The organism is Methylophilus luteus (assembly GCF_042676265.1).
In the GTDB taxonomy this organism is placed as follows: domain Bacteria; phylum Pseudomonadota; class Gammaproteobacteria; order Burkholderiales; family Methylophilaceae; genus Methylophilus; species Methylophilus luteus.
Map to the genome: position 1 here is coordinate 728,408 of NZ_JBHTKB010000001.1, position 57,671 is coordinate 786,078.

General features: G+C 48.6%; 54 protein-coding genes (2 of these 54 running past the window's edge). 41 read left to right on the forward strand and 13 right to left on the reverse strand.

What is annotated here, in order from left to right:
- The 9 genes from ACFQ1Z_RS03225 to ACFQ1Z_RS03265 all read left to right on the forward strand — a co-directional run.
- A protein-coding gene (locus ACFQ1Z_RS03225) for a beta-ribofuranosylaminobenzene 5'-phosphate synthase family protein (RefSeq protein ID WP_379055589.1) crosses the window boundary here: on the forward strand, positions 1-511 show its 3' portion. The gene continues 464 nt to the left of window position 1, outside the view; the window shows 511 of its 975 coding nt (coding positions 465-975); the start codon falls outside the window, past its left edge; it ends in the stop codon at positions 509-511.
- Between the two features lie 139 nt (positions 512-650).
- Positions 651-1,544: an NAD(P)-dependent methylenetetrahydromethanopterin dehydrogenase gene (locus tag ACFQ1Z_RS03230; protein ID WP_379055591.1), complete on the forward strand. Its 894-nt coding sequence runs from the start codon at positions 651-653 to the stop codon at positions 1,542-1,544.
- A 53-nt stretch (positions 1,545-1,597) separates the two neighbouring features.
- Positions 1,598-2,656, forward strand: a complete 1,059-nt coding sequence (locus tag ACFQ1Z_RS03235; protein WP_379055593.1) for an ATP-grasp domain-containing protein — start codon at positions 1,598-1,600, stop codon at positions 2,654-2,656.
- Complete coding sequence (gene mch / locus ACFQ1Z_RS03240; protein ID WP_379055595.1) at positions 2,622-3,596, forward strand: methenyltetrahydromethanopterin cyclohydrolase; 975 nt, start codon at positions 2,622-2,624, stop codon at positions 3,594-3,596. Before ACFQ1Z_RS03235 ends, mch begins: the two co-directional genes overlap by 35 nt.
- A gap of 119 nt (positions 3,597-3,715) precedes the next feature.
- Positions 3,716-4,621 carry an ATP-grasp domain-containing protein gene (locus tag ACFQ1Z_RS03245; RefSeq protein ID WP_379055597.1) on the forward strand — a complete coding sequence of 302 codons (906 nt, stop codon included), beginning with the start codon at positions 3,716-3,718 and terminating at the stop codon, positions 4,619-4,621.
- Between the two features lie 22 nt (positions 4,622-4,643).
- Positions 4,644-5,477 carry a triphosphoribosyl-dephospho-CoA synthase gene (locus tag ACFQ1Z_RS03250; RefSeq protein WP_379055599.1) on the forward strand — a complete coding sequence of 278 codons (834 nt, stop codon included), beginning with the start codon at positions 4,644-4,646 and terminating at the stop codon, positions 5,475-5,477.
- A 129-nt stretch (positions 5,478-5,606) separates the two neighbouring features.
- Positions 5,607-5,981, forward strand: a complete 375-nt coding sequence (locus ACFQ1Z_RS03255; protein WP_379055601.1) for a 4a-hydroxytetrahydrobiopterin dehydratase — start codon at positions 5,607-5,609, stop codon at positions 5,979-5,981.
- Between the two features lie 51 nt (positions 5,982-6,032).
- Entirely contained in the window at positions 6,033-6,995 is a 963-nt protein-coding gene (miaA, locus tag ACFQ1Z_RS03260) for a tRNA (adenosine(37)-N6)-dimethylallyltransferase MiaA (RefSeq protein ID WP_379055603.1), read from the forward strand.
- Positions 6,996-7,043: 48 nt separating this feature from the next.
- Positions 7,044-8,066: an acyltransferase gene (locus ACFQ1Z_RS03265; RefSeq protein ID WP_379055605.1), complete on the forward strand. Its 1,023-nt coding sequence runs from the start codon at positions 7,044-7,046 to the stop codon at positions 8,064-8,066.
- Positions 8,067-8,077: 11 nt separating this feature from the next.
- Here the strand turns inward: ACFQ1Z_RS03265 and ACFQ1Z_RS03270 are convergent, their stop codons facing one another.
- Positions 8,078-9,334: an undecaprenyl-phosphate glucose phosphotransferase gene (locus tag ACFQ1Z_RS03270; RefSeq protein WP_379055607.1), complete on the reverse strand. Its 1,257-nt coding sequence runs from the start codon at positions 9,332-9,334 to the stop codon at positions 8,078-8,080.
- Between the two features lie 435 nt (positions 9,335-9,769).
- On the opposite strand from ACFQ1Z_RS03270, the gene epsL reads away from it, so the two are divergent.
- From epsL to ACFQ1Z_RS03415, 29 genes are all read left to right on the forward strand, one after another.
- The gene (gene epsL, locus ACFQ1Z_RS03275) at positions 9,770-10,969 is read left to right on the forward strand and encodes an XrtB/PEP-CTERM-associated polysaccharide biosynthesis outer membrane protein EpsL (protein ID WP_379055609.1); all 1,200 of its coding nucleotides are present in this window, start codon (positions 9,770-9,772) and stop codon (positions 10,967-10,969) included.
- A gap of 101 nt (positions 10,970-11,070) precedes the next feature.
- Positions 11,071-12,099, forward strand: coding sequence for an SLBB domain-containing protein (locus tag ACFQ1Z_RS03280; protein WP_379055611.1), 1,029 nt, complete (start codon positions 11,071-11,073; stop codon positions 12,097-12,099).
- Positions 12,100-12,146: 47 nt separating this feature from the next.
- The gene (gene epsF / locus ACFQ1Z_RS03285; RefSeq protein WP_379055613.1) at positions 12,147-13,529 is read left to right on the forward strand and encodes a chain length determinant protein EpsF; all 1,383 of its coding nucleotides are present in this window, start codon (positions 12,147-12,149) and stop codon (positions 13,527-13,529) included.
- Between the two features lie 16 nt (positions 13,530-13,545).
- The gene (locus ACFQ1Z_RS03290; protein WP_379055615.1) at positions 13,546-14,418 is read left to right on the forward strand and encodes a polysaccharide biosynthesis tyrosine autokinase; all 873 of its coding nucleotides are present in this window, start codon (positions 13,546-13,548) and stop codon (positions 14,416-14,418) included.
- The gene (xrtB, locus tag ACFQ1Z_RS03295; RefSeq protein WP_379055617.1) at positions 14,419-15,291 is read left to right on the forward strand and encodes an exosortase B; all 873 of its coding nucleotides are present in this window, start codon (positions 14,419-14,421) and stop codon (positions 15,289-15,291) included.
- A 2-nt stretch (positions 15,292-15,293) separates the two neighbouring features.
- Positions 15,294-16,001, forward strand: coding sequence for an exosortase-associated protein EpsI, B-type (epsI, locus tag ACFQ1Z_RS03300; protein WP_379055619.1), 708 nt, complete (start codon positions 15,294-15,296; stop codon positions 15,999-16,001).
- Entirely contained in the window at positions 16,002-17,159 is a 1,158-nt protein-coding gene (locus tag ACFQ1Z_RS03305; protein ID WP_379055621.1) for an O-antigen ligase family protein, read from the forward strand. It begins immediately after the preceding gene.
- A gap of 79 nt (positions 17,160-17,238) precedes the next feature.
- On the forward strand, positions 17,239-17,628 hold the full coding sequence (locus ACFQ1Z_RS03310) for an acyltransferase (RefSeq protein WP_379055623.1): 390 nt from the start codon (positions 17,239-17,241) through the stop codon (positions 17,626-17,628).
- Positions 17,629-18,498 (forward strand): glycosyltransferase family 2 protein, encoded by an 870-nt coding sequence (locus tag ACFQ1Z_RS03315; RefSeq protein WP_379055625.1) that lies wholly within the window; start codon positions 17,629-17,631, stop codon positions 18,496-18,498. It abuts the gene before it with no gap.
- Positions 18,499-18,503: 5 nt separating this feature from the next.
- A complete protein-coding gene (locus ACFQ1Z_RS03320) occupies positions 18,504-19,574 on the forward strand; it encodes an esterase-like activity of phytase family protein (protein WP_379055627.1) in 1,071 nt (356 codons plus the stop codon).
- A gap of 94 nt (positions 19,575-19,668) precedes the next feature.
- Positions 19,669-20,442 carry a glycosyltransferase family 25 protein gene (locus ACFQ1Z_RS03325; protein ID WP_379055629.1) on the forward strand — a complete coding sequence of 258 codons (774 nt, stop codon included), beginning with the start codon at positions 19,669-19,671 and terminating at the stop codon, positions 20,440-20,442.
- A gap of 20 nt (positions 20,443-20,462) precedes the next feature.
- Entirely contained in the window at positions 20,463-21,653 is a 1,191-nt protein-coding gene (locus ACFQ1Z_RS03330) for a glycosyltransferase (protein ID WP_379055631.1), read from the forward strand.
- Positions 21,650-23,584 carry a hypothetical protein gene (locus ACFQ1Z_RS03335; RefSeq protein ID WP_379055633.1) on the forward strand — a complete coding sequence of 645 codons (1,935 nt, stop codon included), beginning with the start codon at positions 21,650-21,652 and terminating at the stop codon, positions 23,582-23,584. The genes ACFQ1Z_RS03330 and ACFQ1Z_RS03335 overlap by 4 nt, the downstream gene beginning before the upstream one ends.
- 25 nt (positions 23,585-23,609) lie before the next feature.
- Positions 23,610-24,056, forward strand: a complete 447-nt coding sequence (locus tag ACFQ1Z_RS03340; RefSeq protein WP_379055635.1) for a hypothetical protein — start codon at positions 23,610-23,612, stop codon at positions 24,054-24,056.
- Positions 24,053-24,526, forward strand: coding sequence for a glycosyltransferase (locus ACFQ1Z_RS03345; protein ID WP_379055637.1), 474 nt, complete (start codon positions 24,053-24,055; stop codon positions 24,524-24,526). Before ACFQ1Z_RS03340 ends, ACFQ1Z_RS03345 begins: the two co-directional genes overlap by 4 nt.
- Positions 24,527-24,610: 84 nt before the next feature.
- Positions 24,611-25,777 (forward strand): nucleotide sugar dehydrogenase, encoded by a 1,167-nt coding sequence (locus tag ACFQ1Z_RS03350; RefSeq protein ID WP_379055639.1) that lies wholly within the window; start codon positions 24,611-24,613, stop codon positions 25,775-25,777.
- Positions 25,778-25,803: 26 nt separating this feature from the next.
- On the forward strand, positions 25,804-27,249 hold the full coding sequence (locus tag ACFQ1Z_RS03355; protein WP_379055641.1) for a lipopolysaccharide biosynthesis protein: 1,446 nt from the start codon (positions 25,804-25,806) through the stop codon (positions 27,247-27,249).
- Positions 27,250-27,262: 13 nt separating this feature from the next.
- Positions 27,263-28,252 (forward strand): polysaccharide pyruvyl transferase family protein, encoded by a 990-nt coding sequence (locus ACFQ1Z_RS03360; protein WP_379055643.1) that lies wholly within the window; start codon positions 27,263-27,265, stop codon positions 28,250-28,252.
- A 34-nt stretch (positions 28,253-28,286) separates the two neighbouring features.
- Positions 28,287-29,255 carry a UDP-glucose 4-epimerase GalE gene (galE, locus tag ACFQ1Z_RS03365; protein ID WP_379055645.1) on the forward strand — a complete coding sequence of 323 codons (969 nt, stop codon included), beginning with the start codon at positions 28,287-28,289 and terminating at the stop codon, positions 29,253-29,255.
- Positions 29,256-29,410: 155 nt separating this feature from the next.
- Entirely contained in the window at positions 29,411-30,508 is a 1,098-nt protein-coding gene (locus ACFQ1Z_RS03370) for a polysaccharide pyruvyl transferase family protein (RefSeq protein ID WP_379057158.1), read from the forward strand.
- A gap of 70 nt (positions 30,509-30,578) precedes the next feature.
- On the forward strand, positions 30,579-31,997 hold the full coding sequence (locus ACFQ1Z_RS03375) for a Coenzyme F420 hydrogenase/dehydrogenase, beta subunit C-terminal domain (RefSeq protein WP_379055647.1): 1,419 nt from the start codon (positions 30,579-30,581) through the stop codon (positions 31,995-31,997).
- Positions 31,998-32,134: 137 nt separating this feature from the next.
- Positions 32,135-33,547, forward strand: a complete 1,413-nt coding sequence (locus tag ACFQ1Z_RS03380; protein ID WP_379055649.1) for a mannose-1-phosphate guanylyltransferase/mannose-6-phosphate isomerase — start codon at positions 32,135-32,137, stop codon at positions 33,545-33,547.
- Positions 33,534-34,982, forward strand: coding sequence for a phosphomannomutase (locus ACFQ1Z_RS03385; RefSeq protein ID WP_379055651.1), 1,449 nt, complete (start codon positions 33,534-33,536; stop codon positions 34,980-34,982). The genes ACFQ1Z_RS03380 and ACFQ1Z_RS03385 overlap by 14 nt, the downstream gene beginning before the upstream one ends.
- Before the next feature lie 106 nt (positions 34,983-35,088).
- Positions 35,089-36,144 carry a dTDP-glucose 4,6-dehydratase gene (gene rfbB, locus ACFQ1Z_RS03390; protein ID WP_379055653.1) on the forward strand — a complete coding sequence of 352 codons (1,056 nt, stop codon included), beginning with the start codon at positions 35,089-35,091 and terminating at the stop codon, positions 36,142-36,144.
- Entirely contained in the window at positions 36,141-37,028 is an 888-nt protein-coding gene (rfbD, locus tag ACFQ1Z_RS03395) for a dTDP-4-dehydrorhamnose reductase (protein ID WP_379055655.1), read from the forward strand. Before rfbB ends, rfbD begins: the two co-directional genes overlap by 4 nt.
- Before the next feature lie 22 nt (positions 37,029-37,050).
- Entirely contained in the window at positions 37,051-37,938 is an 888-nt protein-coding gene (gene rfbA, locus ACFQ1Z_RS03400) for a glucose-1-phosphate thymidylyltransferase RfbA (RefSeq protein ID WP_379055657.1), read from the forward strand.
- Positions 37,938-38,489 (forward strand): dTDP-4-dehydrorhamnose 3,5-epimerase, encoded by a 552-nt coding sequence (gene rfbC, locus ACFQ1Z_RS03405; RefSeq protein ID WP_379055659.1) that lies wholly within the window; start codon positions 37,938-37,940, stop codon positions 38,487-38,489. The genes rfbA and rfbC overlap by 1 nt, the downstream gene beginning before the upstream one ends.
- Before the next feature lie 261 nt (positions 38,490-38,750).
- Positions 38,751-39,329 carry a PEP-CTERM sorting domain-containing protein gene (locus tag ACFQ1Z_RS03410; RefSeq protein ID WP_379055661.1) on the forward strand — a complete coding sequence of 193 codons (579 nt, stop codon included), beginning with the start codon at positions 38,751-38,753 and terminating at the stop codon, positions 39,327-39,329.
- Positions 39,330-39,367: 38 nt separating this feature from the next.
- Positions 39,368-39,865 (forward strand): FxDxF family PEP-CTERM protein, encoded by a 498-nt coding sequence (locus ACFQ1Z_RS03415; protein WP_379055663.1) that lies wholly within the window; start codon positions 39,368-39,370, stop codon positions 39,863-39,865.
- A 99-nt stretch (positions 39,866-39,964) separates the two neighbouring features.
- On the opposite strand, the gene dapC is transcribed toward ACFQ1Z_RS03415, so the two are convergent.
- Complete coding sequence (gene dapC / locus ACFQ1Z_RS03420) at positions 39,965-41,155, reverse strand: succinyldiaminopimelate transaminase (protein WP_379055665.1); 1,191 nt, start codon at positions 41,153-41,155, stop codon at positions 39,965-39,967.
- Between the two features lie 15 nt (positions 41,156-41,170).
- Here dapC and ACFQ1Z_RS03425 point away from each other — a divergent pair, with 15 nt between their 5' ends.
- Entirely contained in the window at positions 41,171-42,073 is a 903-nt protein-coding gene (locus tag ACFQ1Z_RS03425) for a DMT family transporter (RefSeq protein ID WP_379055667.1), read from the forward strand.
- A gap of 4 nt (positions 42,074-42,077) precedes the next feature.
- Here ACFQ1Z_RS03425 and ACFQ1Z_RS03430 read toward each other — a convergent pair whose 3' ends face one another.
- The 11 genes from ACFQ1Z_RS03430 to ACFQ1Z_RS03480 form a co-directional block, all read right to left on the reverse strand.
- A complete protein-coding gene (locus ACFQ1Z_RS03430) occupies positions 42,078-43,904 on the reverse strand; it encodes an O-linked N-acetylglucosamine transferase, SPINDLY family protein (protein WP_379055669.1) in 1,827 nt (608 codons plus the stop codon).
- Positions 43,901-45,874 (reverse strand): bifunctional tRNA (5-methylaminomethyl-2-thiouridine)(34)-methyltransferase MnmD/FAD-dependent 5-carboxymethylaminomethyl-2-thiouridine(34) oxidoreductase MnmC, encoded by a 1,974-nt coding sequence (gene mnmC, locus ACFQ1Z_RS03435; RefSeq protein ID WP_379055671.1) that lies wholly within the window; start codon positions 45,872-45,874, stop codon positions 43,901-43,903. The genes ACFQ1Z_RS03430 and mnmC overlap by 4 nt, the downstream gene beginning before the upstream one ends.
- Positions 45,875-45,911: 37 nt before the next feature.
- A complete protein-coding gene (locus ACFQ1Z_RS03440; protein WP_379055673.1) occupies positions 45,912-47,216 on the reverse strand; it encodes a class I SAM-dependent methyltransferase in 1,305 nt (434 codons plus the stop codon).
- A complete protein-coding gene (locus tag ACFQ1Z_RS03445; protein ID WP_379055675.1) occupies positions 47,213-48,085 on the reverse strand; it encodes a DUF1365 domain-containing protein in 873 nt (290 codons plus the stop codon). Before ACFQ1Z_RS03445 ends, ACFQ1Z_RS03440 begins: the two co-directional genes overlap by 4 nt.
- On the reverse strand, positions 48,082-49,323 hold the full coding sequence (locus tag ACFQ1Z_RS03450) for an NAD(P)/FAD-dependent oxidoreductase (protein WP_379057160.1): 1,242 nt from the start codon (positions 49,321-49,323) through the stop codon (positions 48,082-48,084). The genes ACFQ1Z_RS03445 and ACFQ1Z_RS03450 overlap by 4 nt, the downstream gene beginning before the upstream one ends.
- An 8-nt stretch (positions 49,324-49,331) precedes the next feature.
- Entirely contained in the window at positions 49,332-50,273 is a 942-nt protein-coding gene (locus ACFQ1Z_RS03455) for an acyl-CoA desaturase (RefSeq protein WP_379055677.1), read from the reverse strand.
- A gap of 93 nt (positions 50,274-50,366) precedes the next feature.
- On the reverse strand, positions 50,367-50,891 hold the full coding sequence (locus ACFQ1Z_RS03460) for a lipocalin family protein (RefSeq protein ID WP_379055679.1): 525 nt from the start codon (positions 50,889-50,891) through the stop codon (positions 50,367-50,369).
- Between the two features lie 35 nt (positions 50,892-50,926).
- Positions 50,927-51,622: a DUF6134 family protein gene (locus ACFQ1Z_RS03465; RefSeq protein ID WP_379055681.1), complete on the reverse strand. Its 696-nt coding sequence runs from the start codon at positions 51,620-51,622 to the stop codon at positions 50,927-50,929.
- Positions 51,619-52,389 carry a DUF1295 domain-containing protein gene (locus ACFQ1Z_RS03470; protein ID WP_379055683.1) on the reverse strand — a complete coding sequence of 257 codons (771 nt, stop codon included), beginning with the start codon at positions 52,387-52,389 and terminating at the stop codon, positions 51,619-51,621. The genes ACFQ1Z_RS03465 and ACFQ1Z_RS03470 overlap by 4 nt, the downstream gene beginning before the upstream one ends.
- Positions 52,386-52,919: a DUF2878 domain-containing protein gene (locus ACFQ1Z_RS03475; RefSeq protein ID WP_379055685.1), complete on the reverse strand. Its 534-nt coding sequence runs from the start codon at positions 52,917-52,919 to the stop codon at positions 52,386-52,388. The genes ACFQ1Z_RS03470 and ACFQ1Z_RS03475 overlap by 4 nt, the downstream gene beginning before the upstream one ends.
- A gap of 9 nt (positions 52,920-52,928) precedes the next feature.
- On the reverse strand, positions 52,929-53,978 hold the full coding sequence (locus ACFQ1Z_RS03480) for an SAM-dependent methyltransferase (protein WP_379055687.1): 1,050 nt from the start codon (positions 53,976-53,978) through the stop codon (positions 52,929-52,931).
- 173 nt (positions 53,979-54,151) lie between these two features.
- Here ACFQ1Z_RS03480 and ACFQ1Z_RS03485 point away from each other — a divergent pair, with 173 nt between their 5' ends.
- Complete coding sequence (locus ACFQ1Z_RS03485) at positions 54,152-55,951, forward strand: pyrroloquinoline quinone-dependent dehydrogenase (RefSeq protein ID WP_379055689.1); 1,800 nt, start codon at positions 54,152-54,154, stop codon at positions 55,949-55,951.
- 390 nt (positions 55,952-56,341) lie between these two features.
- Positions 56,342-57,671 carry the 5' portion of a response regulator gene (locus tag ACFQ1Z_RS03490; RefSeq protein ID WP_379055691.1) on the forward strand. It continues 1,880 nt past the right edge of the window, so 1,330 of the gene's 3,210 nt are visible here — the first part of the coding sequence; it begins with the start codon at positions 56,342-56,344; its stop codon lies beyond the right edge, outside the window.

Here is a 57,671-nt window from a genome sequence, read left to right on the forward strand (position 1 = left end):
GCCGCCGTTACTGGCGCGGCATGCTTTTCCGCAAGCCTGGCATTTTTTGCTGATCATAGACCAGAGCCGCGATGGTCTGCATGGCAGTGGCGAAAAAAATGCGTTCAAGCAATTGTCGCCGCTTTCCAGCTCAGCCACCCGCGATATACAGCACCAGTTGCTGATGCAAGGCTTGCCGGCATTGATAGAACAGGATTTCCAGGCTTTTAGCGCGTTTGTTGGCGCGCTGCAAAGTTATAACGCTGATTATTTCGCGCCTGCGCAGGGTGGCCCTTATGCCAGCCAGTCGGTAGCACGCATTCTGCACACATTCGCGCAGCAGGGTTATCGTGGCCTGGGCCAGACCTCATGGGGACCGACCGGCTTTATATTGCTGCCGTCAAAAGCCGAGGCCGAACTACACCAGGCTGCGCTGTCGCTGCAATATGCCAATGACGCGCATTTGTCCTTTATTGTGACTGCCGCTGTCAATCATCCGTCACGAATAACGCTGAATAGTATTGAAGTTTAGCCCGCACCACAGTTAACATTGAATAACATATTCGGGAAAAGTTACTGTTTTTAAGGTCTGCTTTTGATTTTGAAGCACTGCATGATTGTGTATATTGCTACGTGATACTATTTAGTAAACGGATTCCACAGGGGGAATAATGAAAAAAACCAGTATTATGCATTTGTTCACAGCCGCTAAAAATGCCAGCCCATTCGATGTGAATATGGCGTTTGATGCAGGCTATGAAAAAATTATTTCCTATTCGGATGTCACACTGAATGAAGTGGTCGCTCTGACGCAGGATGCGATCTTCTCGCGCAGCCCCAGCGGCCTTAAGCAACAGGCCTTGTTCTTTGGCGGTCGCGATATCCAGGTAGCACTTGAAATGCAGAAACAGGCCCGTAGTGCCATGTTTAAGCCGTTTGAATGCCACACCTTTTCTGATCCTTCCGGTGCGTTTACCACCGCCGCAGCCATGCTGGCGAAAGTCGACTTCTACCTGAAGAAATCCGGCAGTGGCCTGGGCAAAGAAAAAGTCGCCATTTTTGGTGCCAGTGGTACGGTGGGTTCTACTGCGGCGTTGATCGCTGCGCGTCAGGGTGCAACCGTGCTGATGGTGGCACATGCAGGCACAGACAGCATGCAAGCCTATGTAGATAAATTATCCAGCAGCTACGATGTAAAGCTGCAAGTGGTGGATGGCAGTTCAGAAGCGGCCAAGATCGCTATCCTGAATGAAGCCACCGTTGCTTTGTGCGCCACGCCTGCCGGCATACGCGTACTGGAGACCCGCCAGTTCGCCAACTCCAAATCATTAAAAGTCGTTGCTGACGTGAATGCAGTACCGCCTTCCGGCATTGAAGGGGTAGATACCTTCTCCAATGGCGGCCTGATCGAAGGCACGCAAGTGGCCGGCTTTGGTGCGTTGGCGATAGGCCAGCTAAAGTATGTGACGCAGAATAAATTGCTGGAGCAAATGCTGCAAAGCGAATCTCCCATGCATATTGATTACCACCAGGCATATGAATATGCCTGTGCCCACGTCGAGTAATTGCATTCTTGCGGCTGGCTATCCTGTCCCTAAGCGCGCGCATCTATGCACAGATGGCGCGGCGTGAGGGGCATGAAGTACTGGCAGTAGATGCTTTTGCTGATGTGGATACGCGGCAGGCCGCACAGCAGGTATGGCGATTGCCGGCGCTGGCCGGGCAGTTAAGTGCAGAAGATGCATCTGCCTTGTTTGAAAAACTGGATAGCTGGCAGCCCGATGCCGTGCTGGTAGGCTCCGGTTTTGAAGCCAGCATAGAGTTGTACCAGCGCTTGTATCAACGCTATGCATTGGCCGGCAATACCCCAGCACTGCTGGCGCAAGTTAAAAACCCATATTGGTTGAGCAGTTATTGTGCAGCGCATGGCGTTATGACACCGCCAGTGCAGGCACAAGCGCCGCAAGCCGGGCCATGGTTATATAAAGTCGCAGGGCAGAGCGGCGGGTCGCATGTTTTACACTGGGATAAGGCCGCCGTGGTCAGCCCTGACCCAGCAGCGTACTGGCAAATGCTGCAACCTGGCCTGGCCGTAGGTGCGCTGTTTGTAGTTGAAGCTGACTTAGTGACATTGCTAGGCGTGCATGCGCTCAGGCAACGTCCGGGAAACTATACTTATGCAGGCGCTACGCGTTTGCATGAACCACAGCTGATCGCTGCCATGCAGGCGTTGCTGGCGGCACTGGTGCCTGGTCTGGGCCTGGTCGGTATCAACAGCCTCGATGCGATCTGGCAGCATGGTCAGTTGCATCTGCTGGAGATCAACCCCAGGTTAAGCGCCAGCATGCGTTTGTATAGCGACTTGCCGCTGATACAAGCCCAGCTTGCCAGTTGCCAGCGCGGGTTGATGCCTGAGTTAGCGACAAACGGCAACTATGCCAGCCATTGCATTTTGTATGCACGGCAGGCCATAGCAACAGAAGATTTGGTTTTTCCCGCCTGGCTGGAAGATAAACCGGATGGCGGCAGCATCAGCGCAGGGCTTCCTTTATGCAGCCTGTATGCAGAAGCGGCGACAAAAGACGAACTAGAGCAAGCATTGCAAGACAAAAAAACACAATTAGAGAAATTATGGGGGACTTATGTCTGTGAACGTATCGAATTCAACATCCATTAGCGTACAGCAATACAGCGCACCTCTGGTCGCACATCTGATCGCCAACGCCGCCGCGCTGGGCTGCCTGGTCACTAGTCATGCCAGCGGTGCCACTATCATTGATGCCGGCATTCAGGCCCCAGGCGGTCTTGAAGCCGGACGCATCATTGCCGAGATCTGCATGGGCGGCCTGGGTGGCGTCAGCTTGCAGCAAGTACCACAATTTGCCAACTGGCCACTGAGTGTGGTGGTGACGGCCAAACAGCCTGTCATTGCCTGCCTGGGCAGCCAGTATGCCGGCTGGGCCTTATCGCATGAGAAATTCTTCTCACTGGGCAGCGGCCCGGCACGTGCCATCGCCCAGCGTGAAGAAGTATTCAAAGACATCAATTACAGCGACAAAGGCGAGCAATCGGTACTGGTGCTGGAAACCGACAAAGTACCGCCGCTAGAAGTGATAGAAAAAGTCGCCAGGGATACCGGATTGCCAGCCAGCAAGCTGACCTTTATCCTGACACCTACGCGCAGTATCGCCGGCTCATTGCAAGTGACCGCGCGCGTGCTGGAAGTGGCGCTGCACAAATGCCATACCCTGCATTTCGACCTGAGTGCCATTGTCGATGGTTATGGCGTGGCGCCGGTGCCAGCCCCTTCACCAGACTTTATCACCGGCATGGGCCGCACTAACGATGCTATCCTGTTTGGTGGTTTTGTGCAGTTGTTCGTCAACGCTGACGATGCTGCCGCAGAGCAACTGGCGCAACAATTACCTTCTTCGGCTTCTAAAGATTACGGCCGTCCGTTCGCCGAAGTGTTTAAAGCCGTGAACATGGATTTCTACCAGATAGACCCTATGCTGTTTTCACCAGCCAAAGTCAGTGTCACCAACCTCAAGTCCGGCAAGACCTTTTTTGCCGGGCAATTCAATGAGACACTGTTAAACCAGTCTTTTGGTGGCTAAACATCCAGCTATCATCATGGCAGGGTGCAGCGGCATGCCATGCAGGCATTGATGTGCAGTTAGCACACCAGCGCTTGCATAGTCACTGACACCCTAGCTGCAGCCATTTCCCACAGTGTATGAAAGTCGTTCCTATCTTTACTGATGAAGTCGCCCAAGCGGGCGGCTGGCATGGGCAGGCACTGGCCCAGGCGTTTGCGCGCCAAGGCTGGCAAGCACATATGGTGTGCCTGGATAGTTGCCATGTCAGCATCGTGGATCAGCAGGTGCAGGTGCATATCCCGGGCTTGTCAGCACCGGCACCTATTGCATTTGTGCGAGGTGTGGCGGCCGGGACTACCCAGCAGATCATCACGCGCATGAATATACTGCACACCCTGCAGCGGCAGGGCATGACTATTTATAACCATGCCCGCGCCATTGAAACCACCGTAGATAAAAGCCTCACCAGCCAGCTGCTGGCTGAGCATGGCGTGCCTACACCGAATACTTGGGTGTGCGAATACAGGCAGCTGGCGCACCCGCTGATGCAACATGCACTGGATAACGGTAAAACACTGGTGATCAAACCTCTATTCGGTTCGCAGGGCAAAGGCGTGCGCTTGATAGAACATGCGCAGCAGTTCGCCTTACCCCACGATATGTTCGTAGATGGCGTCTATTACCTGCAGGAGAAGATAAATTGCGGCAGCAACCAGCACGATTACCGTGTGTTTGTCGTCAATGGCGAGCCGGTGGCGGTGATGCGGCGGCAAGGCGATGGCTGGCTGCATAATGTGGCCCGCGGTGCGCGCTGCACGGCGAGTAACGAGGTCGATGTGGCTGAGTTAGGTGTGCAGGCGGCGGCAGCCATAGGCATCAATTATGCCGGGGTGGATCTCATGCGCGACAGACACGGCAAACTGTGGGTGATAGAGGTGAACAGTATTCCTGCCTGGCGCGGCCTGCAAACCATCACCGATTTGAATATTGCAGATATTTTGGTGGCAGACCTGTTACGTTTTGCCCCTGAACAGCCAGGCTGAGCAAACCATATCGCCCGCAACCATGAACGTACAAAGCGCCTATACAAACGCCTGCCAGGCAGAGCTGGAAGCACTCAAGCCCGGCAATGTGCATATTTTTGCCGATGGTCATGGCATGCAGGTGCAGCACTTTATAGACAGCGCCGAAGTCTCGGCGCCACTATTATGTGATGATAGCCAATATGGTGATCGTAGCCTGGGCCAGCGTATCCTGGCGGCGCTAGAAGTGACCTACGCCAAAGTCGCCTGTAATACCAACCTGGGTATCATCTTATTGGCCGCACCTATCGTGCAGGCCAGCCTGCGCTACCCGCAGTTGCCTTTGCGTGCCGGCTTAGCGCAAGTATTAAATGAAACGACGCTGGAAGACGCAGCGCTGACCTACGCCGGCATACGCCTGGTGAGCCCGGCAGGCATGGGCGAGCGCAATGAACACGATATTTCGCAACAGCCACAGATCACGCTGTTAGAGGCCATGCAGCTGGCCAGTGCCCACGACATGGTGGCACGCCAGTATAGCGAAGGCTATGCACAACTGTTCTCCCAGGCGCTGCCATTATATAAAACCTTTGTGCAGCGCTGGCAGCGTCCGGCCTGGGCACTGACCGCGGTATACCTGTACTGGTTATCTTCAGTGCCGGATAGTCATATCGCCCGCAAATACGGTACTGCTGTGGCGCTGGAAGTGCAGCAGATCGCCAGCCAGCATGCGCAGGCTTTTATGGCGCTGGATAACCCCAAACACTACATGGCGACCCTGCTCAAATGGGATCAATCGCTCAAGCAGGCGCGGCTCAACCCCGGCACCAGCGCCGACCTGACCGTGATCACGGCCATGCTGGCGATGCTGGGCTGATTCAGTCATCCGCCTAAACCATGCAGTGTCAGCCAAACCCAAACTGCGGCAGATTGCTGTAAATGGCTTGCAGGGCTAAGGTATACTGCCTGTTTAAATGTTGCCCATACTATTCAACAGGAGAACGCCATGGCTGAACAGGTTTTGACCGAACAGGAAATCCAACAACATTTCGCTGAATCTTTACCACACTGGTTTTACGAAGAAGGCTGGATACGCCGTAAATACAAAACCAACAGCTGGAAGGGCACGCTGATGGTAGTCAATACGGTAGGGCATCTGGCCGAAGCCGCCTGGCACCACCCGGACCTGACCGTTTCCTACGCATTTGTGATCGTAAAACTGTGCACGCATAGCGCCAAAGGCATCACCATGAAAGACATAGAGCTGGCACGAAAAATTGAAGAGGTGATTCAATGGCAGCCGGCAGCGCAAGCGGGTTCAGCCCTGGAAGGCACACCGCAAGACGACCTGCGCTTCAGCTATGTCAAATATGATAAATAAGCTGCTTTAAGTCCTTGTTTTATCATTCATTGAATGCCCAGTTGATGTTGTATGACCACACCTGTTAAAGCCGCGCTGCCGCCTGCCATTTTTCTGATGGGGCCGACGGCCAGCGGCAAGACCGCAGCCACCATAGCCTTGTATCAGGAGTTTCCGCTGGAAATCATCAGTGTGGATTCTGCACTGGTCTATCGCGGCATGGATATAGGTACCGCCAAGCCGGACGCCGACACCTTGCGCCAGGCTCCGCATCATCTGATCGATCTGATCACGCCGCTGGAACAGTATTCAGCGGCACAATTCGCCAGAGATGCGCTATCACTCATGCATGCAGCCATTGAAAAAGGACGGGTGCCTTTGCTGGTAGGCGGCACCATGTTGTATTTCAACGCCTTGCAGCACGGCCTGAGTCAACTGCCCGAAGCCGACCAGGATGTGCGGGCCGCGATAGAAGCCGAAGCCGCAACCCATGGCTGGCCGGCCATGCATGCGCAACTGGCAAAAATAGACCCCGCTGTCGCCGCAAAAATACAGCCTAATGACGCGCAGCGCATAGAACGGGCATTAGAAGTCTACCGCATCAGCGGCCAGTCTATGAGCGCCTTGCGCGCGCAATCCAGCAAACATGAGTTGCCATTTAATATCCTTAAGATCGCCCTGATGCCTAGCGAGCGCGCCGTCTTGCATCAGCGCATCGCAGACCGCTTCCAACTGATGCTAGAACAAGGTTTTATCGAAGAAGTACAACAGCTGCTGGCGCTATACCCGCAACTGACTTCTGAAAGCCCAAGCATGCGCTGTGTGGGCTACAGGCAAACACTGGCTTATTTGAATGGTGAAATCAATCTTAAAACGCTGGGTGAACAGGGCGTTTTCGCCACGCGTCAACTTGCCAAACGCCAGCTGACCTGGTTGCGGGGCATGAGTGACGTGCAGGTATTGGATTGCTTGAGCAATAGCTGGATTAACGAATTGGCAATTAAAATACGATCCAGCTATTTAGATTATTCATGAATTGACAATAAAAACCTAATCAACAAAACCAGCTAGGGAAGGTGAAGTATGAGTGAACGGATAGACTATTTTGATGTGCTCAGAGGCTTGGCTATTATCGGAGTCGTTACCATACATGTTTCCGGTTCAGCAACGCAGGTCATGCATGCAGCCAGCGATCACTACTTGAACATTTTCTGGAGAAATTTCTGGAATTTTTCTGTTCCATTATTCATCGCAATCTCCGGCTATTTTTTAGCTAAGAAAACCTTCTCGAAAAACGGTGACTATTTAAATTTCTTAAGTAAACAAGTCCCCAAAGTTTACTGGCCATTCCTTTTCTGGTCGTTTATTTGCTTTTTATTAGCTGTAGCGACTAAAGCGCCTGTTTCTTCGGAGTTGATTAAGCTGCTTACCTTTCAGTCTTCAGGGCCGTATTATTTTATCGCATTGATTATTCAGTATTATTTATTGCTTCCAATACTCAAGCATCTGGCCAATTTAAAAGGGCTGATCGCCAGTGTCGCAGTGAGCCTTGCTGCGACTTATCTCATATTTCACCTCAGATACATAAGCGGCATAGACTTAGCGCTGATTATTTATGCAGGTAATTTTGTGACCTGGCTTATGTTCTTTATCTTGGGGCTGTATATGGGATCGGCGAACAGAATGAGAGTCTCTAATACGGTATTATTAAGTATCACTGCAGGTTTTTATTTATTGTCTTGCCTGGAAACCGGGTTGCTGATTGAATGGTTCAACCAGCCTCAAGCAGCCGTTACAGCTATCAAGCCCTCATCCTTCATTTACTCATTTGCCCTGATTGCTTATTTATTCAAAAATATAAATATTGTTCATTCACAACTAATAAAAAAATTAGGCGGGATCTCGTTTGGGATTTACCTCATCCATATGCTTGCATTGGGTATTGAATCCCGTATCTCGCATAAACTGTTGCCGGCATGGGTAGAGGGTTCATTTTTGTATCAAATAATGCTTACTGGCTTGGTAATACTGACCTGTGCTTTTGCAATCAGCTTACTCAATAAACTGCTATCGGATAGGCAAAGTAAGCTGATCGGTTTTAAATAGATTTGCTGTGATCAATAAGCACTGTCCTGGCCAACGGCTGTTAGCCAGACAGTTTTTGCCACGATCAGCATATCCAGACGCGGGCTCCAGTTACGCAGGTATTCCAGGTCGTAATGCACACGCTGTTCCATCTTTTCCAGCGTATCGGTTTCGCCCCTGAAGCCATTCACTTGCGCCCAGCCGGTAATGCCTGGTTTGACCTTATGCCGCACCATATAGCCTTTGATCAGCTTGCGATATTCTTCGTTATGCGCCACTGCATGCGGGCGTGGGCCCACCACACTCATGCGGCCTTGCAACACGTTGATGAACTGCGGCAACTCATCCAAAGATGTTTTGCGTAAAAACGCACCGAAGGGCGTGATGCGCTGGTCATTCTTGGTCGCCTGCGTCACTTTACCGCCATCTTCAGTCACCGTCATGGAGCGGAACTTATACACCAGTATCTCCTGGCCATCCAGGCCATAACGACGCTGTTTGAAAATAATGGCACCAGGCGAACTGAGTTTAATGCCTATGGCGATCACCAGTAAGATAGGCGAGATCAGAATCAGCACGAACAATGAGAAAAGCACGTCTGCCGTACGTTTGATAAAGCCATCCATGCCGGTGAAAGGTGTATCGCAGACTGATACCACCGGTATGCCATTGACTTCAGAGACACGGCCCTGGATCAGATCGGTGACAAAAATATCTGGCACAAAATAGATAGAAGTGGTCGTGTCTTTCAGGTCATCCAGCATTTTCAGGATACGCGGATGGCTGGACATAGGCAGGGCGATATATAGCTTGTGCACAGTATGCAGGCGCAGATAAGTGCTGAGCTCGTTCAGGCTGCCCAGCACAGGGTAATCTGCATCCTGATCCAGGCGGGCGGGCGAACGGTCCTCAAAAAAACCCAGCACATTGATACGCTGGTAATAATCCTCTTTAAGGTTATCAGCCAGCAAGATTCCCTGTTCATTCAACCCTACGATCAAAGTGTTTTGCGGCGGCCCTTGCCACTGGATCAACTTGGGGCTTATGCACTTTAATAACTGCAATGCAGCAATCTGGGCCATTGGCGTGAGCAATAGCCAGAGTAATATCATTTGCTCGCTATAGAGGGTGATATAGCGTGTCACGTAAGCAAAAATCAGCACAAAAGTAGCAATCACCAACCACTGCGCGATCACATCGCGACACATTTTAACAAAACCTTTACGGATCTTTGCGCCACTGGGGAAAGTGATCGAGAACAACACGATAGACACGATAAATATCGACATCGGAATCTGGTTCTCGGTATAGATAAAAAGTCCCCATAACACGAACACCATCACTAAAGGCTCAACGATGGATTCTAATAGGTATAGTGGACTGTTGGCACTAGCAGAAAGGCCGGAGAGGGTTCTGATGGGAGGTTTCTTGGTGGCCATATATTACTTATAATTTGATTTACATTGATTTTAACGCAACTACGATGTTTGCACCAATCAAACAATAATGCAACCGTCTCTTGGGGTAGGTGGCAGATTACAATTTACGTGGTAATCTGTCACAAAAATGTCAGAATTTACAAGCATTATTACTCGTTTTGATTAGCTTTAACCTAACAGTAGCTGTTGAGCGTTGAGAATAGTTCTTGTTTTCCTGCATGGCTTTAGATTTTTGATAGTAGAATACATATTGGCGTAAATGGCCTTATTAATTCAGGGTGGCTCATGCCTTCAAGATATAACAATAGAAAAGTACCACTATTAACGCACAGGCTTCTCTGGTGCTGCTGTTTTTTCAATTTCATCCCTGGCCTGGCAATGGCAGATGATCTTGATACCTTCCAATTGAGGGCTGGCGTTAACAAAAGCTTTGATAGTAACGTTTTAAGGCAAAGCAGCAATGAAATTTCAGACCAGATTACCGCTGAAATGGTAGGGCTTAAATTTGATAAATCCTACTCGCTGCAAAGAGTCATATTTGATGTTAATTACAACGATTACAGCTATCAGAAGTCTGACTTTTTAGACTATCACGCGACCAACTACAATGGTACTTGGCTATGGGCGCTTACCCCTAACCTGCATGGCAATCTGTCAACCAGCAGAGTCGAGACTTTAATCAGTTTTCGAGATTTGCTCACTCCAACCAAAAACATGAGAACCACGAAAACGAATACTTTTAGTTTTGAGTATTCACCGCACCATGTATGGTCGCTGATAGGTGGGGTAAGTGAAATAGACAATAGCAACAGCAGGCAGTTTACTGCTCAAACAGGTTCAAGCACTACCGTATATGAATATGGGGTTAAATATATATTCGCATCAGGAAGCAACCTTTCTTTAATGGGTCGTCAAAAAGACGGGACATTTGAAGGCAGGGAGTTGAACCCTGCATTGAAATTCGATAACGGGTTTAAGGAAAAAGAATATGACCTTACGTTCGAAAAAGATGTAAACGGCAAAAGTACCATTAATGCAAAACTTGGTTATCTGGCACGAGAGTACGATAACTTCAGTGAGCGTGACTACAGTGCTATCGTAGGCAACGTGGACTGGTTATATATTGTGACCGGGAAAATCAAAGTTGACCTGAACCTAAGCAGGGGTGTCAATGTCTTTGAAACAGCTAATAGTACTTATACTGTAACAAATGCAATCAAAACCGGAGTCTTTTATGATGTAACCAGCAAGATCCAGACCGGTTTAAACCTGCGTGCCTCCACGCGTGATTTTGAAGGCCGTGGTGAGTTTGATACCAGCGGCCGCTTAGATAAGGAAAAGTCGATCAGTGCTTTTGCCACATGGAATCCATTGCAGAATGCCGCTTTTACGATAAGAACAACAAAGTCACATCGTAATTCTTCAATCGATAGGTTTGATTTCGATGATGTTCTGACTTATGTAAGCGTTGACCTGTCTATATAAGCTGACAAGCTGATACCCCGCTTTCAGTTAAAGCATTCAGAATTATTTTTTATACATGTTAAGCAACATAAAAACAAAGAGTAGAAAAGGTGTTTTAAATTATGTTTAAGTTCATGAAGGCTTTTTTTGTACTGCTGATCCTGTTTTTCACTAGCGCCGCCAGTGCTGAATACACACTGGGTACAGGAGATTTTGTTCGTGTCATCGTTTACGGTGATGCAGAACTGACTCGCGATTTACGCATATCAGAAAGCGGCGTTTTATCCTTCCCACTGATTGGCGAGGTTAAAGTCGGCGGCGCAACTACGCTGCAAGCTGAAGAACGTATCGCCACTTTGCTGAAGAAAGGCGGTTTTATTGCTAACCCGCAAGTTTCTGTCTCTGTTTTAGAGTTTTTAAGCAAAACCGTTTCATTGCTGGGTGGTGTCAATAAGCCTGGCCGCTATTCGATCATTCGGCCGACTGATATTGCAGATATTTTAGCTGAGGCTGGAGGTCTGACAGTCGAGGCGTCTGAAATAGTGACAGTTATCCGTGGTAGTGTACGCAAGCAATATAATTTAAATGAAATCATTGAGCGTAATAACCTGAATGACAATGATTTGCGCCTGTATGGTGGTGAAGCCATTTACATCAACACCAGAGATGTGACTGTTTCTGGCCAGGTACAACGTCCTGGCAAGTATGGCATTCAAGGCGGCAATCAAAGAATCAGTGACTTTGTGGCACTGGCAGGCGGCCCGATCGAAAATGCGGGCGAAGTATTATTATTCACCACTGAGCGTTCAGGCACTCAGGTGACTGAAGAGATCAACATCGATGAGTTGTTTAGAAATCCTTCCAGCACCGTGAATAAACAACTGGCCCCTAATGATGTCGTTTATGTTCCTAAAGCGCCTCAGGTATATGTCTACGGCGAAGTCCAACGCCCTGGCATGTATAAAATCGATAAAAATATGACAGTGATGCAAGCGATTGCAAAATCCGGCGGATTAACAATCAGAGGCACACAGAGATCAGTAAAGCTTCACCGTAAAACAGAGTCTAATCAAATTGTTAAAACAAGCCCTAATCTGACTGATTTCCTGAAAGATGAAGATGTTTTATATATTGAAGAAAGCCTTCTTTAAATAAACCTGTCTTGTCTACATAAATTTAAGATGCTGAAGGGTATCAAATGAGTTTTTATCAATTTTATCTGGCAGTAAAGTCGAGGGCAAAGTTAGTTTTGTTTTTGACGCTGGCCTTTTTTATAGTTGCATTAGGCGTCAGTCTGGTTTTACCGAAAAACTACACCGCAACCACGTCTATGGTGATCAATTACAAGGGTATAGATCCGGTGACCGGGTTGTCTATGCAAGCGCAACTGATGCCGGGTTTCATGGCTACGCAAATGGAAATCATAGCGAGCCATGCAGTTGCCCTTAAAGTGGTAAAAAACTTGCATCTGGACGAAGCTACTGTCATCCAGAACCAGTTTAGAGCAGCTAAACATGAAAATACCACCCTTGAAGATTGGTTGGCCGATCTACTGGTTAAAGGCTTGAAAGTTAAGCCGTCCAAAGAAAGCAGCATCATTGAGATCTCTTACACCGGCTCTGATCCGCAGTTTTCTTCGGCTATTGCCAATGCGTTTGCCGATGCCTACCAGGAGACCAGTTTAAGGTTAAAGGTTGAACCTTCGAAAAAAGCGTCTGAATATCTGTTATCACAGGCAAAAGTTTACCGCGACAAGTTGGAAAGCGCTCAGTCAAAACTTTCTGAATATCAACAGCAATCTGGCCTGACCAGCATCACTGAAAACCTGGATGTTGAAAATGCCAAGTTGAACCAGGTAGCTAATCAATTGATTGCTGCCAGGGCACAGGCGACAGAGTCTTCGTCAAGACAGTCCAGCGCATTATCTCAGGGTGACTCATCACCAGATATCGCATCTAACCCCATTATTCAGAACCTTAGAATGTCGCTGGCTCAAACCAGTACAAAACTCGCCGAGGTCAGCAATAAATATGGCGTCAACCATCCGCAATATTTATCTGTTGCAGCAGAGCTGGATAAGCTAAAAGCGCAATTAAATCTGGAAATCTCCCGCTTGGGTGCCAGTGTCAGCAGCAATGCCAATATCTATAACCAAAGTGTTACTAAGTTGACGCAGGAATTGGCTGCGCAGAAACAAAAGGTGTTAGACCTGAACCGCTCCAGAGATCAGCTTGCAGTGTTACAGCGTGATGTAGAAAGTGCTCAGCTGACATTCAATACTGTTAATCAGCGCTTAAACCAAACCAGCATAGAGGGTAAAGCAAATGAGAGTGATATCTCGATCTTGAACCCTGCGATTGCGCCTGAGGCTTACTCAAGTCCTAATGTGTTGATCAACTCGGCATTGGGTATCTTTCTGGGCTTGCTTTTCGGTATTTTGATCGCCTTCGTACTTGAGGTTAAAAATAGAAAAATCAGGTCAATTGAAGATTTATACGAGTTTGCAGACATTCCTGTTCTGGCTTTGATCAATAATAAGTCTATAGCACATAAAAAACTCAATTTTTTTCCTATAAAGTGATTCAGTAAGGCAGCATATGACAATTAAACACCATATTATTGACACGCTACCCAAGCATCCGATCTCCAGGATTGGTAAGTGCCTGGTAGAGATGGGAAAGATTTCAATTGAAGATACCGAAAAGATTCTTAAAAAACAGAATGAAACCGGGCAGCGCTTTGGTGATGCTGCAATCAGCCTTGGCCTTGTTTCTGATGAAGACATCAAAGTAGCGTTATCTCAGCAGTTTGACTATTCATTCATCACACCTGCGAATAGTACCTACCATAAAGATTTAAGAGCTGCCTACGACCCCTTTTCAAATCAGGTCGAATCTTACCGTGGATTGCGCAGTCAGCTTTTGTTCAGGTGGTTCAACGAAGGATTTAAAGCGGTATCTTTTATTGCCAGCAATAGAGGTGAAGGTGCCAGCTATCTAGTCTCTAATTTGGCCGTGGCTTTTGCCCAGCTTGGCAAAAAAACGCTACTGATTGACGGTAATCTCAGGCATCCGAGAATTCACGAGATATTCAACTTGAAGAATAAGTTTGGCTTATCCGATATTCTTGTAGATAGGGTATCTGTCATAGATGCACTGCAACATTTGCAGGACATTCCAAACTTATCCGTTCTATCCTCTGGTACTGTGCCACCCAACCCACAGGAGTTGTTAGGTCGTTTGACTTTCAACCAGATCATCAAGAATGCAAGCACGGTTTTTGATGTGATTTTGATTGATACTCCTGCAATCTCAGACTGCTCTGACTCGCAAATCTGGTCATCACTAACTAAAGGTGTGGTGATGGTAAGCAGACTTCATCATACGTCTATAGAAGATCTCAAAGTGTTAAAGCGGTCTGTAGACTTGACTGATGCGTCTGTGATCGGCGCCGTTGTAAACGAGTTTTAAATGAATTCAATGTTTTTAAGAAGCAATGTTGTAGGCTTTACCAAAAGTCACTATGCAATCTTAGCGCTGATTTTTTTGTTATGCGGCTCAATCCTTAGGCTGAATGAATATGTCTGGAGTTTAAGTGACTATAGTCAAGGGCCAGTGGTCCTGTTCATCCTTTGCTATTTGTTTTTTGCTAAAGCAAAGGAGATGCAAGGATATGCGACAGAGAGCAGTAGAGTACTATCGGTTTTTTTTTGGACACTGCTGGGTATAGGCATCATTTGCTACATCATTGGCCGCTCTCAATTTATAAATTTTCTTGAGATTTTCTCTTTCTGTCTTCTGATACCCGCAGTTGTCGGTCTGGTTTATGGGAAAAACAATCTTAAAAAACTGTGGTTCCCGATTTTCTTCACTATCTTTTTGATCCCTTTACCAAGCTTTTTTGTCGCATCTATCACGATGCCTATCAAAATCGCAGTTTCTTCAGTCACAGCAGAAATTTTGTCCTTGTTAGACTACCCTGTAGCACAAAGTGGAGTCATCCTGCAGATAGGTCAATACAAGCTGTTTGTCGCTGATGCATGTGCAGGTATGAATACATTATTTACCCTTGAAGGCCTGGGGCTTTTTTATCTAAACATAGTAAAGCGTGATTCATTAGCCAGGAATATATTGCTGACCATTCTGATCATTCCTATTTCATTCCTGGCGAATGTATTCAGGGTACTGGCAATCTCACTGATCACTTACTACTTCGGGGATGAGATGGGGCAGGGCTTCTTACATGGTTTCGCAGGGATATTCATGTTTATGGTGGCTTTACTATTAATTATCTCGATTGATGCATTTTTTGAAAAATTCCTAGATAAAAAGAAAAGCCATTGAAAATGAGTACCAATACAAAGACTCAGTTGTCACTGACCGTGATCATGCTTTGGAGTTTTTTAATTTGCATCCCTATGCAACCTAGTAAATTCTATAAAGATGATCACCAGTTTTCATCGCTTAAGGAAATCGTTCCTAGCAGATTTGATGACTGGGAAGAGATTGATCTTTCCAATACTGGCGGCATTGTCGACCCTACATCCAGTTCATTAGTTAATCAGATCTACAACCAGACGCTTTCAAGAACCTATATAAATAAAGTCACTCAACAGACGATCATGCTTTCTATCGCCTATGGTGAAGATCAGTCTGATAGCCGGGAGTTGCATATTCCTGATGCCTGCTACCCAGCGCAAGGTTTCCTTCTGAGTGAAAAAAACGATGTTGTGCTTGATACTGCCCGCGGCCAGATAAAGGCCAGAAAATTACTTGCTACCCAAAGCAGTAGGGTAGAGCCACTGATTTACTGGATAACTATGTCAGACAATCAGGTCAGGAAAGGCTACGACTCTAAGTTAACCCAATTAAAACTTGGGTTGCGTGGATTTATACCCGATGGCTTCGTTGTCAGAGTCTCCACCATTAATGAGAGCGTGAAAGATGCTTATCAGCTAGAGGAGCAATTTATTAACTCCTTATTGCTGTCCCTTAAGCCGGATGCATTAGTCAGGCTGACTGGTTTGAATCCTGACGTCAGCGGTGGCAAATAAATGAGAAATCCTGATATCACTTTCGATCAGAAGATGTTTAGATTTTTTTTTGCATTTTCAATGGTGGTGACGCTGTTAGGGATGCACTACGTCTTTAATTTTGTAAACACCAATCCTTTTGAAAGAGGCTTGCTGATCATAGCAGCATTTTTCTTATTTAAAGCGCAGCCAAAAGCGTCTATCCAGGGTTTTTTTGGCCTTATCCTGATCACATTCGCGATTTTTTTCTTTGGCTACTTTACCAAGTTTCATCAGTTCTCCTGGGGAAGGCTACTTAACGCTTATATCGCTCTGATTGCATTACTTTTGTTTTATGTGATTCAACCCAGCGAAGATAACCGGCTCTTCATACTTAAGTGGATATCGAGAATAGCCCCGTTTCTGGTGTTCTATGGCTTTTTTCTAATGCTATTTGGCCGCAGCGTATTCATGCAGGACCATACTGGCGCCATGCGCTATGGCGGTGGCACTATTCCTGCATATATGGCGGCGGCATCGTTCGCATCTTCTGTGGCGTTTGCCATGCTCTACAGACACACAGGCAACCTTAAAAATTTTGCCATGGTGTTCTTTTGCTTAGTCTGCGCGATTTTATCCGGTAGCCGCATGCCTACCGTGTGTATCGTTCTTTCTGCGTTCCCTATCTTATTTTTCAGTATCAAAAAATTTGAGAGCAAAGTTTATTTTATTTTGTTTTCATTGATATTTGGTTTGCTGGCGCTGGTGACTGTCGGTGATCAGCTAATGATGCGATTTGAATCCCAAAGCAGCAGCGGACGCGATAAACTATGGGACTCAGTCATTATGTGGATAAAATTCTATCCAAATACCGGTGTCGGATACGGGCATCACCCGCTGATCATTCCTGAATACATCAAGCTCTTTACTAAGACCCAGGCAGTACATAGTGAATACATAAGGGTTGTGGGCGAGTTAGGCTACTTTGGTGCAGCTATTTTTCTGGTAGGCACCATTCTGGTTTTTAATGGCTCATTCATCAAAAAGAACTTTGAAGATGTGGTGTTAGTGTTATGCATACTCACATCTTTCGCCCTGTTTTCTTATAGTGACAATACTTTGTTAAGTAGTTACTGTTCAATCATGCCTTTAGCTTACGCGATGGGCACAGGCCTTAAAAAAGCGAATAGCAATGTTTAGTCTAAAATATTCATCTCTGTCTAAAGTCAGGTCAGTTTTACAAGAGTCATTGAAGTTTGTATACAAACGTATATTCAAAATGGATATTCACGACTCCGTCAAATTCAGTCTTTCAGCGAAGTTTGATAAGACTAATCCTAAAGGCGTGCATGTCGCGGAAAATACCTACATCGCGTTTGACGTTGCCATTCTGACGCATGACTTTACCCGTGGAGTCAGACGGCATACAAGAATAGGCCGCAATTGCTTTATAGGTGCACGCAGTATCATTTTGCCTGGCGTTGAGATCGGTGATGGTTCCATCGTTGCGGCCGGCTCTGTAGTGGTCAAGAGCGTGCCTGCAAACTCTATCGTGGCAGGCAATCCGGCAAAAGTGATCAGGGAAAATATCAGTGTCGGGCCCTATGGTCGCTTCCTCAATGCAGATGAAGTACAACAGCAGGAAAGTTTAGAAAATGGATTCAATTAAATGATAAAAAAAGACTTTATTCTTTTTACTACATGCGAACCTGTCAATGAAGCAAGAGTCGCTGAACTGAAACGTTTAATGAACTCTGTAGATAAGTCTTTTAATGCTGATGGTATCAGCGCTATCCATGTGATTCTGTTACAGAGTACCACTCAAATACCATTTGAAACCGAACCATACCTGCAAACTGGCGCCAGGCACTTCCTGACAATCGATCGTAGGGTTTCTTTATCCAAGGCCCGCAATATTATGATTGAGTTCGCAATCAGTAACGCCTTGTTAGATCAGGCAGAACTGTGTGCTTTCCCTGATGATGATGCCTGGTATCCTGATGGATTTATGAAGCAAACGACCAGTTACTTTTCTTTGAATAAAAATCAGGATATTTTAATCACCAAGTACGGTAGCAAGCCAATCAGCAACCCCAATTTTGATGAACTGAAAAAGACGGTCACCATACAGCCTTCAAGCTTTATCAGAAATACCTCATCTAATACTTTGTTTATCAGAACAGCACTGGTTAAAAGTGTGGGATTGTTTGATGAGAAACTGGGGCTGGGCGCCGAAATCAACGGTGGCGAGGACCTGGACTATGGATTGAGGGCATTTTGCCTGAGCAATAAGCCTATCGCATTTTTCCCGGAAGTACTGGTTGGACACCGTGACCCTATGCGCTGGGTGGTGTCTAAATATTACTCCGGTAGCTTGTATGCAATCGGGAAAAGCGCTAGCTCCAGCCCCAAACTGGCGTTTCAATTTATCAGGAAAATCGCAGTTGGTATTTACCTTGTGATCACCAATCAACTGGCGTTTACTGAATTTAGAAAAGGGACTATGCAGGCAATAAAAGCAGCGGTGAATAAAGGCTAGTTATTTTGCATAAAGGTTGGTTGCGTTCACGCTTAACTTGGTTTTTTCTTTTTTGCTGTTTTTGTATTGTTGCTTTTTACACTCTGGTTCAAAGCATCATTGGCAAGCCTAATGCCAGCCCTTATTTGCATGGACGAGCCGTTGAAATAAGCGTCATTAGCGATAAAAATGCCTCATTAAAAGAATTACTTGGCGATAGTTATTTTATTAACGATCATCTGAGATTCATATCAGGCTGTGAGCTACAAAGCGAGCTGAATTATTTTGGCGGCTGGTCTGGCATGACATTCATAGGCAGCTCGCTATTGTTAGTCAGTGACCTCTCAGCCTGGTTGTTGATTACAGACCCATTGAGTCTGTGCGAAAAACGAAACGTTACTGGAACAATAGGTTGGCTGTTTAACTCAAACAAAAAATCTTTAAGAAGTACGGGTTACAGTGATATAGAGGCAGTGTCATATAGTAAACAGCAAAACCAATTGCTGCTGTCACACGAGTCATATAGCTCTGGCATCTTTGTAGGTGATTTAAACAACGACGATATCAGTAGCGTTCCATTTAAACTATTAACCGCTGTGCCCAGCAACTTGCACAACCTGCCTAAAGGTAGAGGACTGGAAGCGATATCCTGGCTAAATGTTGAGAAAAGTCGGCCATTGATACTTGCAATCGCAGAACGTAATCCCGGGGAAAATAATGATGCCATCCCTGGATGGATAATGGACGCAGACGGAAAGTCAGTGAAAGAATTTAACTTTGCAGTGGACCACGGCTATGATATTTCCGATATGGCATATGAAGAAAACTGTGGTTTATTCATACTGGAGCGAAAACTGAGTTGGCTGGGCAGGTTTTTCGTTAAACTGAAACGTGTCGACTTAGATGGGCTACTGGTAAAGAACGTATGGACATCTGAAACCATTTTTGCCGGAGATTCAAGCGGGCGCTTGATAGACAACATGGAAGGTATCGCTGTAAGTTACAATGATGCCGAGTGTAAAGTCTCTATGGTTTCTGATTCAAACTTTATCAAACTGCAGAAGACTACATTTCTTCTGTTTTCGTATTCTCGTTAAAAACGGCAGAATTTTCGGGATGATCACAGTCATCGGTTTTATGATCTAAAGCTGCCGTTAATTAAGTTTAGTGCTTGGAAGTTAGGTTTCACATATGCTCAAGATATATATAATTTCTTTAAAACGAGATGAAAAGAAACGCCGCGTCATTGAAAACAAACTAAACTCGTTGGGCTTGGGCTTTTCTTTTGTTGATGCGATAGAAGGAAAGCTCTTAACTGAATCTGAGATAAGTCATTTAAATTTCGCAGGTAAAATCAAACAGCGGGCGTTTAATCCGACCTTAGGAGAGATCGGATGCGGTTTAAGTCATTTAATTGCGTACAGGCAGTTTTTGAATACAGCGGATGAATGGGCTTGTATCCTCGAGGATGATGTCATACTCGATGAGCGCTTCTCTGTTTTCATTAAAAACTTTAATGAAAATGAATTATCTGAATATCAGGATTGTCTGTTTATTCTGGGCGGGCAGGATGGCCTGGACTCAAGACGGTTGATCTCGAAAAGTTTATTTAAATATATCAAAGTCGCAGGCCAAGTATTCAGAAAGATAGTTGGCGGTGAGCGGCATGTTTACCGGGCCTGCTGTTATCTGGTCAGCCGTAAAGTCTCTGACAACTTATTATCTGTTGCAAAAGAGACATTTTTCCTGGCGGATGATTGGCTTTATCTAAAGCAGCAAAATGCCTTTCAACAGATTTTTATATCTGATTTCGTTGCTCATCCTGTTGATCTGAGTAACAGCACCCTGGAACCAGAACGACAGGCATTACAATCAAAAGTGTTTGCGGAAGCTCCCCAGCTGCTTAAAACTATAAAATATTTCATAAAGGTAGTTGTTGCAAAATTGCGAAGCTGCTTTTTATAACTTATGTCGAGATGGCCGTAATGAAGAAAGTTGTATTTGTATTTGAAGACTTGCCAGTTGAAAATGGTAACGGATTTTCTACCTATAATCGAGCGTTCATTTCATGTGTCAATCATGAAGAGTATTCGATCAGCCTTATTATCACTGGGTCAAACCATCAAGGATATATCTACAACCCGCAGCAGGTCTTAAACTGCAAAGTATCTTCAATTAAAGTCATTAATGCCCTGCTAAGCACAACGCAGTTCTGTATACCTTCTATCAAGGGAGTACTAAAACTCTTCTATCGCAAGTTCCTCAAAGGCCGCGTCAGTGTTGGCGACGACAAACTAGTTAAAATCGGCCGCTGGTTAACCAGTGGCGAGCGCGCCTCTGTTGCAAACGAGATAAAAAAAATCAAACCCGATGTGGTATTTGTTGATACGATTTTTAGGTCTTTTGACTTTACAACCTTAGCCCCAGATTGCAAGACAGTATTGATAGGTCACGATGTTTTCTTTGAACGCTGTGCCTCAATGATTTCAAACGGGCTCAAGCCTTCACCTATGATCACGCCAGAGCTGGAACTCGGTGTCATCAGCCAATATGAAGATGTCATCGCAATCACAGAGCATGACGGGGCTATTTACCAAAGCCATCATATAAAAAATGTACACGTACTGCCATCGCCGATTTCCAGAAGAGCGTTTATTCCTGCAAAATCTAAAACAAAAGATCTGTTTTATCTGGGCAGCCGTGCTCACCATAATGTAAACGGGCTGTTATGGTTTTTGAATAACGTTTGGCCATCAGTTCTGGCTGCTGACCCACAAGTCACACTCTATGTTGTCGGTAGCGTATGCGAGCTTATACCCAAGACATTCAGCAATGTTAAGTTGCTTGGCATGCTGGATAGTTTTTCCGAAATCTGTGATGTTTCTGCAGTGGCGATCAATCCTGTACTCAGTGGCAGTGGGATGAAAATCAAGACACTGGATTATCTGGCGAATGGTCTGCCATGTATCACCACTGAGTTAGGCGCGGAAGGTTTCAGGATGGGCAGTGAAAATGGCCCTATATTGATTGCAAACAATGCTGAGGACTTTTCCAAGGTTTTATTGTCTCTAATACACGATGGTGAAAGGCTAAGTTTATTATCGACGGAGGCGCTTAAGCTGGCTGATCACTTTTCTTTCGATGGATTCAAAGAAAGGTTAGGGAAAATCTTGTGATAGCTAAGTCGTTTTACCTTAAAGCAAGCTTGTTATTCACCCATGCGTTTTTTGTTGTGCTTTGCCTGCATCCGGCTGAGTTACTGGCGAATGAGAATGCCGCTTTAAATGAACAAGAAGAGCTTTATACCGCTGTGTTTCGTGGCGTACGCTTACCTGAAGAACACTGGCCTGAAGCAAAATCCAAAGTCACCAGCGGTGAGTGGAAGACCTGGTACGAAAAAACCAAGAAAGATGTAGATTACTGGATCAAGAACTCAACTGAACAACACTCTTCGCCAGTAGGCTGGGCGCACGATTATATCGATGTCAAAACCGGCAAGTTTCTATTTTGGGCACCCACCTCCAATGTGCCGAATGCTGCGTCAGACAAGATTGTGAAAGCCTGGCGCTATCATGTGCGGTCATACAATATTCAGATGATGGTTGACGCAGCAAAGCTGTATCGCCTGACTGGCGATGACACGTATCAAAAATGGGTATTGGATCAATTAAAGAAATATAGCGAAAATTACGCCCAGCTCCCGTTAAATACCTGGAATGGTAGCGCCCAGCTATTTAATCAATCACTAGACGAAGCAGTCAATGTTTTTCCCTTGTTAGAGGCGTTAAGGATTCTTGGAGATCAAGTCAACGCGACTGATCGCAAAACTATCTACGAAAACCTGTTTTTACCTATGTCGGCCAATCTCATCAAAGCCTACAAAGGGGAGAACAATATCTCGGTATGGCAAGCAACTGCAATCACGGCGATAGGCCTGGAGTTCTACAATGAAAGCCTGCTGGATTATGGGCTGAAGTCGCCACATGGCGTGGTTGAGCTTTTTAATCGATGCGTCAATGATAACTTCTGGAATGAGCTTTCGTTCCAGTATCAAGATTATGTAGTCAGGGCAGTCAGCGAGTTGATTTATGCTGCAAAAATAAGAAATGTTTCAAACTCAGAGATTGATGGCCTGGCGATCAAAAATTTTAAAATGATGATTTCCCCGGCGCTGGTAGGTTTCAAGAATGAAGAAGCGCCTATGCTGAACGACAGTCAGGGTAAAAGAAAAGCACCAAATTTTTCACTTTGGGCATCGTTATTCCGCATCTATCCCACTTATTGGGGATCTGCGCTCAATAAGGACACCAGAAATTGGGATGTCTTAATAGACACGCCGCCCGCTGCAGCTGAGCCGGTCACATTGCCGCCGCCAAAATCCAGAGATCTTAATGGCTTACTCGCTTCTCAGCTTGTCAATGGCGACTGGCATATCATGGAACGCTATGGCCAATACAGCCGTTTTCACGCACATCAGGATGCTTTGTCTTATGATCTGCAATTTAAGGACGACTGGGTCTTTAAAGATGCCGGCACCGTAGGTTATGGCTCGCCTTTGCACACTAATTTTTTCAAGAGAGCGCATTCTTCCAATGCACCTATCGTAGATTACGACGGCCAGGCACCATGGCCATCACGCGCAAAAACAACTAATTTGTCTATTGCAGACAACTCATCAGAAATCTTTTTTGAGAATTATCGAAAAAATGTAAATTTAACGCGTACACTTAAGATAGAAAACGACAGTGTCATCGATAAGATCCGCTATGAATCCAGCCAGCCGCATACTTATGGCGTTGTTTACAACACCGCTTGTGAGGTCGTGCCTGACTCAGGGTTGAAAGAGGCGAAAGAAAATAAGGACTTATCGCAAGGGCCGTTCAAATACTGGAAAGTCGCGCATGTCTATCAGCTTGACCGTCCAGAAGGCCTGCAGTTAAATTGCAACAATAGCCGTTTTTCATTGAGATTTTCTTCAGCAAAGCTCCAGCGACTTGTGATTGCAAAAACACCTGACACGCAAGGTAATGAGCGAAATGGAATTTATATTGAAACATCCCCGACTCAATCAACCGATTTAACCATCACCTTAACTATTAAAAAATAGAATTTATTTTAAGGACACATTAATTATGAAGAAAGTTGTAGCCGTAGCTTCAGGCGGTGGTCACTGGGTGCAGTTACTCAGGATCAGGCCGGCATTTGAGGGGATGTCCGTACAATTCATCTCTACAAATGCAGGATACGCATCCCAGGTTGAACAGCCTTTGCATGTAGTGACTGATGCGAACATGTGGGAAAAGCTAAAGCTGATTAAAATGTTCCTAGAAGTCGCTTGTATTATCTTTAAAGTGAAACCTGACTTCGTCATCACCACCGGAGCTGCTCCTGGCTATGCGGCAATCATGTTCGGCAAGCTGCTGGGGGCCAAAACCATATGGATAGACAGCGTTGCGAACTCTGAAACATTATCCAGCTCTGGCAAGCGCGCAAAAAGGTGGGCCGATGTATGGTTGACCCAATGGCCTCACCTGGTAGATGAAGCTAATGGTTTGAAAACGTGGGGTAGCGTTTTATGATATTCGTAACGGTAGGCACGCAACTTCCCTTTGATAGATTAGTTAAAACGGTAGATACATGGAATGCTGCTAAACTCGTAGAGCTGTATTTGCAAGTGGGTCCATCAGAATATAAGCCACAAAATGCAGAGTTTTCTGTCTTTCTCGAGCCAGCTAAAGCCGATCAACTGTTTCAACAGGCCGAGATCATTATTTCTCATGCCGGAATGGGATCAATACTGACTGCATTGCGCTATCAAAAGCCCATCATCATCATGCCGAGGTTGGCTGCCCAGGGCGAACACCGTAACGACCATCAACTGGCGACATGCAAGTGGTTAGGTAACAAGTCTGGTATCCATGTGGCGCAGAACGAGATGGAATTGCTGGCGATTCTAAGTGACTATCAATCTTTAAAAGGTGGTGACGGCATCAGTAATTTCGCATCGCCAGAGTTGATTGATAATCTAAAAACTTTTTTTAGTGCTTAAAAGAAAACCTTATTCAAAAGTAGCACTATTACTACTTTAGATCATTCGTATCTATCAGATTTCTATAGTTTTAAAGGATGTTGTATGAAAATTGCAATTGCTGGTACAGGCTATGTGGGCCTTTCGTTGGCAGTTTTACTGGCTCAAAAAAATGAGGTGGTCGCTCTGGATATTATTCCGGAGAAAGTGGCGATGCTGAATCAAAAAAAATCTCCGATTTCTGATCACGAAATAGAAAACTTTCTAAGTAACAAACAACTGAATTTCAAAGCCACCACCGACAAAAATGAGGCTTATAAAGATGCTGAGTTTGTGGTGATCGCGACACCGACAGATTACGATGCTGAAACTAACTACTTTAATACCAAGTCTGTAGAGGCGGTGATTAAAGATGTGATGGCGATCAACCCGAATGCGGTGATGGTCATCAAATCCACGATTCCGGTCGGTTACACCGAAAAGATCAGTGCAGAGCTTAATTGCAATAACCTGATCTTTTCCCCGGAGTTTTTGCGCGAAGGCAAGGCGCTATACGACAATCTGTATCCATCGCGCATTGTGGTTGGTGAAGTGTCGGAAAGGGCGCAAAAATTTGCCGATTTGCTCAAAGATAGTTGCCTCAAGCCAGATGTCGCGGTGCTACTGACAAACAGTTCTGAGGCCGAAGCGATCAAACTGTTCGCCAATACCTTTCTTGCTATGCGCGTGGCCTATTTCAATGAGCTGGATACTTATGCTGAAACACATGGCTTAAACACACGCCAGATCATTGAGGGGGTTTGCATGGACCCACGCATAGGCAATCACTACAACAATCCATCATTCGGTTACGGCGGCTATTGCCTGCCCAAAGATACCAAACAGTTGCTGGCGAACTATTCTCAAGTGCCGCAGAACCTGATCAATGCGATCGTTGATGCGAACACCACGCGCAAAGATTTCGTAGCCATGAGCGTCATCAAGAAAAATCCGAAAGTGGTCGGTATCTACCGCCTGATCATGAAAGCCGGCTCGGATAATTTCAGGGCATCGTCTATCCAGGGCATTATGAAGCGCATTAAAGCGCGCGGTATTCAGGTTGTCGTGTATGAGCCTGCCCTGACTGAAGCGGAGTTCTTTAATTCGACTGTGATGCGCGATCTGGATGAGTTTAAGAAAATATCCGATGTGATCATTTCAAACCGGCACGCTGCAGAACTTGATGATGTGCTGACAAAAGTCTACTCACGGGATTTGTTTGGTTCAGATTGATAAAGAATGACGATATTGGTATTTAAATGACAAATGATTTAATCAAGCAATCCAAACGAGGTGTTTTCACCCTAATATCCGGTCAATTCTTTCGATTTTTAGTTCAGATAGCAGCCATTGTCATCATGTCCAGATTACTTTCTGCAGATGACTATGGCTTGACTGCGATTGTGCTTTCAGTAGTGAGTATAGGCGAGATATTCAGGGACTTTGGTTTGTCCTCGGCTGCGATCCAGGCAGAAAGTTTATCGCAGAGAGAAAAAAGCAATCTTTTCTGGTTGAACACACTGATAGGCTTGATACTTTCGGTCGTGCTATTTTTATCCAGCTGGCTGATCGCGGATTTCTTTCATGATGCCCGTTTAATACCGATTTCTCAGGTCTTAGCAGTAGTTTTTGTCATCAATGGCGTGGCGACACAATATAAAGCAGGCTTGAATCGTGATTTGAAATTAAAAGAAATCACAGTCAGCGAATCAGTCGCTCAATTCATTAGTACAGTTGCTGCCATTGCCCTGGCAGCTTACGGCATAGGCTACTGGGCGGTGGTGTACCAGCAAGTGATCAACTACTTGCTGGTGCTTGTACTTTTTGCGTTTTATCATGGCTGGATTCCGAGTCTGCCATGCTTCAAAACAAACGTAACTCACTTTTCGAAGTTTGGGTTAAACATGTTAGGTGCGCAGCTACTGAGCCAGGTGATCCGGTCTGCAGACACATTTATTATCGGCAAGTTTTTCGGTACCGATGTATTGGGTATTTATAACCGGGCACAGCAGATAGTGCTTATCTCGCTCAACCGTATCAACTCGCCTTCCACAACGCTAGCGCTCCCTGTGCTGTCACGTTTAAAGAATGATGATATCGAATATTATAAATTCCTTAACTATGGCCAGTCGGTACTGTTGCAGGCGGTATCGTTTACGTTCTCTATGCTGGCAATCAATGCTAAATGGATAGTACTAGTCGTTTTAGGGGCAAAGTGGGATTCTGCGGTTTACATTGTTCAGGCCTTGTGTGTGGTTGCAATCATTCAAGTGGCGTCTTACTCGCACTTTTGGATATGTCTTTCTAAAAACCTGATGGGTAAACGGTTTTTGTTTTCTATTTATACCTTGCCGGTATTCGTTAGTTTTATTCTGATAGGTGCCGCCCTGGGCTCGCTGGAAACTACATTGGTAGGTTTGGGATTAAGCAATTTGATATTATGGCTGTGCTCTATTGTTTTCTTGAGAAAGAACGGCATTGCAACCAATGAAATCACGCATGCTCCGTATGTGATCTGTTTCTTTTACATGACAGCGATCCTGAGTCTGATGGCGATCAGTCACTTTATGAACGTAAATATAGTCATTAAGCATATTATTTTGAATCTGCTGTTAATCTCGGCGGTTGTTTCCATGTATGTATTTTCTGATGCGTTCAGAATGTCCATAAAAAACATCATTAATTTAAAAGCCAAGGCACGATAATCAACGAGCGCACATGCAAGAAAATACCGTTGTTATTGATGCCCAGATCCATAAGCTTGAACAAATACTGGGCTTATTTGTAAATAGCGGCGATCGCTACGCGTTAATAGACTTTCCTGACCATTCGAATGTAGGGGATAGCGCCATATGGCTAGGGGAGGTCATATTATTAAAGCGTTTGACCGGGAATCTCCCCGGTTATGTTGCAGACTTGCATAGCTTTGACGCTGATGAATTGGTGGCTTGCTTTCCAGAAGGCGTCATTTTTATTCATGGCGGAGGTAACTTTGGCGACATCTGGCCGCAACATCAGGCTTTCAGAGAACGTATAGTAAGCTTATTTCCTGATAGAAAAGTTATTCAGCTGCCCCAGTCTATACACTTTTTAGATTCAAATAACCTTCATAAAGCGGTAAAGATTTTTAACAATCATCCAGACTTTCATCTGTTGGTTCGTGATCAGAAAAGTTATGATTTTGCGGCACGCAACTTTAAATCGAATGTCACACTCTCTCCAGATTGTGCGTTTGTTTTGGGTGCTCAACCTAGAAAAAAAACCTGCTCTAAGTATCTTTATCTACTCAGGACAGACAGTGAAAAAAAACAAAGTTACGCATGGAATGAATTGATACATGACAATAAAGACTCTGAGACTTGCGATTGGTTAGATGACGGCAAGCTTTTTAAATGGAAGGCGGCCGCAGTTGCAGTCATTGATGCTTTAAGTATAGCCTTTACTCAAAGTTTCAGATTTCATTATTATCAAGCCAAGGCAAAAATTAGAGTTAAGCGAGGATTAAGGATACTATCCAGAGGGCAGGTGGTAATCACAGACCGCCTGCATGCACACATCCTGTCTGTGCTATTAAATACTCCCCATTACGTATTAGATAATAGTTACGGGAAAATAAGTGCATATATACAATGTTGGACTAAGGAGTACGCCTTGCTTCAGCAAGTGAGCTCCCTGGCTGAGCTCAAAAAGCAAACGCAAAATAAATAGTGATGGATTTAATTGTTATTGGAAACATGCAATCATGAAAGTTCTTGTAGTAGGTGGTGCAGGCTATATAGGCTCCCATATGGTAAAGATGTTACTGAGTGCCGGGCATGATGTGCTCACACTGGACAATCTGTCTAACGGGCATAGAGATGCTGTACTTGGTGGTACTTTTATTGAAGGTGACCTGGCTGACGTCAATTGTCTCAATCAGCTATTCGAGCAACATCAGCCTGAAGCGGTGATGCATTTTGCTTCTTATATTCAAGTGGGTGAATCGGTACGCAAACCTGATATTTATTATCAGAATAATGTAAGCAACACTTTGAATCTACTGGATGTAATGCTGAAGTTTAATGTTAAGAAATTTATTTTCTCATCGACTGCAGCAGTGTTTGGCGAGCCTGATTATGTACCGATTGATGAAAAGCACCCCCATCGCCCTATGAATCCCTATGGTAGGTCAAAATGGATCATGGAACAGATACTCTCTGACTATGATCAGGCTTTTGATTTCCGTTCTGTCTGCCTGCGCTATTTCAACGCTGCCGGTGCTGATCCGGAAGGGCAGTTGGGTGAGCGCCATGATCCGGAAACACATCTGATTCCGCTTGTGTTACAAGTGGCCTCCGGCAGACGCGCTGACATTCAAGTCTTTGGTAGTGATTACGACACCCCGGATGGCACTTGCGTGCGTGATTACATTCATATTACTGATTTATGCTCTGCACATTTAGCGGCCCTGCAATACTTGAATAACGGTGGCGAAAGTAACCTTTTCAATCTGGGTAATGGCATAGGCTTCTCGGTACAGGAAATCATTGATACAGCAAGAAAAGTGTCTGGAAAAGACATCACTGTTGTGCATGCTGCGCGGCGTGATGGTGATCCTGCACGCTTGGTCGCTGACTCAAAACGGGCAAAATCGATTCTCAACTGGACTCCCCAATATACAGAGCTGGAAACGATAGTTTCACACGCCTGGCAATGGGAAATGAAGCATTAAAATTACTTTATTTCATGGCTTTGTATGCGCATGCTATTAATTTAGCTGCATTCATAGCCAATGAATCAGTTTGAAAGCTTATGCTCAAGAATGATGACTGCGTTATTCTTGTACATTCACCTTTTTGTATATCTTCAGGAAGTCTTGTGAGTCAAATGAAAAAAGTCGGAATATTAACCCTACCTTTGAATGATAATTATGGAGGTCTTTTACAAGCAGTAGCGCTATCCGGTTTTCTTTCTCAGCATGGTTTTGAGGTTGTATTCTTAAAAAATGAATACTTTAAAAACAAATGGAAATCATTGGTGTGGTCAGCCATTGCAAGAATTCCTTTCCAGAATGTTAATGGGGCAAGATACGCGCATAAAAAAAGGGTGCTGCATAAAGCCTTTATAAAGAACCACATTCCTAGGCGTACCCGCACCCTGAGATCCATTGAGGATTTCAAGAGCATAGTTAAACAAGAAAAGCTTGATGCGATCATTGTTGGTAGTGACCAGGTCTGGCGTTGGGATTACATATTAGACGGATATGAAAGATATTTTCTGAGCTTTGTTGACGGTAGCAAAGTGCGCAAAATTTCTTATGCGGCATCATTCGGTAAACCGCAGTGGCAAGCCGCTGAAAAGTTAGATGAAGTTTCCAAACTTCTGGCCGACTTTCATGCAGTTTCCGCCAGGGAATCTGATGGTGTAGCCATCTGCCAGCAGCTGGCAAGAAAGGATAGTCAGCTGGTCGTGGACCCGACACTGCTGGTGAAGCCAAATTTTTATGATCAATTTTTAATCAAAGCAAAACATGTATCTGAGCAGAAGACCTTGCTAACCTATGTGCTTGATGAGCAAGGAAAGAAAAAAGACTTCATTAATGCGATACATGAGAGCCTGGGTACAGATTATGCAGTCAAATCTCTTGGGCTACAGTCAGACAGGACCGCACCGGAGTGGGTTACAGCGTTTCACGATGCCGATTATGTGATAACAGACTCGTTTCATGGCATGGCATTCTCCATCATGTTTAACAAACCATTTGTGGTCATAGGCAATAGCCATAGAGGTGTAAGCAGATTCACCTCATTGCTACAACAACTAGACCTGGTGTCCAGAATGGTAGATGAGAGCAGCCTGGAGAAATATTCAGTAAAAGATTTAGTTAGCCATAAAATTGATTACAATGAAATCAACACTAAATTGCAACTACTCAGGGAAAAGTCGGCCAATTTCTTGATGAATGCATTAGAAGCAACTCGTTGAGTGATCACACCTAATGTTAATAAACTGTATGTGACCAGTTTGCATTTTCAATATAAGCAGAATACGCACCATGAATGTAACTAATCTAAAACAAAACTCAATCTCCCATGCCCAGCCATTCACCATTGTGAATGTGGCCCAGCAAGGCGTGTGCGTAGGATGTGGCGCGTGTGCGGTTGTTGATCAGAATGTGAAACTGGTAAGAAACTCATTTGGTGCAATGGTCGCGGATTTTTCAGCCATTGCTAACTTAGCCGACAGCCCTGCCGATTCAGTATGTCCATTTTCTGATAATAGCCAGAATGAGGACTTCTTAGGCAAGCTGATATATCAAGACTCAGAGCATTATGACCAGAGAGTAGGTTATTACTCTAGTATATATTCTGGTCGCAGGGTGAGTGAAGACACTTTGCTGAACAGTAGTTCTGGCGGGTTGACCAGCTATGTTGCTACCGAGTTATTAAAACAAGGTCATGTTGATGGCATTATTCATGTAGGAAAAAATCAATCTGCCGACAACGATGCGCTGTTCTCCTTTGTTGTATCCTATTCTGAGGCTGAGGCTGATAAACATAAGAAATCACAATATTATTCATTGAGCTTTGATGCTGTACTCAAGCAGGTGAGAGGGGATGGCAAGCGCTATGTGTTTGTGGGTGTACCATGCTTTATCAAGGCATTACGCAATATTGCCTTACATGATGAGGTGCTGGCTAAACAAATCTCTTTCACGCTAGGCCTGGTATGTGGTCACTTGAAATCTTCAGCATTTGCCGAGTTATTGTCATGGCAACTGGGCGTAAAGCCTGAGGCTCTCAAAGCGGTAGATTTCAGAAAGAAGAATAAAAGCTCTACAGTCAATGCCTATGATTTTATGGCGACAGACCATGCTGGCAATAGTTACGCAAAAACCTCAGCCCGGATGTTCGGCGGAGGATGGGGCTATGCAACCTTTCAATTAGAAGCCTGTGATTATTGTGATGATATTTTTGCCGAAACAGCCGATGCTGTTTTTGGTGATGCCTGGCTACCACAATTCAATACTTACTGGCAGGGAACTAACATTGTTTTAGTCAGAAACAAGGTCATAGACAGCATTCTGAATACTGCAAAGATATCCCAGCAGATCGTGCTGGAAAACCTTGCAATTGATGATCTTTGCCTATCCCAGCAAGGAAACTTCCGTCATCGCAGAGAAGGTCTGGTTGTGCGTTTGCATGACGATGTCAATGCCGGGAAAGCGATTCCGCGCAAGCGAGTGAATCTGGACACTATAAAAGCCATCGCTAAGAAGAGGATTGCCTTGGTGCGTTTACGCAGGACTATGGCGCGTGAAAGCCATGGGTTCTTTTACGAGGCGAAAAAACAGGGTGACCTGAACTTTTTTATTAATAAAATGACACCATTAAAAGACAAAATGGATCGTTTTTATAAACCCAATCTGTTTATCCGGGCTTTCCGTAAAGCTAGAAGAATACTTGGCATTTAGCGCAAATCCCTCTCATGCAAGTTATAGTTATTCGTGCGCTATGAAATGTTGCCACTGGCTTTATTACAGCCAGATTCATGCTTCGTTTCGTGGTTAGAAATATTTCAAGTTTATTATTTAATTAAATGGTGTTTCAAATGAAAGTTATTCCGGTAGTTCTTTCTGGTGGTTCTGGCACACGATTATGGCCGCTCTCTAGGGCGGTATTGCCTAAGCAGCTTTTACCTTTAGTGACTGATAACACCATGCTGCAGGAAACCTTGACCAGGCTATCCAGCTGGGCAGATATAGGTGACCCTATCGTGGTATGTGGCAATGATCACCGCTTTCTGGTGGCTGAGCAGTTGCGCCAGATTGATTTAAACCCTGAATCCATAGTGTTGGAACCTGTTGCGCGTAACACGGCGCCGGCGATCGCTGCGGCCGCCATCAGTCTGAAAGATAAAAATGTGTTGATGCTGGTGTTGCCAGCCGACCATGTGATCACCGATGTGGCTGCTTTTGAAGCCGCAGTGCGTAAAGCCAGCGTGGCGGCGGAGCAGGGCAAGCTGGTCACCTTCGGCATACAGCCTACACATGCGGAGACTGGTTATGGTTATATTCAGTCCGGCAATGCTTTAAGTGGCGCTGCAGGCGCGTTTGAAGTGGCCAGATTTGTAGAAAAACCGAATGCCGAGACGGCACAACAATATGTGGATGCCGGTAATTTCTACTGGAACAGCGGCATGTTCCTGTTTAAACCGGCGGTGTTCCTGAGCGAGCTGCAGCAATATGCGCCTGCCATGCTGAACGCAGTCACTGGCGCCGTGGCGCAAAGTTACAAAGACCTGGATTTTGTGCGTTTGCATGAAGCTTCTTTTGCCGAGTCGCCTTCGGATTCTATTGATTATGCGGTGATGGAAAAAACCAAACTGGCGGCGATAGTGCCGGCCAGCATAGGCTGGAATGATGTGGGCTCGTGGACGGCCCTGAAAGAAGTGCAGGCTAATGACGCAGAGGGCAATGCCACTCGCGGTGATGTTTTCCTTAAGGATGTGAAAAATACCCTGATCCGTGCTGAAAGCCGTTTTGTGGCGGCGGTGGGCGTAGAAGACTTGCTGATCGTGGAAACGGGTGATGCAGTGTTGGTCGCACACCGGGACAGGGCGCAGGATGTTAAAAGCATTGTTGACCATCTCAAAGCTAGCGGTCGTTCTGAACACCAGATGCATCCACGCGTATATAGACCCTGGGGTTGGTACGAGGGCATAGATATAGGCGAGCGCTTCCAGGTGAAACGCATCATGGTCAAGCCGGGCGAAAGACTGTCGTTGCAGATGCATCATCACAGAGCCGAGCATTGGGTGGTGGTCAGCGGCTCTGCCATGATCACTGTGAATGATGTGAGCAGGCTGTATACCGAGAATGAATCGACTTATATCCCTATCGGTTCTACGCACAGGCTGGAAAACCCGGGCAAGCTGCCCTTGCATCTGATAGAAGTGCAGTCAGGCAGCTATCTGGGCGAAGATGACATTGTCCGCTACGAAGATACCTATGGCCGTAGTTAAGGTAGCAGAGATGCCGGTATTACAAACTGTGATGCAGCAGAGCGGGGTGGCCTTTGGCACCAGCGGTGCGCGTGGCCTGGTGGCCGCCATGACTGACGACGTGTGTGCCGCTTATACCCAGGCTTTTATAAAGACAGTGCAAAGCGCATTCAGTTTTAAACAGGTAGCCATTGCGGTAGATCTGCGCCCTAGTAGCCCGCGCATTGCCGAAGCCTGTGCCAAGATGCTGCGCCAGCTAGGGCTGGAAGTGATCTTCTGTGGCGCTATCCCCACACCGGCATTGGCCTTGTTTGCGCAGACACGCGGTGTGCCTGGCATCATGGTCACCGGTAGTCATATTCCTTTTGACCGCAACGGCCTCAAGTTTTACCGGCCCGATGGCGAGATCACCAAGTCTGATGAAGCTGCCATGCTGGCCAGTGAGCTGCAGTCATTATCTGAAACGGCCAGCAGCTTGCCTGAAGAGGATCCTGTGGCCAGGGCCGAGTATATCCAGCGTTATAAGGATTTACTCGGTGAGCAGGCGCTCGCCGGTTTAAAGCTGGCTATTTACCAGCACTCTAGTGTGGCGCGCGACGTCTTGCACAGTCTGCTGGGGGATCTGGGCGCTGAAGTCATCTGCCTGGAACGTTCTGACATTTTTGTGCCTATAGATACTGAAGCCGTTTCGGCCGAAGATACGCAACGCGGCCTGGATTGGGTGGCGCAATATCAGGTAGATGCGATCATTTCTACCGATGGTGATGGTGACCGGCCGCTGATCAGTGATGAACACGGTCACTGGTTGCGCGGTGATATTGTCGGTTTACTCACCGCACAGGCCTTGCAGATCTCGCATCTGGCGGTACCGGTCAGCTGTAATACCGCGATAGAAGCCAGCGGTTTTTTCCAGCAAGTAGCGCGCACTCGCATAGGCTCACCATTTGTGATCGCCGGCATGCAAGCCTTGCAACAAGAGGGCGCGCCCAGCGTGGCCGGTTTTGAGGCCAATGGCGGTTTTCTGTTGGGTAGCCATATAGCAAACGCACCATCATTACAGCCCCTGCCAACGCGGGATGCGGTATTGCCGGTGGTGACGCTGCTGGCACAGGTAAAAGCGCTGGGTAAGCCGCTGTCACAACTGGTGGCAGCTTTGCCACAGCGCTTTACCGCCAGTGACCGCCTGCAGGATTTCCCAACCGAGAAAAGCAAGGCACTGCTGGCGGGCTGGACTGAGCATCCTGAGCATATGTTGCAATCCCTGCAGCTTGCTGAGCAGCTATCGCATATCGACAGCACTGATGGCTTGCGGGCCACCCTGCAATCCGGCCGCGTGGTGCATTTGCGGCCTTCAGGCAATGCGCCAGAGTTCAGGTGCTATGTTGAAGAAAACAGCCAGGCGGCGGCGCAATCATTACTCACGGCTGTGATGGCGCAGCTTAAGCAGTTCGCATAAGACAAACCCGGTTGCACGGATAAATTCATACTAAAATTGTCGATAGCGCAAAAACGTTCTAATATGCCTTTTTGCTATCTGAACACTAAAAAAGGTTATTGATTACATGATTTTTGTTACTGGGGGCGCCGGCTTTATCGGCAGTAATTTTGTATTGGATTGGCTGGCGCAGTCGGATGAGCCTGTGCTGAACCTGGATAAACTGACCTACGCAGGCAATCTGGATAACCTGAGCTCCATTAAAGATGACCCACGCCATATTTTTGTTCAGGGCGATATCGGTGATTTTGAACTGGTCAGACGCTTGCTGGCTGAACATCAACCCAGGGCAGTGCTGAATTTTGCTGCAGAGTCACATGTTGACCGCTCTATTCATGGCCCGGAAGATTTTATTCAGACCAATGTGGTCGGCACTTTCCATTTGCTGGAGGCAGTGCGCGCGTACTGGGTTGGCCTGGAAGGCGATGCAAAAAGCGATTTCAGGTTGCTGCATGTGTCTACTGATGAGGTCTATGGCTCTTTAGAAAAAACTGACCCGCCTTTTAACGAAAACAACCGTTACGAGCCTAACAGCCCGTACTCAGCGTCCAAAGCCGCTTCTGACCATCTGGTCAGGGCTTATCATCACACGTATGGTTTACCGGTACTCACCACTAATTGCTCGAATAACTATGGTCCGTATCATTTCCCGGAAAAGCTGATCCCGCTGGTGATCCACAATGCCTTGCAGGGTAAGCCGTTGCCGATTTATGGCGATGGGCAGCAGATCCGCGACTGGCTGTATGTCAAAGACCACTGTACGGCTATCCGCCGTGTACTGGCGGCCGGGCAACTGGGGGAGACCTATAATGTGGGCGGCTGGAACGAAAAACCAAACATTGAAGTGGTGAATACCATCTGCACGATATTGGATGAGCTGAAACCGCGTGCGGATGGCGTGTCTTTTAATGCGCAGATCACCTATGTCAAAGACCGTCCCGGCCATGACAGGCGCTATGCGATAGACGCTACCCGGCTGGAAAAAGAACTGGACTGGAAACCGGCAGAAACCTTTGAAAGCGGCATACGCAAAACAGTGCAGTGGTACCTGGATAACCCAGCCTGGGTGGAAAACATCACCAGCGGCCAATACCGGCAGTGGGTAGAAAAGCAGTATCAATGAAGTTGCTGCTGACCGGATGCAACGGCCAAGTAGGCTTTGAACTGCAACGCAGCCTGGCGCCTGTGGCCGAAGTGATCGCAATCGGCAGGGCTGACTGCGATCTGGCCGATGCGTCTGCGCTGCGCGCACTCATACAGCAGATCAAACCGGATGGCATCATCAACCCTGCGGCTTACACCGCAGTGGATAAGGCCGAATCAGATGCCGTGCTGGCCACAAAGATCAATGTCGATGCGCCGCGCATCATGGGTGAAGAAGCCGCTAAAATCGGCGCCTTTGTGTTTCATTATTCGACTGACTATGTATTTGAAGGGGTGGGCGAGCAGTTTTATCGCGAGACTGATACGACCAATCCGCAGAATGTCTACGGCCACAGCAAATTGCAAGGCGAACAAGCGTTATTGAGCACCTGCCCACGCAGCCTGATCATGAGAACCAGCTGGGTAGTAGGCGCACATGGCGGCAACTTTGCCAAGACCATGCTCAGGCTGGCCAGTGAGCGCGACAGTTTGAGTGTGGTGGCTAACCAGTTTGGCGCACCGACCTCTGCCGCGCTGCTGGCGGATGTGACTGCGCAGCTGGTTGCGCGCATCAAAGCCAGCGGAGGTGCGGCATTCCCGTACGGCTTGTATCATGTGGCAGCGTCCGGGGTGACCAGCTGGCACGAATATGCCCGCTTTGTGATTGCGCAAGCGGTCACCGCCGGCAAACCAGTCAAAGTAACACCAGACATGGTGAAACCCATCAGCAGCGCGGATTACCCGGTGCCGGCAAAACGTCCGGCTAATTCCAGGCTGGATACCAGCTTGTTCCAGAACACATTTGATCTGCGCCTTCCTGACTGGAAGCAGGGCGTAGCGCATGTGTTACAGCAAATTTTATAAGGCGTGCTTAACAAGGTGAACAATGGCAAAAAATAGAAAAGGCATTATTCTGGCAGGTGGCTCTGGCACCCGCCTGTATCCGGCCACCCAGGCAGTTTCCAAGCAATTGATCCCGGTGTATGACAAGCCCATGGTCTATTATCCGCTGACTACACTTATGCTGTCAGGGGTGGAAGATATCTTGCTGATCTCTACACCACAAGACACCCCCAGGTTCGAGCAGTTGCTGGGCGATGGCTCACAATGGGGTATCAATATCCAGTATGCAGTTCAACCTTCACCCGATGGGCTGGCGCAGGCATTTATCATAGGCCGCTCGTTTATAGACAACTCGCCTAGCGCGCTGGTGCTGGGCGACAATATTTTTTATGGGCATGACCTGGCCACCACGCTGCAGCAGGCCAATGAAACACAAACTGGGGCCACCGTCTTTGCTTACCCGGTCAATGATCCTGAGCGTTACGGCGTGGTGGAGTTTGACCCGCAGGGCAAAGCCATCAGCCTGGAAGAGAAACCAGCGCAGCCTAAATCGCGCTATGCGGTGACCGGTTTGTATTTTTACGATAACCAGGTCAGCGATATTGCCAGCAACCTGAAACCCTCGCCCAGAGGCGAGCTGGAAATCACCGATGTGAACAAGCATTACCTTGCCCAGCAGCAGCTGAATGTCGAAGTCATGGGCCGAGGTCACGCCTGGCTGGATACCGGCACCCACGAATCGCTGCTGGAAGCTTCGCTGTTTATTCAAACCATAGAAAATCGGCAGGGCCTGAAGATCGCCTGCCCGGAAGAGATCGCTTTCCGCATGGGTTACATCACTGCCCAAGCATTGCTCAAGCAGGCCGAGCTCTACAAGAAAAACAGTTATGGACAGTATTTGCTACAGATTGTGAATGAGAAGGTATTTTAGTGATTGCGCATCAGACTTCTATCGCCGATGTTTTAGTGTTTGAGCCAAAAGTGTTTGGCGATGACAGGGGCTTTTTCTACGAAAGTTTTAACGAAAACGTGTTTGCTGAAGCGACTGGTTTACGCCCCAGGTTCGTGCAGGACAACCATTCTAAATCGGCCAAGAACGTATTACGCGGCTTGCATTATCAAATACAACAACCGCAGGGAAAACTGGTGCGCGTGACACTGGGGGCGGTATTTGATGTGGCGGTGGATCTGCGCATAAACTCGCCCACCTATGGTCAGTGGGTAGGTGAAGTGCTGAGCCAGGAAAATAAAAAAATGCTATGGGTGCCGGAAGGATTCGCACATGGCTTCCTGGTGTTATCGGAAAGTGCAGAGTTTCTGTATAAAACAACAGACTTTTATGCCCCGCAACATGAGCGTTGCATCATCTGGAATGATACTACCCTGGATATTGCGTGGCCGCTTGAGACTGCACCCGCATTATCTGCCAAGGACGCGCAGGGCAGTCATTTTACCGACGCCGAAAAGTTCACTGCGCTCTGATAGCTGATTAAGCTATTGAAATCATTTATATTTATACATCAAAAAAAAGCCTATTTTGTCACTTATTTGACACAATGCTTTGCTATTTTCTATGAAACTAGATAATATGCGATGCAATAGATTGGTGCATTTGGTGCATATTGGTTTTTTTTTTGGTGCAATACACACAGTATTTGTATCGATGACCATAATATATGCAACAAAATCAGGGGCTTACAATTAATTTGATTCTGGACTGATTTTTGCTTTAATAGTACTGAATTGAATCGGCAGCCGCTGGCCCGTATGGGCTATATAAAAATAATGCCATTAAATAATAAAATAGTAGTTAATAAAAACTTTGAGGAGAAAGCCATGTTCAAGCAATGGTTAAAAATAGCACTGATTCCAGCATTTGCTTTCGCTGGTACTTCCTATGCAGGTTCCCCTTTAAATTACGGGCTTAATCAGGAAAGGGTAACGGTTAGCCGTGCCCCGTCACAATTAGGCTCCTTCAGCTTTCTAGAGATCTTCACTCTGGATTTGACTGATGCGAATTACATCACTGCGACAGTAACTGAAGATAAGCGATTCTCCGTTTACGACATTGTCGACAACTCACTGAATCTTGGTCTTTACTTTAATAACCAGCTCATTGCACTCAACGACAATACTTTGTATGGCCCAGGCGCTTATGAGATAAGAGTGAATGGCGTTGCAACAGGATCAGCCGGTGGCCAATTCTTTTTGAATTACAACGTTTCAACTACTGCTGTACCTGAGCCTAGTTCCGCTTTGTTCATGATGTTAGGTCTTGGTTTACTTGGTGTGGTTTCAGTTCGCAAATCGAAGTCTTTGTAAATAAAATTATATATATTTTTTAAACTTAAGGAGAAGATATGAAAGTATCTAAATTCGCAGGCGCTGTTGCTTTTGCTTCAGTACTAGCCTTTTCAGGCTTAGCGTCAGCAACAGCTACAACAACCACTTTTAGTGGTTATGACCGTCCTTTTTCAACTGAAGCTAGAACAGAAAAAATTGATATTTCTTTCTCAGGTGGTAGCTTCAATTTGTCTGGTGTACTTGATCCAATTCTGACTACTTTGAATGGTGCAAACACTGGTTTATTCCAGGGTGCTTCCTTATACAATGGTCTGGATGCTGATGCATTGTTTACTTGGGCCCCAGAGGGTTTGAATTTAGCGAGATTTACATTCAGCGCTACAAACCTGGCTGCTGGTGATTACACCCTGAAATTCAATTTGCTGGGTGGTGGTTTTTACACTGGTAGCTACACAATTACTGCTGTTACAGCTGTTCCTGAACCAGAAACCAATGCTTTGATGTTAGTTGGCCTGGGCATGATCGGTTTGATCGCTCGCAGAAAATTCTCTTAATTTTCTAAGCTTTAAAAAAAAGCCGTTGTGCATATGCATAACGGCTTTTTTGTTTATAGCACTATCCTTATTTGCGGTGCGGCTTATTTATAGTGCTTCTTATTTATAGTGCGCTACTATGCGTTGCGCGGCTGCCAGGGTTTCTTGCGGTGAGGCAACTAAGGCCATGCGGATAAAGCCTTTGCCAGGATTGATACTGTGCGCTTCGCGCGCCAGGAAAGAACCAGGCAAGACCGTGATATTCAGATCCCGGTACAGTCGTATAGCGACGGTGGTGTCATCCTGTTGGGTATCTATCCACAAATAGAACGCGGCATCCGGCAGTTGTGCCTGAGGCCAAACCTGTTTCAGCAGCGGTGTCACGCTATTGAATTTCTCGCTGTACAGGCTTCTGTTCTCTATCACATGCACTTCGTCATTCCAGGCAGCGATACTGGCCGCTTGCACGGCAGGGTTCATGGCGCAGCCGTGGTAGGTGCGGTATAGCGCGAATTTTTCTATGATGGCTGCATCACCCGCCACAAAGCCCGAGCGCATGCCGGGGACATTTGATCGTTTGGATAATGAGCTGAACATCACCAGGCGGCTGAAATCGCGCCCCAGTTGATGTGCTGCCTGCAGCGCACCCACTGGCGGGCTGGCTTCATCAAAGTAAATCTCCGAATAGCACTCATCTGACGCAATGACAAATCCATACTGGTCTGATAGTTCAAACAGGGTCTTCCAGGCCTGCAGATCCATAACCTTGCCAGAAGGGTTACCAGGGCTACACACGAATACCAGTTGTGTGCGCTTGAGTATATCCACCGGCACCTGTGACAAGTCCATGCCATAGTCATTTTCTGCGGTGGTGTTGATAAAGTAAGGGCATGCGCCTGCCAGGAAAGCGGCACCCTCATAAATCTGGTAGAAAGGGTTAGGCGAAATGACCACCGGTTGTTGCGGACCGCTGATGTCTACCACCGCTTGCGCAAAAGCAAATAAGGCCTCGCGGCTGCCATTGACGGGCAAGATGGCTTTATCGATATTAAGCGCTGGGATCTGATAGCGTCTTTGCAACCATTCATTGATGGCGACACGCAAGGCCGGCACACCGATTGTGGTAGGATAGCTGGCCAGCCCGCCCAGGTTAGCCCGCAGTGCTTCACTGATGATTTGCGGCGTTGCATGCTTGGGCTCGCCTATGGATAAATTGACCGGCGCAAAGCCAGGGTCAGGTGTGATGCCTTCAAACAAATCACGCAAACGCTGAAAAGGGTAGGGCTGGAGTAAACTTAAATGTGGATTCATAGGGTCGTATTATAAGTGAGCCAGGCGCATAAACAAAAAGCCCATCAGCAAAATTATTTTGCCCTGGCAGCACTGATCTACGGTGCCATCAGTTGGGGGCTGATCTGGTACCCCTATCGATTACTCAACGACAGCGGTATTGCCGGCGTGCAATCCAGCGTGTTGAGTTATACACTGGCATTGCTGATAGGCGGTGTCCTGTTCTGGCGCCGCTACGCAGTGATCGCCGCCGTCCCGGCATCCGCTTACTGGTTAAGCCTGGTGGCCGGCTGGACCAATCTGGCTTATGTGCTTGCCATCATAGATGGCGAAGTCATGCGCGTCATGCTGTTGTTCTACCTGTCGCCATTATGGACGTTGCTACTGGCAAGAATATGGCTGCATGAGCGCTGGCAGAAGCCGCAATTGCTGGCCATCGCTTTATCCCTGATCGGGGCAGAGCTGATGCTGACAGACGGCCATTTGGGCTTGCCGTGGCCGCAATCCAGCTCGGACTGGCTGGCACTTTCCGCCGGCATCGGTTTCTCTATCACCAATGTCATTACGCGTTTTTCCACCCATCTCAGCATTGCTGCCAAATCCATGCTGGTGTGGCTGGGAGTGTTTGCTTTATCGGTCATCGTCCTGCTCTGGCAGGGCGGCGTGGCTGGCTTTGCCAAGCTAGGCTCGGTTGATATACATGCCATGGGCCTGTTGCTTATCATCGCGTTGATGATCACTTCTGCGACCTTGCTGGTGCAATATGGCGTCACCAAGATACCAGCTATCCAGGCTTCAGTATTGTTTATGTTTGAGCTGATAATCGCTGCGTTGGCTGCCTATTTCCTGGCCAACGAAGCGATGTCAGTGATGGAAATGGCAGGCGGCCTGTGCATAGTCGCTGCCGGTTTATTGTCAGTCTGGTACAGCAGCGAGTAGGGCGTTACTGCAGCAGCTGATGATAGACCTGCTCGAGCTTGCGGCAAAAGTCTGACGGATCAAACAGCACACTGGCCTGCTGCTTTACTTTTGTTTTAAGCGCCTGCATAGCCAGCGCATCATTTGCCAGCAAGATGGCCTGCTTTTCCAGCTGCGCCCAATCATCACAGATACATTCAGCCAAGCCACTGCCATGCAGCAGGCTGGCGCTGACACGCGCCGCAAATGTCTCGCCGGCAACCGTCAGCAGCGGAATCCCTAGCCACAAGGCGTCGCTGGCGGTGGTATGCGCATTGTAAGGGCTGGTATCCAGCATCAGGTCTGCGTGTTGCTGCCTGGCAATATGCTGGTCTACACTGGTACGCGGCGCAAAAATCAGCCGCTCTGGCGATACCCCAGCCAGCTGTGCCGTCTGTTTGAGATGGCTGGTAGCCCATGGGTTACACGCCTGCAACCACAACACACTTTGCGGCACTTGCTGCAAGATACGCATCCAGCAGGCAAATACCGCGGCGGTGATCTTAAAACTCTGGTTAAAACTGCAAAACACAAAGCCAGATTCTGGCAAACCGTGCTGCGCCCGCGTGCCTGCTTCAGCCTGCGGGCGTTGCGCATTATTCGGCTGGTAGCAAGGCAAGCTGATAGCTCGCTCGGAAAAGTCGCTTTGCTTGATGGTCTCGACTTGTTTAATGGTGTCGCCTGGCTTAATCGTCTCGACTTGTTTAATACTATCGTCTAGCAAGATAGCATCAAACAAACTACGGCCATTCAGCATGCCCATGCTGCCCGGATACCCCAGCCAGTTGATATGGCAGTGCGCAGGGCGGTAAGCGGCGACGCCACTGCGGCTGTTTTGGGTGAACCCGGTCAGGTCTATCAGGCAATCTATATCCCTAGCCCGCATATGGGCTGCAACTTCAGCATCATTGAGGCCGGAGATCTCCACCCAGTGGTCTGCGGCTGCGATAAATGCCGCGCGCTCGTCTGAGCTGTCGTCCCTGGCCTGATTATATAAATAGACTTCAAAATGGTCGCGGTCATGGCTGGCAATCACATCGGTGACCAGGTAAGCCAGCGGATGTCTGCGAAAATCTGCAGAAACATAGCCCAGTCGTATCTTCTGCCCTGCAACACGTGCAGCTGGCGCGGCCAGCGGCTGGATATGGCCGTAATGCTGCTGCGCCCATAAACTCGCGCATTGCAATTGTTCTGCAGCGCTGGTGCCAGGCATGGCCAAAAACGCAAATGGCGGGATCTGCGCCTGCGGCTGTTGCTTTAATGCCGTGCGTACTTCATCTATGGCCTGGTCCAGGCCTTGCCAGTCTGCCATATGCTGCTTCTGGTGTATCCAGTGCACTTTCGCATGCAGTAACTGCGGGTTATGTTTAAGTGCCTGCGCATAAGCCGCCACCGCCAGTGCCAGTTGGCCAGTTTCACGGTAGGCATTGCCCAGGTTGTTATGTACATCGGCATCCGCCGGGTTCAGCGCCAGTGCCTGCTGGTAATGCGCGATAGATTCGCTATTTAACCCCAGCTTGCGCAGGCTGTTGGCCAGGTTAAAGTGCACATCGGCCTGTTGCTGGTCGTGTTGCAGCGATTGCCGGAAATGATCGACAGCCAGGGCTTCATCGCCGCGCTGGCTGGCGGCATTACCCAGCTGCATTAAAATCTGCGGATGAGCAGGGGCCAGTTGCAAAGCCTTGGCAAACGACTGGTAGGCAAGTTCGGCCTGTTTCAGCGCCAGGTAGCAACGACCCAGCTCGTAATGCAAGCCCGGGTCCTGCGGCGCGCTAGCCAATTGCTGCTGCAACTGCCTGATGGCTGGCGTCATGCGGCCACCTGGTCTTTAAACGGATGCAAAAGCTGCTTCCAGCCCAGTTGCCTGAACAGATGGCGCTGTGGATGCAGCCCTGCCCAGAAACTGTCTTCTGTCAGTTGCGGCAAGTGCAGATCAAAATCATGCAACAGGCGCCTGGCTAGCACAGCGGCGCAATAAGGTGCGGTCATCAGGCCTTTGCTGCCATGCGCGACATGTACGTACAGCCCTTGTGCGGCTGGCAAGTCAGAAAAATCAGGTTTGGCGGTCGAGGGCAGCTCAGTGGAGGCCAGGTCGGCGGCTGGCAGCAATGGTCCGACATAAGGTAAATAATCCGGCGAACCACAGCGGCTGGAAGCGCGGGCATAAGTCACTTCTGCCGCCCCGGCCTGATCGAACTGCGGGCTTAAACTGCGTAGCATATTCAAATTCGACTGGTTATCCTCGTCACGCAACTCAATACCAGCATCGCCTGCGGCAAACGTAGCCCCCATAGCGTGCATACCATCGTGCACAGGGGTCAGGTAGCCTTCACCACATAAAATCGTTTTCAGGGGCTGCATGGCAGCTTGCGTGGCTATCATACCCATCTGCCCGCGCACCGGATTCAGACACATGCCGCTATCCGGCAGCAATGTCGCGGCATCCGCAGCATTGGCCACTATCACTGCAGCGAATCCTGCATAGTCTTGCGTAGCAGACTGCAACTGCCAGGCTTGGTCCTGCCTGCTTAACCCAAGTATCTCCTGCTGCAGATGCACATGTATATTGCTATGCGCAAGCATAGTCCTGCAGGCCACGGCGGGGTTGACCCAGGCGGCCTGGTCAAAATACAGGCAGTCTGTGGTCAAAGTGACACCCGCCAACTCGCTGGCCTGTGCTGCATCAACCTGCTTTAACAGGCCGAGTGAACCGTAACGCGCCGCAACTTTATGCACGCGCTTTTGTTCGCGGGTGCTGCCGCCAGCTTGCAGCAAACCGCAGGTTTTAAACGCATCCTGGTCCAGGCCCAGATTGGCATAATGGCGCAGACTAAAGCTGTAGCTACGCAAGGCCAGCTGGTCATTCATAGGTTTTTCGGCGTTCAGGCGTGGGTAGAGCATGCCGCGCGGGTTGCCTGAAGCGCCGTTAGCGATCTGGTCCGCCCGCTCGAACACATGCACTTCGCAACCCAATGTGGCCAAAAACCAGGCGCTGCTGCAACCGGCGATGCCAGCGCCTATCACTGCCACTTTAGGCAGTGGCTGCTGCTGCGGGCTTGCTGCCGCTTGCCACACGCCGGCCAGCATTTCGCGTTTGGCACCGTAGCCGGTTTTCTTTTCCACCACAAAGCCGGCAGCCTGCAAACCACGTCGCACAAAGCCGGCACTGGTGAAGGTAGCAAAAGTAGTGGCCGGGCGTGAACACCTGGCCATGCAATCAAATAAGGCTGACTGCCACATTTGCGGGTTTTTGGAGGGCGCAAAACCATCGAGGAACCAGGCATCGGCCTTCACATTCAGTGTCGGCAACACCTGTGCAGCATCAGCGATATGCAAGGTCAGACTGGCCGAGAAAGCGGGTAACTCCAGTTGGTTGATGCCAGGCTGCAATAATCTATACTGCTGGCACAAGGCCAGACTGAGTTCGGCCAGTTCAGGAAAATGGGCGTGCGCCTGCTGCAGATCCTGCAAGGTAAAAGGCGCGATCTCTATACTGACAAAGTGCAGGTGCGCGCTAGCCGGGGCATGTTGTCGCCATAGCTGCAGGGCGGCCAGAAAATTCAGTCCGCTGCCAAAACCGGTTTCAACGATGACAAAGTGGCAGGGGCGATCCAGCGTCAGCTGCTGCCAGCGTTGCTGCAAAGCGTTGTGCTGCAGAAATACATGGCGGGTCTCGGCCAGCCCGTGCTGGGGATGCTCAGCACTGGCAGAAAAATAAACATCATCGAATTGAGTGGAGTAGGGTACGCCTGCGCGCCACTCCAGCACTGCATGGGTAGTCATAGGGTGGCAATTTTATCATGCCCTGACGGCTGCGCGGCTACACCCGTTTAAGCGCTCTATAGCCTGGTTTGGCCAGCAGCAGATGGGCGTCGCCCAAGGCGCACTCGGCAAAGCCACCTTCACAGTAGCTCAGGTAGAAATCCCACATGCGGATAAACGTTTCGCTGTAGCCTAATTGCCTGACCGCAGCGATATGGGCAAAAAAGTTTTCCCGCCACAGGCGCAAGGTGGTGGCGTAATGCAACCCTATATCCTGCATATCCACCAGGCGCAGATCACTAGCGCGCGTCATACTAGCCAGCAGGGCGGTGTTGGAGGGGATATTCGAGCCCGGGAAGATATAGCGCTGGATAAAATCCACAGAACGTATGGCGCTCTCGTAGCGCTGATCGGCGATGGTGATCGCCTGTATCAAAGCCACACCGTCGACTTTAAGCAACTGGCTGACTTTTTTGAAGTAGGTATCGTAATACTGGTGGCCTACCGCCTCTATCATTTCTATAGAGACCAGTTTGTCATACTGGCCCTGCAGGTGGCGGTAATCCTGTTTCAGCAAGGTTATCTTATCCTGCAGGCCTGCTGCTGCCACGCGCTGTGTCGCCAGCACGAACTGCTGTTGCGAAATCGTGGTGGTGGTGACATGGCAGCCATAATGCCTGGCAGCATAAATGGCAAAGCCGCCCCAGCCGGTGCCTATCTCCAGCACATGGTCAGCTGCACAGAGTTGCAGCTTGTCGCAGATCAGCTTGAGCTTGCGCTCAGAAGCGGCTTGCAAGCTGGCAGTATCAGCCACAGCGCGCGACTCAGGTTCGAACACGGCCGAGGAATACATCATGGTCGGGTCGAGGAATAACTGGAACAATTCGTTACCCAGGTCATAGTGTGAAGCTATATTTTTCTGGCTGCCAGCTTCGCTATTGCTGTTCAGCCAATGAAATACCTTAAGCAATGGTTTACTCAGATACTGGTAACCACCCTCCAGCGACTCCATCAGCGACTGGTTAAGCACCATCAGGCGCACCACATCGGTCAGCGAGTCAGCCTGCCAGTAGCCCAGCATATAGGCCTCGCCGGCCCCTATACTGCCGCCAAAGGCGATCTCGCCATAAAACCGCGGGTCATGCACGGTGATAGTGGCCTGTATCGCTGTGGTATCGCTATCGCCGAACACATACTGCTGCTGACCTTCTATCAGCGTCAGCTGACCTGTTTGTAGCCCAGTCAGTCGCTTGAGCAGCTGGGACTTGGCCAGCTGAGCCACCCATCTGGCGCGGCTTTTTGGCTTTAACGGCCTGGTCAAATTGTCCGCGACCAGCGCTTTTGTATTAGGAATTGTGTTCATGATTCGTCACCAGGTCTGGAATGTGGTTTAGGGTGCGGGTAAAAAGGGATTCTTTTCAGCCTTAGGCGCAGGGCTTGCCAGTAAATGGCAGCCACCACTTTCAATGTCATCCACGGATAGCTGAATAGCATGCGGTTGAGGCTGTTGGCCTGCCACGGTTGCCGTTGCAGCTTTAAAGTGGCAAAAAACATGGCTTGCTGCTGCCGCCAGTTCTGCATATGCACGCTGAGGGTTTCGCCCGGGGCTGAAAACTGCCACTGGTAGTCTATATCCATAGGCATGAACGGCGAGACATGAAAGTCTTTGTGCAGTTTGAACAGCAGCGACTTATCCGGTTTGACCTCATGCACATAGGCGAATTGCTCTTGCCAGGGCGTATTGGTGATATGGCTGACTATGGCCTGCAATTCACCGTGGCTATCATGGCAATAATAAAAACTGACCGGGTTAAAGCATATGCCCCAGTAACGGCAATGCGTGAGCAGGCCTATGCGGCCCTGCGGTCGCTGGCCGGTGTGTGTTTCTACCAGGTCGCGTACACATTGATCCAGAGGCTGGTCGGGCGGGCCCAGGTAATCCTGGCGCCTGAAATAAGCACAATTTGGTTTAAGATAAGACCATAAGCTGTTATTTTTAAATAAATAAGGAAGTTCTTCCAGATCCAGATAAAGCATAAACAGCTGGTAACGGAAGCCATGCAGTTTGGGTTGCAGACGTTGATGGCTGATCCAGCCGGTATAAATGGCGCTATGCAATTTGTCGCCAGGTAATTTAACCTCAGGTAATTGATCGCCAGCCAAATGCTTGTTTAAAGCTTGCTCACTGGCTGATAGGTGATCAGCGATAGCCGGTGTAGGATCAGTCTTCATAGCGCCGCCTGAAAATGCTGAATTGCTGCCAGTGCACTCACCACGCCGTCCTCATGAAAACCATTTTTCCAGTAGGCACCGGCAAACCCGCTACGGTTGTGGCCGCTGATCTCGGCATGCCTGAGCTGCGCCTGCGCGCCCGCCAGTGTGAACAGTGGGTGGCGATAGTGCAGCTTTTTGATGATTTTGGAAGGGTCTATGCCCTGGGTGTGATTAAGCGTGACCAGCAAGGGTAGTGAAGAACGTATGCCTTGCAGGATATTCATATTGTAGGTAACTTGCACCTTGCCGGTGGTCTGTGCCGTGACATGATAGTTCCAGGCGGCCCAGGCCAGTTTGCGCCTGGGCATCAGGCTCGCATCTGTGTGCAAGAAAACGCTGTTGTCCTGGTAGGGGATAGCGCCCAGTATCTGTTGTTCAGCCGCCGTGGCTTCAGCCCCTAGCAGGCGCAAGGCCTGGTCGCTGTGGCAGGCAAAAAACACGTAGTCAAAACGTTGTTGGCCCTGCGCGGTGGTAAGTGTCACGCCTTGCGCATCTCTATGCACGGCGGTGACAGGGCAGTTCAGCTGTATGCGGTCTCTATAACCGGCAGTGATTTTTTCCAGGTAACTGGCCGAACCGCCCTTGATGGTGCGCCATTGTGGTCTTTGGTTGATGCTCAGCATGCCATGGTGATGGAAAAAACGCACAAAAAAGCGGGCGGGGAACTGCAGCATCTGCTCGGCATCAGTAGACCAGATGGCAGCGCCCATAGGGACGATATAGTCACGCACAAATTGCGTTGAATAGCGGTTTGCTGCCAGATAATCCCCCAGCGTGATCTCGTTGCCGGGCGCCAGCAAGGCCAGGGCCTGCTGGTTAAAGCGCAGAATATCGCGGATCATACGGTAAAAAGACGGCGACAGCAGGTTGCGCCTTTGCGCAAACAGGCTGTTGAGCGTAGTGCCGTTATATTCCAGCCCGCTGACCTCATTGCGCACGCTAAAGCTCATCTCACTGTCACGCCAGGCGACGCCGGCTGCTAGCAGCATGCGCTCGAACTCGGGATAGGTCTTGTCGTTGAACACGATAAAGCCAGTATCTACCAGATGGGTCTCGCCACCTATGTTCACCTGGTGGGTATGCGTATGGCCACCGATATAGTCATTGGCTTCAAACACCGTCACCTGATGTTGCTGATGCAGGTGGCTGGCAAGCGTGTTTCCGGCAATGCCGCTGCCTATGATGGCAATATTCAGGCCCATGGTTAATGCCCTTTGCCTGCATGCTGGTTACGAATCTCTACCGGCACCTGCTTGAGGTTCCAGATCAGGCCCAGGGCGGCCAACAGTTTCAGCCCGTAATAAGTAAAATCCAGCTCCCACCAGTAGAAGCCCTGTTTCACTGCTCCAGGGTAGTGGTGATGGTTGTTATGCCAGCCTTCACCCAGTGTGAAAATGGCGATCAGCCAGTTATTGCGGCTATGGTCGCGGGTTGCATAGCGGCGGCTGCCCCAGACATGGGCCAGTGAATTTATACAAAAAGTCGCGTGGTAGAGCACTATGGTTGAAACGACAAAGCCCCACACCAGTAGCTGCCAGCCATCAGTATGCAAGCCGGGGGCATAGGCGCCTAGCAGCTCGCCCAGGCCATAAATCGCCACGGCAAGCGCTACAGGCACCAGGCTATCAAACCTGTCCAGCCAGCACAGTTCGCGGAAGCGTGTCAGCTCGCGCACGCGTTCGAGCTGGATCTTGAAATTGGCATGGCTTAAAAACCAGCCCAGGTGGCTCCAGAGAAAGCCGTGCTGATGCGGCGAATGAATGTCTTGCGGCTGGTCAGCATGCACGTGATGGCTGCGATGATGTGAGGCCCACCATAACGGCCCGCGCTGCACTGCGCTAGCGCCTATCAAAGCGAAGATGAATTGGCCCAGGCGCGAAGTCTGAAATGTCTTGTGCGCAAAGTAGCGATGGTAAAAACCGGTGATGGCAAACATGCGCAGCACATACATGACGACTGCGAATGCGACTGCGAAAGGACTCCAGCCGACCCAGAACAAGGCGATCAGCGCGAAATGCAATGCGACAAATGGCAATACCCGCCACCAGTCTATACTTTCTGCGCTGGCAGTGGCTGGCGCCTGGTAACGCTGGTTATCCAGCCAGCCGACCAGGCGGCCAAGCAAACCCAAAACACGGTGCTGCATGTTGCTTCCTCTCCAAGCTCCTGACGGTTTTCAGCCCCCAGGGGGCATATACTAAATTCTTGTGCGCTGGCTTTCAGGCAAGCGCCAGCGGCTTCACAGCGACGGTTTAACCGGGGGTGTCACATTCAGGTGCGGGAAGATCTCCAGCTTGCTGATGTCGTATCCCATGGCCTTGATCTTTGCCACCAGTTGCTCAAAGCTGGCCTGGTCCATTGCTGGCTGCCGCGACATCAGCCAGACATAGTCGCGCTTGTTTCTGGCGATAATGGTGTGTTGCCCGTCATCGCTCAGATAAGCGATCAGGTATTCAGACTTGAACGGCCACAAGAATTGCATCTGCCATTCGGCATTGCCGCTGTCAGCCACCACGAAACCGGTCGGGTGATAAACTTTCAATTTGCCATCAAAAGCGCCCTGATTGAAAGTAAAAGTGGTAGCGATAGAGCCATCGGCATTCCTGTCATAGTGTTCGACCGGGTTATACGGATCACGCTCCATAAAGGTAGGGATAGCTGCGATCACATACCAGTCGCCCATAAAGCGGTCTACATCTACGTGTGCCACTGTTTGTATAGGCGGCAAGTTCTTGCAGCCAGTAAGGCCTAAGATAGTTATCATACAAATCACTTTAATTAAATTTTTCAACATATTGATTAAATGAGCTTATAAACAATTTTATAACCTTCTGGTGTCACCGACTCCAGCGCCACCCAGTCTTGCTGCAGGTCATACCAGAGCGTGATGTTCAGTTTGTCTTTACCCTTGTAGCGCCCGCGTAGCTGGTATTGGCGGGTGGGGGTTTCCTGGCCTTTGACCACTATATTTTTAGCGCCGGCATCGGTGACAGTCACATCCAGGTATTCGGCATTCTGCGGGTTGAGCAAACGTGTTTGCTTGAGGATAGCCGGGTTCCAATAGGCAAAGGTCATGATACAGGCGGGCAATGCCTGCTTGTCGCTGCTGTTTGCCACCTGCTTATCCTTGTTATCTTCCTTAGTTAGGACAAACTGGCCATCTTTCAGTTGCCCGCTGACATCAGTGACCGTCCTGTTTTCTTCAGTATGTGCTTGCAGGCTGTCCAGGCAGCTACCTTGCCAGGCCTCATCTGCCTGATGCTGGTAGCGATAGGCATTGATAAACAGTACTTTCACCTGAAAATCGGCGCGGCTTTGCAACTGCTGGTTGTTCAAAGCGAAGGTATGCGTGCCTATTTTCTGTTTATCCAGCCACACCTCAAAAGACCAGTCTTTTGCCTGCACTGATGGTAGCAGGCCCAGCCATAAGCTCACCATGATTAGTCCGCGTGAGCTTTTAACTAAGGTCTGGCGGGAAATGACTGCCTGATTCATGCGTCCTGACCGCCTTTCGGGATGCCGGGGATAAAGGCATTTGTATTTTTAACATAGTCGGCATAGCCGGGGCGGCGGCTGTGTATGGTGTTTTCCATCAGGCTGACACCACTGACTTTGAGCAGCAGGAAAGTCATGATCACCGGCGATATCCATACCCAGTGGTCGCCGGTGGCGGCGCCAAACAGCGCGAACCCCCACCAGATCAGGCATTCGCCAAAATAATTAGGGTGGCGGCTGTAGCGCCAAAGCCCGCTATCCAGCACCTTGGTGTCATGGCCAGGCTGGTTGCGGAAGCGCGTCAGCTGGAAATCCGCCACCACCTCCCAGTAAAAGCCTAACCCGAACAACAAAATAGCCGCACTATCCAGCCACTGTAAAGGCGCCTGGCTGGTCACCGCGGCATACAGCGGGTAAGAGATCACCCAGGCCAGCACTGCCTGCAAGCCAAAGATGAGATAGACGCTTTTAAACCAGAAATGCGGTTCATTATTGTTGCGTATGGTGTCATAGCGATGATCTTCCTTGCCCCAATTGCGCCAGGTCAGAAAAATACTCAGCCGCAATGCCCACAAGCTGACCAATGCCAGCACCAGGCAGGCGCGCACGGATAAGTCATAGTAAAAGATGGCGCTGATATAGGCGGTGATCGCCATGAACAGGCTCCACATGCTATCGACATGGCTGTAATGATGGGTAGCAAAGCTCAGCAGCCAGCCACTCAGGGCAAACAACAGTATCGCGATCAGTGCATAGGTATAAATCATGTGTGCCTTTTATCAACGGTGTGGTTAAACGTGTAGCGCACCCAAAGCAATAACGGCATGGCAACCGACCATTGCAGCGCCACCCAGGCCAGGCTATAGGGGGAGGGCAGGCTGATTGCGCCTAGTTGCGCTACACCCAGGTATGCCAGCGGGCCCAAAATACCGCCAAGCACAGCGGCGAGTAGCGGTTTGCACTGCAACCAGCGCAAACTCACATTCAGGGTGCAGGCAAATGCCAGCCATAAGGCGATCATCCATAATGGGATATGGCTGACCCAGCTCTGATGGTGGTTAAAACTGATCCAGCCCATGCTGTAACCGACCTGGTCTAACAGACTGCCCACGGCTGCCGTGGTAAACAAAGGTAAAGCCTGCTGCCAGCTTTCCAGCCATTGCAAATGCGCGGCAGTGTATAGCACCACCAGTAGCAGCACCGGCAACGACCAGCCAGGCGCTGCGGAAAACACGCACGCAAACCACAGCAGCTGGAAAGAGATAAAGTTAAATATAATCAGACTTTTAGAATGCATATCTGATATTTAAGTTTCTCTCTTTGCAAACAAGTAATGGCTGACCCACCAGGTCTGCCCTTGCTGGTATGCAAACAGTTCGGCACAGGCCATGAAAAAAATGCGCCAGCGCTGGCGCCAGATATCGGCATCGTTTACACCATAAATACCTTGCAAAATCGGCGTCAGCGCGTCGCGATTCTGGTCCATATTATCCAGCCACGCATTAGCCGTCTTTGCATAATGACTGCCATTCCAGCGCCATTTATCAATGATCTTCAGGTCATCCTGAAAATAGAGCGGCAGATCATCACTGGGCATCATGCCGCCACTAAAGAAATACTGGCTCATCCAGTCATCGTCTGCCTTGACATCAAAGGGATATGGCGCATGCCTGTGCACAAAAATATGCTTGAAAAACAGACCGTTGGGTTTCAGCCAGCGCGCCACTTTGGCATATAACACCTGGTAGTTGCGCATATGCTCGAACATCTCTACCGATACGATGCGGTCAAAGCGCAGCTCGGTATCGAACACATTCATATCTGCGGTCGTAATATTGATATTGGCCAGACCGAGCAGGCTGGCCTGTTGCAGTATATATTCGCGTTGCGAAGCAGAATTGGATACGCCGGTGATGCTGGCATTCGGATAATGCCTGGCCATCCACAATGTCAGCGCACCCCAGCCGCAACCTAGCTCCAGAATCTGCTGACCATCCTGGATCAAGGCATGGGCACAGGTCATGGTCAGTGCCAGATTTTCGGCTTCATCCAGTGTTTTCGTCTCGTCAGACCAGTAACAACTGCTGTATTTGCGCTGCGCGCCCAGGCAATACTGGTAAAAATCCGCCGCCACCTCATAGTGCTGCGCGTTGGCTTTTTCGGGCAATGGCGCAATGTCTGCGGTTTGCATCTGCTCAAAAAACTCGATCAGGGCTGATTGTGCACTTTCACAATCACTGTCATCGATCTCGTCTAATCTGCTCTGGCACAGTCTCTGTATCCCTTTGCGTATGAATATATCTGGTAACAGGCCGTTTTCGGCAAGTTTTAAGGCAAAGGAAGTGAATAGGCTCATAAATATTATCGCGTTAATCAACATTATTTATGTCCATCATAAACCGGCTTTAGTTGCAGTGTGCGAAATATTTTTTTTACATTTTAGTTACACAAATAGCTTGTGCACGCAAAAATCGAATGCAGATGCATTTCGCATGTATACTCACCTGTATAGTCTTTGGATATATCACTATGAATAAATCACGCATATGGCAATTATCAACTTACCTCAGCCTGGCATCAGTATCGCTGTTGCTGGCGTGTAGCCAGGCCACCAGGCCGGCCACACCAGCAGCGCAGAATGCAGACTGGCCCAGTTACGGCCTGAATCTGCAGGGGCAACGCTTTTCGCCTTTGGCACAGATCAACCAGCAGAGCATAGGCCAACTGACATCTGCCTGGACCGTCGATACCGGAATTAAAGCCACTTTCCAGGCGACGCCTATCGTGGTCAATGGCGTCATGTATGTGAGCCTGCCGTTCAACCATGTGCTGGCCCTGGATGCCGCGACCGGCAAGCAGTTGTGGAAATATACGCATGACCGCAAAGCAGACTGGCCTATGTGTTGCGGGCCTGCCAACCGCGGCGTTGCCGTGTCTGAGGGTAAGGTATTCATAGGCACGGTAGATGCGCGGCTGATCGCGCTGGATGCCGCCAGCGGTAAAAAACTGTGGGATATCGATGTCGCCGCCAACCAGGTGAATACCGAGCAACAGAATACCCTGAATAGCAGTGACCCGAATAAAACCAGGAAAGTCACCGGCGGCACCGGTGTCGGCATTGCCATGGCACCGGTGGTGTATAAACATAAAGTCATAATCGGCATCACCGGCGTCGGTTACGGTTTGCATATAGACAACCCGACCAGCGATGCGCCGCTAGGCGCGGTGATAGGGGTGACCGGCCGTTACGGGCGCCCGGGTTTTCTGGCTGCCTTTGATGTGAATGACGGCCGTCAAGTGTGGCAGTTTGATACTATCCCGGCAAAAGCCTGGGAAGGCAATTTCACCACCAGAACGGCAGATGGCAGTGTGTTTGATCGCGATGTCGCGGCTGAGAAAAACGCCGTTAAAGACTATCCCGATGCGGCCAGGTTTGGCGGCGGTTCAGCCTGGAGCACGCCGGCGATAGATACTGGCACCGATACGCTGTATTTTGGTACCGGCAATCCATCGCCGCAAATGAACGATGTTTCCAGGCCGGGTGACAATCTGTATACCGTGTCACTGGTTGCGCTGGATACAGAGACCGGGCGCTACAAATGGCATTACCAGCAAGTACCGCACGATTTGTGGGGCTATGATCTGGCCAGCCCGCCAGTGCTGTTTCAGTACCAGCATCAGGGCAAAGCGATCGCCGCAGTCGGGCAAGCCAGCAAAACCGGCTGGTTCTATATACACGACCGCAGCAACGGGCAGTTTCTCGCCAAATCCGATGCTTTTGTGCCGCAGCTTAACCTGTTTAAAAAACCTGGCACTGAAGGCACCGTGATCTATCCTGGCATCCTCGGTGGTGCTAACTGGTCACCGGTGAGTGTAGATGAGCGCCAGCACAAGATATTCGTGGCGGCCATGCATAGCCCTATCAAATATACCGTGCACGAAACCGAAGCCGCTAACGGGCAGAAACCCATGCGCTATGCTGCCAGCGAGCCGACAGAAGATGCACGCTGGGGTTTGCTGAGTGCGATTGATAGCCAGAGCGGCAAGATCGCCTGGCAGCATAAAACCGAGCAGCCACTGGTTGGTGGCGTGCTATCAACCGCCGGCGGCCTGCTGTTCTGCGGCGAAGGCAATGGCAGGCTGACGGCTTATGCCAGCGATACTGGCAAAGCTTTATGGCATTACCAGTCCGATTATGGCGTCAATGCGCCACCCATCACTTACCAGATCGCGGGTGAGCAATATATCGCGGTGGTGAGTGGCGGCAACTCTCTATTCGGTTTTAAACAGGGTGACCGTATCCTGACATTCAAACTGGCAAAAAAATAAGCGCTACGGGCTGCCGTGGCAGCCTGTCCGCCACTTGCATCCCACTTTCCTCGCCGCTAGTCAGCATGAGCTGGCAGCACAGCCGGGCATTTATAATGGCCCAATATTTAATTTAAGTAAAAATTAGCATTGACAGGTTAATGAGGGGCGAATAAATTAGCATAAATGCATCTTGCTTTAGACCTGAAGCATACGGCTTTAGCCGCAGCTGATGGTGCTCACTTTAGGGCTTAACTATCCGCTTAACTATCAAAGCCTTATGAAAAGCTGGTGGCAGTTGAACGTTTGGCAAAACGCAATCTCAAACCAGTTTAAGAACTGTACTGATTAATCCTTGATGTGAATAACAAAATGGGAATCACGAATGCTGGCTAGCAGGTTTATATCGGTATGAGTTCACCACGCAAAGAGCGCTGGGCGCTGGAATCCATCATTATTTATGGGTTTATCAGTTTTTTTGCGCTGCTGGTGGTGCTGGGCATTACCAGTATTTTTTACCTGCAACGTTTTTCCGAGACTAATCGCTGGATCACCCACACCAACGAAGTCATTTCCAAACTTGATAGAGGCCTGGCGCTGTTCAACCAGCTGGAAGTTTCGCAACGCGGCTTTCTGCTCACCGGTGACAACAGCTCTATCAATCGTCGTGATATCGCCTTGGCTGAGCTGCAAAAGGATATCACCGAGCTGGCGGTGCTGACCAAAGACAACAGCTTTCAGCAGAACCAGATCTCGCTGTTAAGGCGGCTGATAGAGCGGCGACTGAACTACTTTAATCAGCTGGTCGATTCCACAAAGCTGATCTCCAGCGATAAGATGCGCGAGATCCTGCGCAAAGACACCATACGGCGCGAAGATATGCTTGAGATCCGCGGCGTATTCAGTGCCATGTCGCTGGAAGAGCAGCACCTGCTGGATGACCGTACCAAGCTGGAACAAGACCATGCCAAAGACTTGCTGACCTTGTTCACGGTCATGTCGGTCGCTATCCTGATCTTTTTCCCGCTGCTGATATGGCGTATACGGCGTGACCTCACGATACGCAAGCAAGCCGCGGCCGAACAAAGACGGCTTACGGATATTCTGGATGCCTCACCCGACCTGATCGCCAATGCCAACCTGCAGGGCGAGTATTTTTATCTGAACAGGGGAGGGCGCAGGCTGCTGGGCATCGCTGAAAACGAGGATATCTCCGCACAAGCCATCTCGCGCATGCGCCCGGACTGGGCGACCGACCTCATACAGAACAAGGCTATTCCCACTGCACTGAGCAGCGGCGTATGGAGCGGCGAAACCGCTTTTATCAGCCGCACCGGCATCCATATTCCGGTTTCCCAGGTCGTGGTGGTGCATAAGGATAGCAATGGTGTGCCTACGCATTTATCTACGGTGGCACGCAATGTCAGCGATTTTAAGCAGATTGAATATGACCTGAAAAATGCCGCCGTCTATGACCAGACGCATAGCGAGGTTTTAAGGCTGTTCAATGCCAATTACGACCGTGCACATATCCTGCCCAATATGCTGGAGATCCTGGCCAGCAATCACGCTTTTCCGGTCTCTGCGGTGTATGGCTATGACGAATGGAGCGGGTGTTACAACCTGGAAAGCGCGCATGCGGCACCCAGCGACATCCTGACTGAATTCAAGCTGGGCCACGGTATCATAGGTGAGGCGTTGCACAAGAACCAGACCCTGATACTGCGTGATGTGGAGGCGT

What these genes read in the sequence shown, in the direction of transcription:
- epsI (WP_379055619.1), top strand. Translation starts at nt 15,294, where the DNA reads ATGAGTACCAATACAAAGACTCAGTTGTCACTGACCGTGATCATGCTT.
- ACFQ1Z_RS03375 (WP_379055647.1), top strand. Translation starts at nt 30,579, where the DNA reads ATGAATGTAACTAATCTAAAACAAAACTCAATCTCCCATGCCCAGCCA.
- dapC (WP_379055665.1), bottom strand. Translation starts at nt 41,155, where the DNA reads ATGAATCCACATTTAAGTTTACTCCAGCCCTACCCTTTTCAGCGTTTG.
- rfbA (WP_379055657.1), top strand. Translation starts at nt 37,051, where the DNA reads ATGGCAAAAAATAGAAAAGGCATTATTCTGGCAGGTGGCTCTGGCACC.
- ACFQ1Z_RS03385 (WP_379055651.1), top strand. Translation starts at nt 33,534, where the DNA reads ATGGCCGTAGTTAAGGTAGCAGAGATGCCGGTATTACAAACTGTGATG.
- ACFQ1Z_RS03325 (WP_379055629.1), top strand. Translation starts at nt 19,669, where the DNA reads ATGCTCAAGATATATATAATTTCTTTAAAACGAGATGAAAAGAAACGC.
- ACFQ1Z_RS03380 (WP_379055649.1), top strand. Translation starts at nt 32,135, where the DNA reads ATGAAAGTTATTCCGGTAGTTCTTTCTGGTGGTTCTGGCACACGATTA.
- ACFQ1Z_RS03310 (WP_379055623.1), top strand. Translation starts at nt 17,239, where the DNA reads ATGGATATTCACGACTCCGTCAAATTCAGTCTTTCAGCGAAGTTTGAT.
- ACFQ1Z_RS03480 (WP_379055687.1), bottom strand. Translation starts at nt 53,978, where the DNA reads ATGAGCCTATTCACTTCCTTTGCCTTAAAACTTGCCGAAAACGGCCTG.
- ACFQ1Z_RS03235 (WP_379055593.1), top strand. Translation starts at nt 1,598, where the DNA reads ATGGCGCGGCGTGAGGGGCATGAAGTACTGGCAGTAGATGCTTTTGCT.
- ACFQ1Z_RS03460 (WP_379055679.1), bottom strand. Translation starts at nt 50,891, where the DNA reads ATGATAACTATCTTAGGCCTTACTGGCTGCAAGAACTTGCCGCCTATA.
- ACFQ1Z_RS03230 (WP_379055591.1), top strand. Translation starts at nt 651, where the DNA reads ATGAAAAAAACCAGTATTATGCATTTGTTCACAGCCGCTAAAAATGCC.
- ACFQ1Z_RS03430 (WP_379055669.1), bottom strand. Translation starts at nt 43,904, where the DNA reads ATGACGCCAGCCATCAGGCAGTTGCAGCAGCAATTGGCTAGCGCGCCG.
- rfbB (WP_379055653.1), top strand. Translation starts at nt 35,089, where the DNA reads ATGATTTTTGTTACTGGGGGCGCCGGCTTTATCGGCAGTAATTTTGTA.
- ACFQ1Z_RS03250 (WP_379055599.1), top strand. Translation starts at nt 4,644, where the DNA reads ATGAACGTACAAAGCGCCTATACAAACGCCTGCCAGGCAGAGCTGGAA.
- ACFQ1Z_RS03265 (WP_379055605.1), top strand. Translation starts at nt 7,044, where the DNA reads ATGAGTGAACGGATAGACTATTTTGATGTGCTCAGAGGCTTGGCTATT.
- ACFQ1Z_RS03475 (WP_379055685.1), bottom strand. Translation starts at nt 52,919, where the DNA reads ATGCATTCTAAAAGTCTGATTATATTTAACTTTATCTCTTTCCAGCTG.
- ACFQ1Z_RS03485 (WP_379055689.1), top strand. Translation starts at nt 54,152, where the DNA reads ATGAATAAATCACGCATATGGCAATTATCAACTTACCTCAGCCTGGCA.
- xrtB (WP_379055617.1), top strand. Translation starts at nt 14,419, where the DNA reads ATGAATTCAATGTTTTTAAGAAGCAATGTTGTAGGCTTTACCAAAAGT.
- ACFQ1Z_RS03270 (WP_379055607.1), bottom strand. Translation starts at nt 9,334, where the DNA reads ATGTCGATATTTATCGTGTCTATCGTGTTGTTCTCGATCACTTTCCCC.
- ACFQ1Z_RS03280 (WP_379055611.1), top strand. Translation starts at nt 11,071, where the DNA reads ATGTTTAAGTTCATGAAGGCTTTTTTTGTACTGCTGATCCTGTTTTTC.
- ACFQ1Z_RS03290 (WP_379055615.1), top strand. Translation starts at nt 13,546, where the DNA reads ATGACAATTAAACACCATATTATTGACACGCTACCCAAGCATCCGATC.
- ACFQ1Z_RS03340 (WP_379055635.1), top strand. Translation starts at nt 23,610, where the DNA reads ATGAAGAAAGTTGTAGCCGTAGCTTCAGGCGGTGGTCACTGGGTGCAG.
- ACFQ1Z_RS03415 (WP_379055663.1), top strand. Translation starts at nt 39,368, where the DNA reads ATGAAAGTATCTAAATTCGCAGGCGCTGTTGCTTTTGCTTCAGTACTA.
- ACFQ1Z_RS03330 (WP_379055631.1), top strand. Translation starts at nt 20,463, where the DNA reads ATGAAGAAAGTTGTATTTGTATTTGAAGACTTGCCAGTTGAAAATGGT.
- ACFQ1Z_RS03355 (WP_379055641.1), top strand. Translation starts at nt 25,804, where the DNA reads ATGACAAATGATTTAATCAAGCAATCCAAACGAGGTGTTTTCACCCTA.
- ACFQ1Z_RS03315 (WP_379055625.1), top strand. Translation starts at nt 17,629, where the DNA reads ATGATAAAAAAAGACTTTATTCTTTTTACTACATGCGAACCTGTCAAT.
- ACFQ1Z_RS03350 (WP_379055639.1), top strand. Translation starts at nt 24,611, where the DNA reads ATGAAAATTGCAATTGCTGGTACAGGCTATGTGGGCCTTTCGTTGGCA.
- ACFQ1Z_RS03370 (WP_379057158.1), top strand. Translation starts at nt 29,411, where the DNA reads ATGAAAAAAGTCGGAATATTAACCCTACCTTTGAATGATAATTATGGA.
- ACFQ1Z_RS03360 (WP_379055643.1), top strand. Translation starts at nt 27,263, where the DNA reads ATGCAAGAAAATACCGTTGTTATTGATGCCCAGATCCATAAGCTTGAA.
- ACFQ1Z_RS03465 (WP_379055681.1), bottom strand. Translation starts at nt 51,622, where the DNA reads ATGAATCAGGCAGTCATTTCCCGCCAGACCTTAGTTAAAAGCTCACGC.
- ACFQ1Z_RS03440 (WP_379055673.1), bottom strand. Translation starts at nt 47,216, where the DNA reads ATGAACACAATTCCTAATACAAAAGCGCTGGTCGCGGACAATTTGACC.
- mnmC (WP_379055671.1), bottom strand. Translation starts at nt 45,874, where the DNA reads ATGACTACCCATGCAGTGCTGGAGTGGCGCGCAGGCGTACCCTACTCC.
- ACFQ1Z_RS03470 (WP_379055683.1), bottom strand. Translation starts at nt 52,389, where the DNA reads ATGATTTATACCTATGCACTGATCGCGATACTGTTGTTTGCCCTGAGT.
- ACFQ1Z_RS03255 (WP_379055601.1), top strand. Translation starts at nt 5,607, where the DNA reads ATGGCTGAACAGGTTTTGACCGAACAGGAAATCCAACAACATTTCGCT.
- mch (WP_379055595.1), top strand. Translation starts at nt 2,622, where the DNA reads ATGTCTGTGAACGTATCGAATTCAACATCCATTAGCGTACAGCAATAC.
- ACFQ1Z_RS03245 (WP_379055597.1), top strand. Translation starts at nt 3,716, where the DNA reads ATGAAAGTCGTTCCTATCTTTACTGATGAAGTCGCCCAAGCGGGCGGC.
- miaA (WP_379055603.1), top strand. Translation starts at nt 6,033, where the DNA reads ATGACCACACCTGTTAAAGCCGCGCTGCCGCCTGCCATTTTTCTGATG.
- galE (WP_379055645.1), top strand. Translation starts at nt 28,287, where the DNA reads ATGAAAGTTCTTGTAGTAGGTGGTGCAGGCTATATAGGCTCCCATATG.
- epsF (WP_379055613.1), top strand. Translation starts at nt 12,147, where the DNA reads ATGAGTTTTTATCAATTTTATCTGGCAGTAAAGTCGAGGGCAAAGTTA.
- epsL (WP_379055609.1), top strand. Translation starts at nt 9,770, where the DNA reads ATGCCTTCAAGATATAACAATAGAAAAGTACCACTATTAACGCACAGG.
- ACFQ1Z_RS03345 (WP_379055637.1), top strand. Translation starts at nt 24,053, where the DNA reads ATGATATTCGTAACGGTAGGCACGCAACTTCCCTTTGATAGATTAGTT.
- ACFQ1Z_RS03305 (WP_379055621.1), top strand. Translation starts at nt 16,002, where the DNA reads ATGAGAAATCCTGATATCACTTTCGATCAGAAGATGTTTAGATTTTTT.
- rfbD (WP_379055655.1), top strand. Translation starts at nt 36,141, where the DNA reads ATGAAGTTGCTGCTGACCGGATGCAACGGCCAAGTAGGCTTTGAACTG.
- ACFQ1Z_RS03445 (WP_379055675.1), bottom strand. Translation starts at nt 48,085, where the DNA reads ATGAAGACTGATCCTACACCGGCTATCGCTGATCACCTATCAGCCAGT.
- ACFQ1Z_RS03455 (WP_379055677.1), bottom strand. Translation starts at nt 50,273, where the DNA reads ATGCAGCACCGTGTTTTGGGTTTGCTTGGCCGCCTGGTCGGCTGGCTG.